Source organism: Bacteroides timonensis, assembly GCF_000513195.1.
In the GTDB taxonomy this organism is placed as follows: Bacteria; Bacteroidota; Bacteroidia; order Bacteroidales; family Bacteroidaceae; genus Bacteroides; species Bacteroides timonensis.
The window spans coordinates 57,672-107,661 of the sequence record NZ_CBVI010000073.1 but is presented as its reverse complement, the minus strand read 5'-3'; the positions used below and the strand labels follow the sequence as shown (position 1 = coordinate 107,661).

General features: G+C 41.2%; 43 protein-coding genes and 4 pseudogenes (1 of these 47 running past the window's edge). 9 read left to right on the top strand and 38 right to left on the bottom strand.

Annotated features, from left to right (window positions below):
* Positions 1-119: 119 nt before the first annotated feature.
* The 26 genes and pseudogenes from BN161_RS14090 to BN161_RS13960 form a co-directional block, all read right to left on the bottom strand.
* Complete coding sequence (locus BN161_RS14090; protein ID WP_044267257.1) at positions 120-1,286, bottom strand: DegT/DnrJ/EryC1/StrS family aminotransferase; 1,167 nt, start codon at positions 1,284-1,286, stop codon at positions 120-122.
* A gap of 104 nt (positions 1,287-1,390) precedes the next feature.
* Positions 1,391-1,981, bottom strand: coding sequence for a sugar transferase (locus tag BN161_RS14085; RefSeq protein WP_044267255.1), 591 nt, complete (start codon positions 1,979-1,981; stop codon positions 1,391-1,393).
* A gap of 3 nt (positions 1,982-1,984) precedes the next feature.
* A complete protein-coding gene (locus tag BN161_RS14080) occupies positions 1,985-2,749 on the bottom strand; it encodes a glycosyltransferase family 2 protein (protein ID WP_044267253.1) in 765 nt (254 codons plus the stop codon).
* A 2-nt stretch (positions 2,750-2,751) separates the two neighbouring features.
* Positions 2,752-4,071 carry a UDP-glucose dehydrogenase family protein gene (locus tag BN161_RS14075; protein WP_044267252.1) on the bottom strand — a complete coding sequence of 440 codons (1,320 nt, stop codon included), beginning with the start codon at positions 4,069-4,071 and terminating at the stop codon, positions 2,752-2,754.
* Between the two features lie 307 nt (positions 4,072-4,378).
* A pseudogene (gene tnpC, locus BN161_RS31150) lies at positions 4,379-5,413 on the bottom strand (IS66 family transposase).
* Between the two features lie 358 nt (positions 5,414-5,771).
* Complete coding sequence (locus tag BN161_RS31145; protein WP_244436501.1) at positions 5,772-6,029, bottom strand: hypothetical protein; 258 nt, start codon at positions 6,027-6,029, stop codon at positions 5,772-5,774.
* A gap of 188 nt (positions 6,030-6,217) precedes the next feature.
* Positions 6,218-6,565, bottom strand: a complete 348-nt coding sequence (gene tnpB, locus BN161_RS14060; RefSeq protein WP_044267250.1) for an IS66 family insertion sequence element accessory protein TnpB — start codon at positions 6,563-6,565, stop codon at positions 6,218-6,220.
* On the bottom strand, positions 6,559-6,933 hold the full coding sequence (locus BN161_RS14055) for a hypothetical protein (protein ID WP_044267248.1): 375 nt from the start codon (positions 6,931-6,933) through the stop codon (positions 6,559-6,561). The genes tnpB (BN161_RS14060) and BN161_RS14055 overlap by 7 nt, the downstream gene beginning before the upstream one ends.
* Before the next feature lie 174 nt (positions 6,934-7,107).
* Complete coding sequence (locus tag BN161_RS14050) at positions 7,108-7,761, bottom strand: polysaccharide pyruvyl transferase family protein (protein ID WP_044267247.1); 654 nt, start codon at positions 7,759-7,761, stop codon at positions 7,108-7,110.
* A complete protein-coding gene (locus BN161_RS14045; RefSeq protein ID WP_044267244.1) occupies positions 7,758-8,216 on the bottom strand; it encodes a hypothetical protein in 459 nt (152 codons plus the stop codon). Before BN161_RS14045 ends, BN161_RS14050 begins: the two co-directional genes overlap by 4 nt.
* A 9-nt stretch (positions 8,217-8,225) precedes the next feature.
* Positions 8,226-9,083, bottom strand: a complete 858-nt coding sequence (locus BN161_RS14040) for an FAD-binding protein (RefSeq protein WP_081743714.1) — start codon at positions 9,081-9,083, stop codon at positions 8,226-8,228.
* 2 nt (positions 9,084-9,085) lie between these two features.
* Positions 9,086-10,162: a glycosyltransferase family protein gene (locus BN161_RS14035; RefSeq protein WP_044267239.1), complete on the bottom strand. Its 1,077-nt coding sequence runs from the start codon at positions 10,160-10,162 to the stop codon at positions 9,086-9,088.
* A gap of 11 nt (positions 10,163-10,173) precedes the next feature.
* Positions 10,174-11,097, bottom strand: a complete 924-nt coding sequence (locus tag BN161_RS14030) for an ATP-grasp fold amidoligase family protein (RefSeq protein WP_052356289.1) — start codon at positions 11,095-11,097, stop codon at positions 10,174-10,176.
* 20 nt (positions 11,098-11,117) lie between these two features.
* A complete protein-coding gene (locus BN161_RS14025) occupies positions 11,118-12,011 on the bottom strand; it encodes a hypothetical protein (RefSeq protein WP_125910832.1) in 894 nt (297 codons plus the stop codon).
* A 411-nt stretch (positions 12,012-12,422) separates the two neighbouring features.
* Positions 12,423-13,892 carry a lipopolysaccharide biosynthesis protein gene (locus BN161_RS14015; RefSeq protein WP_044267236.1) on the bottom strand — a complete coding sequence of 490 codons (1,470 nt, stop codon included), beginning with the start codon at positions 13,890-13,892 and terminating at the stop codon, positions 12,423-12,425.
* 25 nt (positions 13,893-13,917) lie between these two features.
* The gene (locus BN161_RS14010; RefSeq protein ID WP_044267235.1) at positions 13,918-15,153 is read right to left on the bottom strand and encodes a nucleotide sugar dehydrogenase; all 1,236 of its coding nucleotides are present in this window, start codon (positions 15,151-15,153) and stop codon (positions 13,918-13,920) included.
* A gap of 18 nt (positions 15,154-15,171) precedes the next feature.
* The gene (gene wecB / locus BN161_RS14005) at positions 15,172-16,347 is read right to left on the bottom strand and encodes a non-hydrolyzing UDP-N-acetylglucosamine 2-epimerase (protein WP_044267234.1); all 1,176 of its coding nucleotides are present in this window, start codon (positions 16,345-16,347) and stop codon (positions 15,172-15,174) included.
* Between the two features lie 38 nt (positions 16,348-16,385).
* Positions 16,386-17,255: pseudogene (locus tag BN161_RS14000) on the bottom strand (UDP binding domain-containing protein); the annotation flags it as partial.
* 97 nt (positions 17,256-17,352) lie between these two features.
* Positions 17,353-19,144: pseudogene (gene tnpC / locus BN161_RS30120) on the bottom strand (IS66 family transposase).
* Positions 19,145-19,228: 84 nt separating this feature from the next.
* The gene (tnpB, locus tag BN161_RS13990) at positions 19,229-19,552 is read right to left on the bottom strand and encodes an IS66 family insertion sequence element accessory protein TnpB (RefSeq protein WP_044267233.1); all 324 of its coding nucleotides are present in this window, start codon (positions 19,550-19,552) and stop codon (positions 19,229-19,231) included.
* Positions 19,546-19,880 (bottom strand): annotated as a pseudogene (locus BN161_RS30555) (hypothetical protein). The gene tnpB (BN161_RS13990) and the pseudogene BN161_RS30555 overlap by 7 nt, the downstream one beginning before the upstream one ends.
* Before the next feature lie 235 nt (positions 19,881-20,115).
* Complete coding sequence (locus BN161_RS13980; protein WP_044267232.1) at positions 20,116-20,574, bottom strand: hypothetical protein; 459 nt, start codon at positions 20,572-20,574, stop codon at positions 20,116-20,118.
* On the bottom strand, positions 20,540-21,292 hold the full coding sequence (locus BN161_RS13975) for a hypothetical protein (RefSeq protein ID WP_125910831.1): 753 nt from the start codon (positions 21,290-21,292) through the stop codon (positions 20,540-20,542). Before BN161_RS13975 ends, BN161_RS13980 begins: the two co-directional genes overlap by 35 nt.
* Positions 21,258-23,279 (bottom strand): hypothetical protein, encoded by a 2,022-nt coding sequence (locus BN161_RS13970; protein WP_044267228.1) that lies wholly within the window; start codon positions 23,277-23,279, stop codon positions 21,258-21,260. The genes BN161_RS13975 and BN161_RS13970 overlap by 35 nt, the downstream gene beginning before the upstream one ends.
* A 211-nt stretch (positions 23,280-23,490) precedes the next feature.
* Positions 23,491-23,979, bottom strand: a complete 489-nt coding sequence (locus BN161_RS13965) for a UpxZ family transcription anti-terminator antagonist (protein ID WP_044267226.1) — start codon at positions 23,977-23,979, stop codon at positions 23,491-23,493.
* Between the two features lie 62 nt (positions 23,980-24,041).
* Positions 24,042-24,578 carry a UpxY family transcription antiterminator gene (locus BN161_RS13960; RefSeq protein ID WP_044267224.1) on the bottom strand — a complete coding sequence of 179 codons (537 nt, stop codon included), beginning with the start codon at positions 24,576-24,578 and terminating at the stop codon, positions 24,042-24,044.
* A gap of 1,188 nt (positions 24,579-25,766) precedes the next feature.
* On the opposite strand from BN161_RS13960, the gene BN161_RS13950 reads away from it, so the two are divergent.
* Together BN161_RS13950 and BN161_RS13945 are read left to right on the top strand one after the other, a co-directional pair.
* On the top strand, positions 25,767-26,129 hold the full coding sequence (locus BN161_RS13950; protein ID WP_044267219.1) for an SH3 beta-barrel fold-containing protein: 363 nt from the start codon (positions 25,767-25,769) through the stop codon (positions 26,127-26,129).
* A gap of 24 nt (positions 26,130-26,153) precedes the next feature.
* The gene (locus BN161_RS13945; RefSeq protein ID WP_044267263.1) at positions 26,154-26,855 is read left to right on the top strand and encodes a DUF4373 domain-containing protein; all 702 of its coding nucleotides are present in this window, start codon (positions 26,154-26,156) and stop codon (positions 26,853-26,855) included.
* A 69-nt stretch (positions 26,856-26,924) separates the two neighbouring features.
* Here the strand turns inward: BN161_RS13945 and BN161_RS30550 are convergent, their stop codons facing one another.
* Entirely contained in the window at positions 26,925-30,062 is a 3,138-nt protein-coding gene (locus BN161_RS30550; RefSeq protein ID WP_449374818.1) for an ATP-binding protein, read from the bottom strand.
* Positions 30,063-30,256: 194 nt separating this feature from the next.
* Here BN161_RS30550 and BN161_RS13935 point away from each other — a divergent pair, with 194 nt between their 5' ends.
* From BN161_RS13935 to xpt, 5 genes are read left to right on the top strand one after another with little or no spacing between them, the layout of a single operon-like run.
* The gene (locus BN161_RS13935) at positions 30,257-31,474 is read left to right on the top strand and encodes an exonuclease SbcCD subunit D (protein WP_044267217.1); all 1,218 of its coding nucleotides are present in this window, start codon (positions 30,257-30,259) and stop codon (positions 31,472-31,474) included.
* A 22-nt stretch (positions 31,475-31,496) separates the two neighbouring features.
* On the top strand, positions 31,497-34,916 hold the full coding sequence (locus tag BN161_RS13930) for an AAA family ATPase (protein ID WP_044267215.1): 3,420 nt from the start codon (positions 31,497-31,499) through the stop codon (positions 34,914-34,916).
* 44 nt (positions 34,917-34,960) lie between these two features.
* Positions 34,961-35,815 carry a type I methionyl aminopeptidase gene (map, locus tag BN161_RS13925; protein WP_029328380.1) on the top strand — a complete coding sequence of 285 codons (855 nt, stop codon included), beginning with the start codon at positions 34,961-34,963 and terminating at the stop codon, positions 35,813-35,815.
* A gap of 2 nt (positions 35,816-35,817) precedes the next feature.
* Positions 35,818-37,167 (top strand): DNA recombination protein RmuC, encoded by a 1,350-nt coding sequence (rmuC, locus tag BN161_RS13920; protein WP_044267211.1) that lies wholly within the window; start codon positions 35,818-35,820, stop codon positions 37,165-37,167.
* A 26-nt stretch (positions 37,168-37,193) separates the two neighbouring features.
* Positions 37,194-37,760 (top strand): xanthine phosphoribosyltransferase, encoded by a 567-nt coding sequence (gene xpt, locus BN161_RS13915; protein WP_044267209.1) that lies wholly within the window; start codon positions 37,194-37,196, stop codon positions 37,758-37,760.
* Between the two features lie 103 nt (positions 37,761-37,863).
* On the opposite strand, the gene BN161_RS13910 is transcribed toward xpt, so the two are convergent.
* The 5 genes from BN161_RS13910 to lepA all read right to left on the bottom strand — a co-directional run bounded on the left by BN161_RS13910 (position 37,864) and on the right by lepA (position 44,560).
* Entirely contained in the window at positions 37,864-39,555 is a 1,692-nt protein-coding gene (locus BN161_RS13910) for a M56 family metallopeptidase (protein WP_044267208.1), read from the bottom strand.
* A gap of 32 nt (positions 39,556-39,587) precedes the next feature.
* The gene (locus BN161_RS13905) at positions 39,588-39,956 is read right to left on the bottom strand and encodes a BlaI/MecI/CopY family transcriptional regulator (protein WP_044267206.1); all 369 of its coding nucleotides are present in this window, start codon (positions 39,954-39,956) and stop codon (positions 39,588-39,590) included.
* A gap of 168 nt (positions 39,957-40,124) precedes the next feature.
* Entirely contained in the window at positions 40,125-41,444 is a 1,320-nt protein-coding gene (nhaA, locus tag BN161_RS13900) for a Na+/H+ antiporter NhaA (protein ID WP_044267204.1), read from the bottom strand.
* A gap of 53 nt (positions 41,445-41,497) precedes the next feature.
* A complete protein-coding gene (locus tag BN161_RS13895; protein ID WP_044267201.1) occupies positions 41,498-42,673 on the bottom strand; it encodes a cation:proton antiporter family protein in 1,176 nt (391 codons plus the stop codon).
* A 105-nt stretch (positions 42,674-42,778) separates the two neighbouring features.
* Positions 42,779-44,560 (bottom strand): translation elongation factor 4, encoded by a 1,782-nt coding sequence (lepA, locus tag BN161_RS13890; RefSeq protein ID WP_044267199.1) that lies wholly within the window; start codon positions 44,558-44,560, stop codon positions 42,779-42,781.
* A gap of 251 nt (positions 44,561-44,811) precedes the next feature.
* Between lepA and BN161_RS13885 the strand changes: the two genes are divergently transcribed.
* Together BN161_RS13885 and pdxH are read left to right on the top strand one after the other, a co-directional pair.
* On the top strand, positions 44,812-45,747 hold the full coding sequence (locus BN161_RS13885) for a fimbrillin family protein (protein WP_052356288.1): 936 nt from the start codon (positions 44,812-44,814) through the stop codon (positions 45,745-45,747).
* Positions 45,748-45,794: 47 nt separating this feature from the next.
* A complete protein-coding gene (pdxH, locus tag BN161_RS13880; protein ID WP_044267195.1) occupies positions 45,795-46,439 on the top strand; it encodes a pyridoxamine 5'-phosphate oxidase in 645 nt (214 codons plus the stop codon).
* Between the two features lie 96 nt (positions 46,440-46,535).
* Here pdxH and BN161_RS13875 read toward each other — a convergent pair whose 3' ends face one another.
* From BN161_RS13875 to BN161_RS13850, 6 genes are all read right to left on the bottom strand, one after another.
* A complete protein-coding gene (locus BN161_RS13875) occupies positions 46,536-46,736 on the bottom strand; it encodes a winged helix-turn-helix domain-containing protein (RefSeq protein WP_044267193.1) in 201 nt (66 codons plus the stop codon).
* A gap of 211 nt (positions 46,737-46,947) precedes the next feature.
* Positions 46,948-47,409 carry a C-GCAxxG-C-C family protein gene (locus tag BN161_RS13870; protein WP_044267191.1) on the bottom strand — a complete coding sequence of 154 codons (462 nt, stop codon included), beginning with the start codon at positions 47,407-47,409 and terminating at the stop codon, positions 46,948-46,950.
* A 15-nt stretch (positions 47,410-47,424) separates the two neighbouring features.
* Positions 47,425-48,189: an exodeoxyribonuclease III gene (locus BN161_RS13865; RefSeq protein ID WP_044267189.1), complete on the bottom strand. Its 765-nt coding sequence runs from the start codon at positions 48,187-48,189 to the stop codon at positions 47,425-47,427.
* A 62-nt stretch (positions 48,190-48,251) separates the two neighbouring features.
* Positions 48,252-49,514, bottom strand: a complete 1,263-nt coding sequence (locus BN161_RS13860; protein ID WP_007213741.1) for an Nramp family divalent metal transporter — start codon at positions 49,512-49,514, stop codon at positions 48,252-48,254.
* Between the two features lie 130 nt (positions 49,515-49,644).
* Complete coding sequence (locus tag BN161_RS13855; RefSeq protein ID WP_044267187.1) at positions 49,645-49,890, bottom strand: TIGR03905 family TSCPD domain-containing protein; 246 nt, start codon at positions 49,888-49,890, stop codon at positions 49,645-49,647.
* Positions 49,890-49,990: the end of a YebC/PmpR family DNA-binding transcriptional regulator gene (locus BN161_RS13850; RefSeq protein WP_007217994.1), read on the bottom strand. The gene runs 637 nt beyond the window's last position; the window shows 101 of its 738 coding nt (coding positions 638-738); the start codon falls outside the window, past its right edge; it ends in the stop codon at positions 49,890-49,892. The genes BN161_RS13855 and BN161_RS13850 overlap by 1 nt, the downstream gene beginning before the upstream one ends.

Genomic DNA, 49,990 nt, shown 5'->3' with positions numbered 1-49,990 from the left:
ACACTAAATACAAATATAGCGCTAATTATTTAATCAACAAGAAGATAAAAAAAAAGCCGGAATGAGCTCTATGAATCATTCCGGCTTTTTTTAATAAAACTGTAATATTTCGCACCTACTTATTTCTTACAGCAAACTTTTATCTGTTCCACAATATAAGCCACATCTTCATCCGTCACCCAAGGACCGGCAGGAATACATAAACCCATATTAAACAAACGTTCAGAAACACCATTCACATAACAAGGATTATGGGCATAGACAGGCTGCAAATGCATAGGTTTCCACAAGGGACGGGTCTCAATTCCCCGTTCATCCAGTTTACGGCGGACTTCATCATAGTTTGTACCGGTCTTCACAGGATCTATCAGAATAGTAGACAACCAATAATTAGCGTTGAAACGACCATCAGGATTAGATTTCAACGTTATACCATCCACACCTTCAAAAGCCTTCTCGTAAAGCGCATGTACATGGCGGTGATGCGCAATATGCTCATCCAATACAGTCATCTGACCACGACCGATACCAGCACAAATATTACTCATACGATAATTGTAACCAATCTTTTCATGCTGGTAATGAGGGAAAGGTTCACGAGCCTGCGTAGCATAAAACATGGTTTGCTTCTTGGTGCTTTCATCAGGAACGATCAAAGCCCCGCCACCCGAAGTAGTGATCATCTTATTTCCATTGAAAGACAGGACGCCAAAGGTACCGAAAGTACCGCACTTCTGTCCCTTGAACTCAGAACCCAAAGCCTCTGCAGCATCCTCCAACACAGGGATTTCATATTTAGCGGCTATCGCGCAAATCTCATCAATTCTGGCAGGCATACCATAAAGATGAACAGGAAGAATAGCTTTCGGCTTCTTACCTGTCTTCGAGATTCTGTCCTTAATGGCTTCTTCCAGCAAAACAGGGTCCATATTCCAGGTATCCTCCTCACTGTCGATAAACACAGGTTTAGCTCCCTGGTAAGCTACAGGATTGGCTGACGCGCAGAACGTAAACGACTGGCAGATAACCTCATCACCGACTCCTACACCAAGTTGGATTAATCCCAAATGGATGGCCGCCGTACCTGCTGACAAAGCAACCACACGCTTCCTATCATTGTCAATTGTCAATTGTCCATTGTCAATTAAAAAATCTTCCAAAGATTTTTCAAAGGCATTCACGTTGGGGCCTAAAGGAACAACCCAGTTAGTATCGAAAGCTTCCTTTATAAAAGCCTGCTCCTTGCCGCTCATGTGAGCAAGGCAAAGATAAATTCTCTTGTCCATAAAATTATGTGATTATAAAACTATAAATCGAAAAGTAAAAAGAGTAAGAAAAGAAGGATTATTTACGCCATAAATAACAAGGTATAAACAACCATTTTATGATATTACAAATCTTTCCCAAGTATTGTATAAATAATGATTTTAATATCATTCCAGAAAGACCAATTATCCAAATATTCTATATTAATCCTTACTTTGTCAGGGAAAAGCACCTCATCATTGTATTTTTGAGGATTTTCCTGCTGTATTAATAATTCTTCTTCATTCCGGTATTTCAAACTGGCCGGGCCAGTAATACCGGGTTTCAAAAGAAGCATTCTTCTATTGTCCCCTTCAAGTTTATCAGCATATCCCGGGACATCCGGCCGAGGACCAACAAAACTCATATCCCCTATCAACACATTCCATAATTCTGGCAACTCATCCAATTTATATTTCCGCAGTTTTGCCCCCAAAGGAGTAATACGACTCTCTCCCTGTACAGATACCGAACTTCCGGAATGATTCATCGTCATGGAACGGAACTTATACATGATAAATAACCGTCCGTGCTGCCCTACCCGTTTCTGCTTAAAAATGATAGGACCACTTGGCATTTTAATACGAATTAGAAAGGCAACTATAAATAAAATTGGACAGAGAAAAAAAAGACCGAAGAATGAAAATAACCTGTCGAAAATTGATTTAATCAACATATACTACATCCGTTTAATTACAGCATTAAAGACATAACCACAAAAACAAAAAGCCGAAAAAAGGACAGAGAGATATTCTATTTTTCTATATACTCTCCAAACATCTTTTGCTGCTTTCCATTTCTTAGCCGTATTTGAGGTTGAAACCAGACGATAACCCGCCAATACTTCCTTTATACCATAAGCCTTATATCCCCTCTTCATTATCAAGAGCCAAAGCGCCATATCATGACTACTCTTAATAAGAGGCATGCGAAAATCACCTACGATATTGCGATCAATAACGACTGTTAAACATCCAATAATTGTATTCCGCAAATATTGACGATAAGATAAAGAGCTTGGTATACGTATAAAACTACCCGTTTTTTTCCCATCCTCTTCCATCACATAATATTCAGAATAAGTAAATGCATACTTATTCTCCTTCATAAAAGCAAGTTGCCTTTCTAGTTTCTCAGGCTCCCACACATCATCACTATCTAAAAATGCTATATATTGTCCGTTAGCATGTTCTATTGCGACATTCCGGGCAGCAGCAGCCCCTACATTTTTCAGAAGTGAAAATAGTTTAATACGCTGATCTTTATCAATTATTTTTTTTATAACTTCAACTGAAGAATCTTTCGAACAATCATCAGCTATAAGTAATTCCCAATTTTGATAAGTCTGCACAATCACCGACTTAATACTCTCAGTAATGAAACGTGACGCATTATAAGATGGCATGATAATGGAAACAAGCCCATAATCTTTTAACTCATTCATAGCTATTCCCCAATCGTAGTATATCTAAATCCTTCAGCTTCCAGTTCATCCCGATGATATATATTACGACCATCCACAATAATATTACCAATCATTATTTTCTTAATCACACTCCATGAAGGTAAGCGGAACTGACGCCACTCCGTCATCAAAAGCATGGCATAAGCACCATCTACACAGTCATAAATATTATCAGCATACGTAACCGTATCACCAATACGACGCTTGCATTCTGCCATAGCAATAGGATCGAATACACGCACTTTAGCGCCTGTTTTCAGTAAGCAATCAATTACTACCAGAGCCGGTGCTTCACGCATATCATCAGTTTCGGGCTTAAATGCTAAACCAAGTACAGCAATTGTCTTATCCTGCAGAGATTCCCCTTCTGGCATCATTTTCTGGAGTTTCTTGAAAACAACCCCCTTTTGGTATTCATTTACCTCTTCCACAGCTTCAATTACCCTCATGCGATACCCCATATCCATACCAGTATGTACCAGCGCCTTTACATCCTTAGGAAAACACGAACCACCATAACCACAACCAGCATAAAGGAATTTAGCACCAATTCTAGTATCTGTCCCTATGCCTCTTCGCACATTATGAACATTTGCACCGACTAACTCGCATAAGTTGGCGATATCATTCATAAATGAAATGCGAGTAGCCAACATTGCATTAGCTGCGTATTTCGTCATCTCCGCACTAAGAATATCCATAAAAATAACTCTAAAATTTTGCAGTAAAAATGGTTGATAAAGCTTCGTCATTACCTCCTCTGCACGACTACTTTCAATACCTACGACTACACGATCTGGACTCATAAAATCCTTAATAGCAGCGCCCTCCTTCAAAAATTCCGGATTAGATGCTACATCAAATGGAACATCCACCCCACGTTTATCCAACTCTTCTTGAATAACTGCTTTCACCTTCTTGGCCGTACCAACAGGGACGGTCGATTTAGTAACTAAAATAGTATACTTATTGACATTCTGACCAAACTGACGGGCCACAGCCAGCACATACTTTAAGTCTGCAGATCCATCCTCATCAGGAGGTGTGCCTACTGCGCTGAATACCACCTCTACATCATCGAGCACAGAAATCAAATCAGTAGTAAAATGCAATCGACCATACCCTACATTACGTTTCACTAACTCCTCCAGCCCAGGTTCATAAATAGGCATCTCTCCCTCATGGAGTTTATCAATCTTCTTTTGATCTACATCAACACAAGTTACATTAGCACCCATTTCTGCAAAACAGGTACCTGACACCAAACCAACGTAGCCGGTGCCAACAATTGCTATATTCATAATGATTTAAATTGAATTATTTTTTTAGATTTTTCAAATTCTGATACCCACTAAATGCCAAGCTGATTAATCCATAAGGTATAAATAAAAAATCAGGTATATCCTAATGGCAAAAACTTATAGTAATCACAAGAATGATAAAGTAAGTATTCAAGCAGCCTCTAGCGCAAAAGATCAACATATAAAAGAAGTAAGAAATATCCACCGACTAGTTAGCGTCCAATTTTGACGTGTATCCCAAGGAAAGCCGCCACAAGGCGGTTTCCTAATAAATAACGTCAAAAAAGATACTGATTTTTAATGTTTGTTATTGATCCAGTCCGATTGTCAAGGGTAACAAATGTTCATAATCCCTACGTCCTTTAACAATCTCGCTGAAAAATCTCTTGAAATAATCCAGCACTGACACACCCTGCATCTTGCATGTCGAGATGATGGTATGATATACCGCCGAGACGCGGGCCATCCTGTCACTGCCGAAGAATAAAGAGTTCTTCCGCTCACCCGCCAAGGGACGGATAAAACGTTCGGCAATGGAATTGTCGATTGAATAAGAGCCGTCATTCAAGTAGGCGAACAGCTGGGTCCAGAAAGTATTCATATAACTTATGGCCTTCTCCATCAACTCTCCGCGGGGCGGATGACCGTCACTGAGCAGGACGTCAAGCTTACTGCGTAACTTTATGATTATTTCCTTGGTCTTTAAATTATTCCGGCAAAGCTTTATCTGTTCAGGGGACAACCCGCCTTCCTCATACTCACGCTCCAGTTTGTAAAGCTCACCTATCAGTTCCAATATGAATGCGGCATCCTTATCATCCCCCTGCTCAAACGCATACTTCAACTTCGCACGGGCATGGGCCATGCAACAAAGATGTTCTATATCGACCATATGGTCATCCAGATACATATAGACATTGTAGCCGTCCGACTAAAGCGCTTTCACCTGGCTGTCTCCCAGAATATGCTTCAGGGCATCCCGTCCCCTGGAACCGTCCTCGTAGCAATAGATTACCACTCTGGACAGTCTGTCGACCAGGCACCAGATGTATTTTTTCTTGTAGCATCCCTCACGCCTTACCCGGCACCAGATCTCATCACAGTTTACAATGGAGTCCTTCTCCAGACAACTATTCTTAAGATAACCAATCAAACCGCAGAAATGGGCGGAGCCTTTCCCCAGCCAGTTGGTCAGGCTCATACGGCTCAAATGCATCGATTCACCCGACAATCTGTACATTTCACGATAAAGAGGGGGATCAAGAACATATTTGTTGAAAGCAAGATAAGAACCCGAAGCGTGCGTTCCCGGAACAACGTCAATGATTTCAGGCTGACCCATGAAAGGGAAATAGCCTTCGTGAATTTTCCCGTCCAAAGTTTTATAGCGGATAACCTCGTAATCATGCTCCACAAGACTGCTTATCTGCTCATAGGCATATTTACGGAAACGTTTGATGATGATGGCACCTGCGGGCAGATGGCGGATATCACTGTCATGACAAACCGTATTGTCGGCACTCATGGTACGGTAAGAAAGTCCTTGACGATAAAGACGGGACTCTTTTGATTTTGCTGCCACGTCCTCTTCCCGCACAGGAGCCTCACCATGCTGCGGTAAGGAGGAGCAAAGGGATTGGGGAGTACCGTCGAAATCATCCTTGTCACGGGTAGCGTCCTCTTCGATCTCCTGCTTCTTTTTATGGATACTCTTTTGGGCTCTTACCACCATAAAGGTTCTTGTTGCGGACTTTTAGCTGCTCTTCCAATGCTGTTATTTTAGACAACAAATTACCGACCAGCTGTTTATAATTGTCACGCTCTTTTTCTGCGGTCATGGCAGCCTTCTGCAAAGACAACAGTTTATCAACCTTGGACAACAGTTCATCTATCCGGACCTCGTCACGTCGGATGCGTTCAGCGTCACGCTCACGGGCAACCATCAGCGCTATTATCATTTTGGATTTTTCCTCAGGGGTTCATATCTGAATATGGGTCTGCAAAAGGTACAGGATTCTCCTCACGTTCCTTCAGCTTCCTTGCGGAAGAAAGCTGTTTCATTCTTTCCAACTCATTCATATTCAGTATCTTTGGTACTTCAAAGATACAAAAAAACAATGAAATAAAAGAATATTTTCGCTACTTTTCACTTGTTAATTATCTGATTCTTATTTTTTTTAACAACAGGGGACTCCAACAAGAGAATGACATCCTGCCAATGGATTGAATAAATACTTTCATCACCATCATAGCTGACATGCATAAACTTGTATCCGGGTCTGAAACGTTTCTCAAACATGCTGTAAGAACGTCGGTCATAGCTGAACAAACGCACCAGACGTAAATCTTTAGACATCACGATAAAGACATCACCATCCTCCGGCTCACGATTCAACTGTTGATGGATGATGGATAGGACCTTATCATATTTACAGCACATATCATGGAAATCACGGACAAAGAAAAAGCGGTTGAGCCCTGTTATATTCAACATAAGCCCTCCAGTTTCTCTACTAAGCTTTTCAAACCTTCGTAGCTTAAATTTTTCTGACTGAGATGAACACCATTGCTCATGTGGATATCAACCAGGATTCGAAGTTCGGCATGCGAAGAAAAACGAGTATCCGCTTCCGGCTTTTGTTCCGGGATTGAGGAAGCAATTTCCTTCATTCCGGCTTCCGGTGAAGGAGCGCCCAAAAACTGAACAGGAATTATCTTCTTTCGGGTATCTTTGTACCATTTCTCAAAAAGGTTATAAGGTACTTTGTTGGACAGACAGAATTTCTCAAGCGAAACACCCGCAGGGAGGCCTTCCAATTTATAGCGCAAAAATAGACGCTCAAAATCATTGTAACTATACATAAACTTTGCTGTTGATTTAACGATAGCAAAGGTCTGGCTTTTATTGCGTTTATCCTACACGGCATTTTTGGACGCTAACCGATAATTAGTCTTTAAAGTGTTACATAACTAAATATACTAAGAATTCATTTCTCGTCATCTTTTTAGTTCTAAATTGAAGTATTTTTTTAGAAACTAATTATTTATGCTTTCTATGAGATAGCCTAAAGATTCTTTTCGAAGTTCTTCTATACGGCTATTTACAATATTCCAGTCTATAGGAGACTTGACATCATGAACTGTCATGCCATCACTTAAAATTCTATTTTCAAGTCCAAGCCTTTTTAGCAAAGTGAGCAGTCGTTCATCCTTGCCACTATCACCTATAAGTGTAACAACAAAAGGTCTATTAAATATTATTGACATGGCTGTACAATGAAAAGACGCTGTAAAAACGAGTTCTGCGCTATTAATAACACTAAGAAAATCCGTTGGTGACATACTATACTTTACCTTAACCTTCGAAGATATGAAATCACCTATACCTGTTGCTCTTGCCAATTTATAATGCTTCATCCCTTTTATGTCATAACCTATTTGATTTATAAATGCTTCAAACTGATTATCTTTATTGGTATAGCTAAACACAAATGGCTCTTTAATCGGCTCTGTCATTTTCAGCCAGGATTCTTTTGTTAAAAGGAAAACCGGATCCATAACTAGTTCAGCATCTCTGCCAGTCAACTGTTTGATGAGTTTAACTCCGAATATTTCACGAGTGCTTATATGCTTGATTTCTGACAGATATTTCTTATAACAGTCAAGATATTCATCAGGTATCTCACTCATACCAAAACTAGAAGAGTAAGATATTTTTTTTCATTATCATCAACAAAATCAAGTAGGAATGCAGTATCATAACCATTGCACACACAATTCCACACCTGATCACTTCCAACTATAAACTTATCAAATAGACTATTCGCTTCCTTCGCTTCGTCAGAAGACTTATACATTTTATGTGTTTTCTTCAGATTAGCCTTATAGAATTTATCAAATCTATATTTTCTTAATTCCATAAAGGGCGTTCCTAGTGTATAAGCTAATGCAGACAACCATTTCTTATGATTCAGACTATCTACAATATGAAACACCATATCATATTCGTGTTTTCTAGACATATTTTGATAATCTAAGTAAAGATTATCGAAACCATGTTCAGTTAAAGCTCTTTGCAAAGCATATGACTGAAGAGCTGCACCATAATTAGCTGCAGTATGGAATGAAAGCAATGCTATTCTCATTAATATATTTTAATTATAGAATTTAATCTCTGGTATGCACTTAAAACCCAAAAGCGAATGTATTTTTTTTGCCTTATTAACTAAATGAAGTATATCACTAGCTGTGGCATTATCTATATTTGATATCCAATTAGAAGTCTTCTTTGAAAACATAGCACCACCACATTTCATACCCCTTATTAAACGAATAATAATAGGGTTGTAGCTAATAAATACAGAACCGCAGCTCGGCTTATCGGCCGACAAAAACTTCTTGGAATAATCCAACCTTTCCTTTATCAGCCTTTCAGTTTCTTTAGCGCTCTGTTCTCTAAATTTAAAAGAGACTTTCAGGATAATTGCATACATTTCTTGGAATGGTGAATGCCGATAGCTATATCCTTCTGTTCCTTTAAGAGTCTTTATTTTGAGCTCATCAATATCCAAATATTCTACTTCTAGTATATAGTCCGAAATAGAAACACCTATTGATTTTCCTCTGCCAGCATTCATATATATTGCCCCTCCGACGCTTGAAGGAATGGAATAAAGGTATTCTATTCCGCCAATGCCAAAATTTTCATTAGACTTGATAAGCTTTTGAATTCTGACAGAACAACCAACCTTAACTTGATTTTCACCAAGAGAATAATCTATTGTTGAATCTAGCTCCATAAGGTTAATTATTGGAGTTACAACGTGCTCTGCAAAGATAATATTGCTGCCTGCAGAAAGAATATGGAATTGCTTTCCCAACTCTTTAAGAGACTTCAATATTTCAATCAAATCAGTAACATCATGTGGAACATACATTGTTTTGCAGTTAGAATGAAGCCTCATTGTGTTGTACTTGTACAAGTCAACATTATGTAAAATAGTAGCAGCCATAACTAATTTGAAATTCGTTCAAATAAAACAGACGCATCAGAAACGGCTTCCTTCTGAGGAATCGCGTTCAATGCAGATACATAGCTATCATAAATAACTTGAGATATTCCTTTTATCTTGCTGATTATTTCATCATCTTTCAAGGCATTGACATCAAAGCCTACTTTTAACTTATTAACTTTGTTTGCAAGATAACTGTTATAACTGACAATTATTGGCGTTCTAAAGAAAATGGCCTCATAAATTTTATTTGGCTCTGCATACTGGGGATTAAGGGTTGTTGTGTCGTACGTAGCAACAATAAAATCAATCTTGCTATAAATCTTCGGTAAATCAATCGGGTTCTTAAATGCACCATGAAAGAAAATATTGTTGATGTCCTTCAAGGATTCCGCCTCTATTTCCATGTTAGGATAGGTAGTGCCGTAAAAATGGAACTCAAAGTTAGGGAAGTTTAAAGTTATAACTTTAGCCATATTAATGAGAGTATGATATCGTACGTTGCCTACAAAAGCAAATCGAAGATGCTTGATATCGGTTTTTTCTTTTTCAACTTTTGGTAAGGTGAACAACCTCTCGTCAACTTTATTTGGTATGAGCACGATATTCTTTGGAACATTATCGCCATAGTAATAGTCCGCAAAACCTTGTGAAGTAAAAACCGTGACATAGGAGTTCCTAATAATCTTAAGATTCAAATTCTTAAATAATGATTTACCTATACCTGTCTTAAGCCTGTCAAATAACATGTCAGACTCCTCATAAACGTATTTAATACCATTAGTAAAAAGAACAGCAACAGCGGTGTTGAGAGTAAAGAAATAAAACAAGGTCGTTTGTTTGTCAAATTTCCCTACCTCCCTCTTAATATCTATAGAATAATGGTAGAGCCGCTTAAAGTATGACATCCTACGCGGGTAATTCCCCAGTCGTATGATTGAATAATTTTGCGACTGAGACTTCTCTACAAAGCCATAGACAATTACTTTGTATCCTTTTTCTATAAATTGAGTGATTCTCTTATCATTTCTAGAGGGAAAGTTATATGTGAAGAAAACCACTGTAGAAATATTCTTCATATCCTAAAATTTCAATTTTGTTTTTTTACCTTACTTAAATCTATCATTTCTCCCATTCTGTCATACACTTCTTCTTTCAAGAAACCATACCCTTGAGTAAATGTCAACTCTCCAATAACAGGACGGCCATTTACTACATAGAAATCTGTTCTTACTTGAGGGAACTGCTTTGAAATTTTACGGGCTATATCCATCATCTCATCCAAGCACACAGGTTTATTCACTACCATATCATTCTTATCATATACATAATGCGACATAGAATTTCTTGCATATTCGGGTTTCGGATTCCAATTAGTATCGAAACATTGAACGTGTACATGCATATTAACTCTATTATATGCCACCCAGATAAATTGAGGTTCCCCATTAATACAATATACCTTAAAATCAACCAGTGATTTAGGCGAAAGTTCAAGATAATCATTATGTAATAGTTCTTCAGCCAATATACAAGGTTTTATTCTTGTATAATGAATTTGCGCATGCATCCAACCATATGGGAGAATCAACCATCTTTTTAGTTCTTTTCGCAAGGCTCTAAGATTAATCTTAGACTTATCTGGAACAACTTTTACTGTTGCACAACCATTATTTGCTTTTATTACGAAACTGTCTGGTAACTGATTAAAATCAATCTCGTTGACTTTATCCCAATGCCCATATAATTTAGGCATATAATCTAATAATCCGAGATTGGAGATATACTCACGAACTCTGTATTTATCAGCACAAAGAGTCCACATGGATGTATCAGAATGTAACTCCATCCAGTATATTTTCTCAATCAAATTATGTGGTTTTTTCAAGTTAACATGTTTGTTGAAGTGAGGATAATAACATCTATCAACCTCTTTCTCTGGATTAATTGCAACTTGCAACTTAAGATAATTTTCTCTTAAAAATTGATACAAAAACGTTTTTTTAATATTCATAATTATAATCAATTGTGGGTTTATTGTTCTTTATTATTTTCCCAAGGTGTAACATACATTGTTACTAACAGTAAGAAAAGGCCATGTGTCAAAAGTGAAGTTGTAAATGAACTTCCCATCAAAGTATAGATAACAATAATAGCGACGAACATCACTATTTGACGATTTGACTTTCCGAATGCCGCCTCGCAATATTTAAAAAAAATCACATATAGCAATGGGTATATTATGCATCCTATAAATCCAATATTTATATAAAAATCTGAAAAGAAACCATTATTAGCCCTAATCTCGCCATTAGACCAATATTGTGCCCCAATAGCAAATGAAACATCTTCACCATGATATCCACCATAATATAAAGGGCCATTATTTAGAGTGAAATCATAATAAAAGCTATCAAGCACTTGAGGTATCATCAATACTCGGCGCACTATCACAGTTGACAACACATTTGTACCCAAGGCAATCCATTCAAGCAATGATAAAACAGCAAGACTGAGAAAGGCGATTCCAAGATATTTTTTGAAATCAACTTTATAAAGCAAGAAGAGAAAAATACAGATAATCATCTTAAACAAAGTGGATTTCATCCCGTTTGTTGAAAAACTTAAAAAGATGACAAATACCAATAATATAGAAAAAGCATATTTTTTTCTGCTGAGAGCATATGCCAATGCAACCGGAAGAATATTAGAAGATGCACCTCTAAGATATTTCAATATTGTAGGCATGTCATAGTCTCTAGCCTCAAAGCGTATTTCATATACATCAATAAAGTTGAAACTCAGCCTGAAATTAGCATAATAGGCAGAAATGAAAAAAACGGTAACAATCAATACAGCTACTATGAGATTAGTCAGCGTGGTACTCTTAAATTTATTTGAAAGTTTAGGAACATGAATAGTTTTCAAGAACAGATATATCAAAAAAAGATACAATATCTCACACAGAATAAAATCTATAGGCTGTTGTTTACAAGCTATAAAAGACGTGAAAGGCACAATCTTTAGAAAAAAATAATCAATGCAATATCTGACGAAAACTCTTCATCGCTCTTCAAATAGGGAAAAACTATAACGATAAAAGCAGCCAGAATTATCCACGATAGGATTTTACAAAGGTGACTTGGGTCATTAATAAAGCCATAATAAGCCCAGAAAGGTGCAATAGTTTGCACATACAGAATATCTAGTAGCATTCTGTATATTAAAATAAAAATTACGAAAACTATCTTACTATGAGAACGGGCAACGTCCATACTTCTACAACACCAAAAAACAATCTCTAATGATAATTAATTCTCAAATACCTGCTACAAACTATCATTTTAGCAGCTTCTTAATAGAAGTCGTATAATCAATCTTCAACATCAATCCTGTGGGTAAAAGAATAGCATAAAAAAGTATGGTAGCTATTGCTATTATCACAAATGGAGAGCTCAAATAGACGACCTTGTGCAACAATAAAAATATTGGCACTAGGCAAACCGAGCAGTGCAGTAAAATCTTAGAGATAAAGACAAGAATTTGTTTGTTTATCAAACTGAATCCTGATTTTCTCTTGATATGTACAAAAGATGTAAAGCGGATAAGATATTGAGAAGTAGATGCAACAAGCATAATGACATACGCCGGTGCTCCGAATCTGACAAACATATAATCAAGAGCCCAAACATAGACTGCCGCAATAAAATGCGTCTGCATATAAAACTTACTTTCACCTATTGCCAGCAATACAGCCAAATATGGAAACACATCAATAAAGTCCTTCAACATATAGAATCGGAGATATGTTCCAGATACAGCATATTTTTCTCCGTATATTAAGACCATCAACTCTACGGCAAAAAACATACTAAACGCCAATATAGGGAAAATAATTTTTACAGACTCGTATAATGCGTTATTGTAAGTAGTCACTGCTTTTTCCATAGAACGCTCTGCATCCGCTTTTGAAAACAGAGGAAGAAGAACACTTTTTACAGAAGAAGCTATCATGGCAACAATAGGAATACTTAGACATCCATTAGAATACTCGGCAAAAGCCTCGGTTCCATAATACCTACTAACAAAAAATTGATCGGCAGCATGAATACAGAAGCCAAATGCACATGCTCCCATAATAGGGAGCGAGTAATCAAAAATGGCATTATACATATTAGACACCAATTCCTGTTTTATCTTCATATATGGCTTATTTTTCATGTACATTGCAATCAAGAATGTAATGAAAGATGCTGCCCCCCAGCCCAATATGGCCCCCCTGTATGTTGTATGAAAAACAATGACAGGTATAACTATGCAAGCCAACATCATAGCCTTGGAAGCAATATTATATACAGCAATACTCTTTGTCTTCTTTAATGCAGTATATATGCCTTCAACCCCCATTGCTGGAATAGTGAACAGCGGGAAAGGCGAGAATATCTTTATGCCGACAGCTAATTCTGGGTTGTTCAACCAAATTGAAATTGGTTTGGCCAAGAAAAACAGACTTAAAGAGAATATTACACCCAACAACAAGAAAATACGAGTCAACCCATTAACCAATGACTTTTGCTCATTGGCATTCATTCTTGGGATGAAATAAGCAAATGCACTTGGTAACCCCATAGTAAACAAACTCTGCATAGTCGTATATATATACAGTATCTGTTTATAAGTTCCGTACTCTTGTTTGTCAAAATAACGCGCAAGGATAGCAGCGCTTAAAAAAGAAAGAACAAAAGTACATAACTGCCCTATTCCAAGCCACAGAGCCTGATTGAAATTACTCGTATTTTCTCTTGACATATTGATTGATTACCTTCCCTTCTAATTAAATATGATAAATCTTCGCCCCACTCTTCTCCGCACTAATCACATTGCAGCAGTCGAGCACAATCTTACCCTTCAGTTTCTCCTGATTCTCGATGATATGGCTATGCTTTACCATAATCACCACCATGTCCACCTCATTCAGGAACTGATCGAAATCCAGAATCTGATTCTTCACAATTTCCATGTTAGTGAAGAAAGGATCGAAACTCTTAAGAGGACGTGCCAAGTGGCGAGTCTGAATGTCGTGCATCTGAAGAGTAGGACTCTCACGAATATCATCAACATTTTCCTTATAAGTGATACCATACAGGCCTGCTTTGCGGTTGTCAGTAATACCATTCCCATCCATAATCTCGTAAATTCTCTCAAGTACAAAAGTTGGCTGAGAATCATTGGTCTTCATACTCTCGTCAATCACCTTTGCGAGTTGAGGGTAGTCACCCACGAGGAACCAAGGATCCACAGAGATACAGTGACCGCCTACGCCAGGACCAGGCTGAAGAATGTTAACACGGGGATGCATATTACAAATTTTAACTATTTCATACACATCCATGTTGTCGTGACGGCAGATACGAGCCAGTTCATTAGCAAAAGCTATGTTTACTGCACGGAAAGTGTTCTCCACCACCTTTGTCATCTCAGCGGTGCGGATGTCTGTAACCACAATCTCGCCCTGACAGAAAGAAGCATAACACTTCTTCACTGCCTCACCTATCTCACGTTTGTCGGCACCGATAGTACGGTTATTATACAGCAGTTCATAAACCATGTTGCCAGGAATGATACGCTCAGGAGCATGAACGAGGTTGATGTCCTCACCAATCTTGAAACCGGTAGCTTTGATAGCAGGACGCACAAACTTGTCGATAGTGCCAGGAGAAACAGTGCTTTCGATGACTACAGTAGCTCCCTTGGGGCAAACCTTCATTACTTCCTTGACTGCAGCAACTACATAGCAAGCATCAACCTTTTTTGAGAATTTGTCATAGGGAGTTGGTACAGAAACGATGTACATATCTGTTTTCTGATACTCTGTAGTAAACTTAATTCCAGCCTTCACAGCATCCTTGAAAAGGTCATCAAGACCATCTTCCTTGAAAGTAGTATGACCAGCATTCAGAGTGTCAACAAGTTTTCTGTTATAGTCTGTACCTACTACTTCTACGCCATGAGACGCCATCATAAGGGCGGTAGGAAGACCAATGTAACCTAAACCAATTACGTTAATCATAACATTATATTTTATTAATTATTTTACTTCGTATCTATCAGTCTCTTTGCCAATAAGAATATCAGCGATTCTACGGCACGCCTGACCATCACCATAAGGATTGACAGCTTTCGACATACGTTCGTAAGCAGCTGCATCATCCAACAATATGCTCACTTCACTCACAATCTTATTGTAGTCTGTACCAACGAGGTGAACAGTTCCTGAAGAAAGTGCTTCTGGACGTTCTGTAGAATCACGCATTACAAGTACTGGTTTGCCTAATCCTGGGGCTTCCTCTTGGATTCCACCAGAATCTGTAAGTACAATGGTAGCTTTACTCATCAAATGCACAAATTCAAGATATTGCAGTGGCTCGATAAAGAAGAAATTTGGACGTGTTAAATCTTCGCCAAATACTTCGTGAATAGGTTTGCGTACATTGGGATTAAGGTGCATAGGGTATACAAAGTCCACATCGATATATTTCTCCGACAAGTCCTTCATAGCCGTAACCATATGAATAAAGCCATCGCCAAAGTTCTCACGACGATGACCGGTAATCAGTACCAATTTGCGACCATTTGCCAAACGAGTGATATCATAGCCCGCTTCGCGTAATACATGGTTCTGCTCTTCTGCCAATACAGCATCGGTAGAAAGTTTTTCTACTACCATGTGCAATGCGCCAATCACAGTATTGCCTGTCACATAGGTATTGCCGTGTGCTTTCTCTTCAAACAAGTTCTTCTCCGAAAGAGGTGTTGGTGAGAAATTGTAGGTAGCAATACGTCCTGTCAACTGACGATTCATTTCTTCAGGCCATGGACTATAAATATTGCGTGTACGAAGTCCTGCTTCCACATGCCCTACAGGAATCTGTGCATAGAATGCAGCTAAGGCACCAGCTGTTGATGTGGTAGTATCACCATGCACAAGCACAACATCAGGGCGACATTCTTTGAATACGTCACGAAGTCCTGTAAGTACACGGGCTGTGACATCAGTAAGATCCTGACCTTGCTTCATAATATTAAGGTCAAAATCGGGCTTTACATCAAAGATAGTTAACACTTGGTCAAGCATTTCTCTATGCTGGCCTGTAACACAAACAATAGTTTCAAACTCATTGTTTCGCTTTTGAAGTTCCTTCACAAGCGGACACATCTTGATGGCCTCTGGACGAGTACCAAACACGAGCATTATTTTCTTCATATATATAAAAACTTATAGAAGCTTTAATACAAAATATATTAATCACGTCTAAATATATCACGTGTATAAACTTTCTCCTCTACGTTGCTCAGATAGTCATCAAAACGATTGGCGATAATGGCGTGGCTTAAATCTTTGAATTTTGTCAAGTCATTCACCACCTTGCTGCCAAAGAACAAATCACCATCATTCAATGTAGGCTCATAGATAATCACATTTGCACCTTTGGCTTTGATGCGCTTCATGATGCCTTGAATTGCACTCTGACGGAAATTGTCCGAGTTAGACTTCATGGTCAAACGGTATACACCTATTGTCACTTGCTCTTTTGAACCATTGAACTGATTGTTGGTTGAGTAATCATACCAACCAACTTTACGCAATACAGCATCCGCAATGTAATCCTTGCGAGTACGGTTACTCTCTACAATGGCGGTCATCATATTCTGTGGCACATCGGCATAGTTTGCCAACAATTGCTTGGTATCTTTTGGCAAGCAGTAGCCACCATAGCCAAATGAAGGATTATTATAATGTGTACCAATGCGTGGGTCGAGACCTACACCATTGATAATAGCTGCAGTATCGAGGCCTTTGATTTCGGCATAAGTATCGAGTTCGTTGAAATATGATACACGCAGTGCCAAATATGTATTGGCGAAGAGTTTTACTGCTTCGGCTTCCTTCAAGCCCATGAAGAGAGTATCGATATTTTCTTTGATAACGCCTTCTTGCAGAAGTTTTGCAAAGGTGTGAGCAGCTTCCTCCATGTGATTACCTACAATCTGGATGATAGCATCGTTCTCTTCCTTAAACTCAGGTTGACGAATCATCTTGGGATAACCTACGATGATACGACTTGGATAAAGGTTATCATAGAGTGCTTTGCTCTCTCGCAAAAACTGAGGAGGGGAAGTTAATACTCAATTTAGGGCACATCCTTTTTATAAGGCACCAGAATGGGTGCCTCACAAAAAATTGCCATTAGATTCGATTGGTTTTTAACTATTGGCATACGGCCAAGTCTATATTTTGCGGTTCCAGACTCAAAAAATCTCTGCAACCGTTAAAAATTCCGGTAAAAAATTTGCCAAGATAATCCCACGTGGACCTGCCTTGCAGCTTCACCGTGCTGATTACGCTATGATATACGGCAGCAATCTCTGCACCCTCGTCGCTGCCGAAGTGCAGGGAGTTCTTTCGTTTGGTGGTAAAGGGGACGCACCGCCCGTTCCGCCAGATTGTTCGAGATCGAATAACGGCCGTCCTTTATATAAGTGAAGGCTTCCTTCCAAAACTTGTGAAGATAATTCAGGGCCTCCCGCATATAACAACTTTTCTGCTCCTCCTCGCTTTTCAACTCCCGCAAAAGGTTTGCCCGCATATTTATCATAGCCTCCATGGTCGGCGCCCCCGCCGTCGTCGGGTACGTTCCACATCGGTGAGCATCTCCCTGTCATACTCCCTTTCAAAACGGAAAAGCAGGTTTATATTTTCAAGGAATACATCAGCCCTCTTGTCGCCACCCTCCATCCGGGCCTTCACGAACTTCGCCCTCACGTGCGCCAGACGGACCTGATGGTCAGTATCCTTATACCTGTCCGTTTTCAACTCGTCACCGATAAATACATAGACATTATAACCGTCCGACATGAGAGCCTTCAGCTCGGCATCACCAAGAAAGTTCGTCAGCACGTCACGACCACGGGAACCGTCCTCGTAAAAGAAAATCACCACACGTTCCGCCTTGTTGACCATGACCCACATATAGCATTTCTTGTAATGGTCATATTTACGGACCTTGCACCACGTCTCGTCACAATTGCCCACGGCATCCTTTTCCAGCGCCATCCTCTTCAGTTCCACCACCATACGGTCGAGGTATTTCTTGCCTTTCTTCAACCAGTTGCGCAAGGTGTTCTCCGATACGGTCATGCCCATATCCCCAAGCCATTGGTGCAACAGGCTGAAAGTCACGTTCTTCACATATACCTCGTAGGCGATGGCCTGCAGGAAAACGGGGGTTATCTTGGTGCCGTCAAAACGGGTCACCTCTTCCGGGTGACCTTCCCTGGGGAAGTACCCCCAACGCGGATTGCAACCCTTCTCCACGTACCGCACCATCTCGAACTGTTCCTCCACAAGACAGATGTCCAGACGGAAGGTCTTCACCAGCTTACGGTCAAGGATACGGCCGGGAACCTTGGAGAGATCCGACAAGTGACTGACAGGAGGTCCGTTCACACCCATGGTACGATAGGTTTCCGGACGGTGGGAGAGATTCATAGGATTAGGAGAGGTCGGATGTGATTCCTGTGTATCCGACTCTGGTACGGAACGGGTATCCAATGATTCGTCCGTGCCATCAAACCCATCCTTCTCCCTCTCACGGTCAACCGGATCGTCATCCGGACCGGAATCATCCTTTTTTCGGACTGCCGCTTCGAACCGAAACGGTTCTTGCAGGCGGATTTGAGTTGTTCCTTCAGCTTTATATTCTCTCGTTCCAGGGATTTACGCGAGTTGCGCTCTTCCTCAAGAAGGGATAGGAGTCATTTAATTTTTCCAACATCTGGTTGGAGCGGGATAACTCTGTTGTCAGATCCTCCAACACCAGTTTCATCGCACGGTTATCCAGTTCCGCATTCTCCAGACGCTCGATAAGGAATTCCACATAGCGGTTCTTTATTTCATCAGACATATCATCACAGCGATTAAAAGCACGACGCAAGAAGGTCTCCTGCGACGGAAGCTCGCGTTTCTGAACTATAAACTGTTGTAATTCGTCCGTATCCATATACCGCTTTTTTGCGATATAAATATACAAAAAACTTGATATAACCATATAAATACAGAACATAATCATCTTATTTTTAACGATTTAATCACAGTCCTTCTCCAACAGAAGGACTACGTCCTTCCAGTCTATCCGGTAGGTGACCTCGTTACCCTCGCCATCTTTGATTATTCGCATAAACTGATAGCCCACAACAAACTTTTTCTCGAAGAGACTATAGGCACGGTTATCATAAGCGAACAGGCGAACGATACGGCAGTCTTTCGACATGACGGTATAAATGTCACCGTCTGAAGGTTCACGGTGCAACTGTTCACGAATAACGGATAGCACACGTGAACGCTTACAACGCATATCAGTAAAGCCACGCAGGTAATAGAAGCGGGTTATGCCGGTCACACTCAACATAGGCCCTCCAGCTTTTGAATCAGACGGTATAGACCAGGATAATCCAGATCTTTTTGGAGGATATGCAAGCCAGTGCTAAAGGTTAGTTTCACGGAGATACGAAGGGATGCCTCCTCGGGTCTTTTCCCGGCTTCTGATGTGGGACCCGAAGGAACACCATCCACTTTTGAACTGTCACTAATCTTCTGCGGGTATCCTTGTATCATTTATGAAAAATGTTGTAAGGTACGTTATTCCTTGAACAGAAGGACTGAAGAGACAGGCCATGAGGGACTGCCTCGGTTTGATACTGAAAATAAAATCTTTCAAGATCTTCGCTGCTATACATAATTGTTCGATGTTGATTTGCAACAAAGATAGAGATATCATTTTTGAGCCCTAAATTAATGGCTTACAATAAATTACGGTGCCGACTTGATACAAAATGTAAGCACTCAAACAAGGACATACTCCTTAATTTGGGCACCTGTAAAGACAGTTCAGAAGTTCCCTATAAGATACGAAATATAACTACTCATTGAATAACCAGCCCAACAAACGAGAACTTGCTAAATTTGAAAATATTACTTGTCAGGACATCCTTCATAATACTTATTAAATCTTCTGATCATGAATGTGGAATCGGAGAGACTATTCGCCTTATGAAGCAAGAAAAACATGAAACGGTTATTCCTGGCAACCCATAGAAGTACAAGAAGCAAAGTGACTTTCCCACAAAAAACCAATAAATTCAAGACGATGGTGACAGTCGACGTTACAAATCCCACATAAAAATGTCCACTACTCGTCGTATAAACAAGAGGATAAAGCATTTGCACCGTTGCATAGAGATATAAGCACATCATTAAGAATTGTGGAATTTTCAAATAGCTCGTATTTAAACGTCCCAACACCATTATGATGGACATGGACGCTATGACGCCAATAAACAACCGCAGAAAAAATTGGGTACGGTCGTAATCGGCACAGCCGACAATGCTGAACAGGTCAATCAAGCCGAAAGTAGTACCGATAAGTATCATAAAAAAATACACCTATTTGCAAGTTTCCCCGTCCTTTACCCGTTAACGTGCCGACATGCACGGTAGAAACCGTTATATCCATATAGATGAAAAACAGGACAAAACTTCCAAGCATATTTAGATTGTTCTCTAAAAAATTTTCTATCCGGAAAAGCATTTGACCGTCTGGACAACCTGTATAAAGAAATTTATTATATAACTCCTGGTTAATCAGATAAAAAGTGTATACAGATTTTATGATATACATGATGAGCCAAATAACCCACACGATCACCCATGAATAGTAGAACTGTTTGATGCCCGTATTTATTCTTTTGAATAAATCGCCTGGCGTGTTTCGGGCCAACGTGCTGTTTTCACCGAATAAATTCGTCACATATTCATGCAGTTTTTTCTCTTTTTCAGGAGCTTCCACTTGCAGGAATTTCATTCTTGCCAGTTTGTACAGAGCGAATGTGATAAACAGAATATTGACAAACTGAAAGGGGATTTGATGTTCCAGCATACTAATGAGATAGGACATCTCAAGAGAAACAGACGGCGAAGGAACCGCTGGAGAAACAGGCTGTCCCTTAATCCACCCCATCAATTGCTCTGTTATCAATGGGATAAAAGCGCAGAAAATCGACAGGTAGATGGGATATTTATTTGTGTGGGCCCATCCATAAAAACTGTCCTTATAATCACTGGCCTGTGCCATTTCTCCAATATTTTTCAAGTGAGCAAACTTTGAATCCTCTCAGGTTTTTCTCATTGAGACGATACTTCTTTTTGTCCTTCGACTCAGCATCGCAGCAGAACAAGTCTTTTATATTGGTGACATGGCATCCCCAAATATGGCTGGGAGAAGAATAACCGGCATAACGTTCCACAAAAATATCCAAGTTATACTCAGAATTCCTGTCAGTACAAATCACGTTATCCGCATTGCTTCGCAAAGCATTAACTTTTTCCGATGATTTATCACAAAGGATGAACAAGTCGATGGCATAGTCTTTGCAGATTGAAATTAGCCCGGACAGAAATAAGCTGTCCTTATCTATCATCGGAAAACAAAATTCTATTTTCTGCAAATCATCCAACACTATCCTCCTTATATGTTGACTCTTGTCTTTCATCTCAAGAGATACCTTCAACTGTTGGATAAGATAATAGAAAAATTCATCGGTCGAAATACACCCCATTCGGATCTCTTTAAAATGTATACATTTATAACACTCCATACAGGAAACACATTTCTTTTGAAGGATACTGTCTGGATCTTTGAAAATAGTAGCAGGACAAATCATTTTTTTCAGAATAAGATCATCGTCTTTGTCGAGCAATATATGCAGGGTATGTTCTTTATGGCTGCAGGCGCTGAACGTGCCACCCAATGCGAGGTATCGCTTATAACTGTTTGTAGGCCCGATAATGGCCGTTATCTGAGAATTGCAATCACTCTCTTTTACAAGAATGTCATTTAAGATTTCTTCCGGACAATCACTTTTGCTGAAATTCTCGTAGAGGTTGTCCAGGTTCTTCCTCAGGCATTCTTCCGACGACTGCAGATAGGTGTCTATGTATTTGGATAAAGACGACACACAGTTATAATCCTTTTGGCGGTCTATGAAATATTGGTAGGTTTCAAATAATATTCCTGCATGCGCACGTTGTATTCCTTTAGGCATGTGTCGCCTCCGTTGCAGGATAACATGGGTACTGGGGTATACTTCTATGCCATAGTCCCTTTTCTTATACTGATGCCAGCCATGGGCAGTATCCTGCAAAACGCTCTTTTTGATAGATAACTGATTACAGAGATAATTCGTCCTAACATCCGTGTAATTGCGCATTTCAATGATGACATCCGCATTATATTTGTCAATATCGGATCCTGAATTTTCTATGTAAATTACGACCAAAGCATGTTCTGCAATCACCACATCTGACGGCTCATATTTTTTATCCAGTACCAAACACGGGATTTTCTTATTCCCTAATCCCGAAATATGATTGAACAGGCCGCTCTTTTTAATATTCTTTTCACTCTTTACAAATACCGGGAAAAATTCAGCCGACAATTCTCCTAATCGCTGTATGGGATATTGCATGTCATAATAAAAATCGCCCAAAGTTGAATGTCTTCTCTCTATAATAAGAGGATTGTCTGATGATTTATAGGAAACGGAAGTGGAAGGCAGACCTACATGTAACGAGTTCGTTCTGGAATTATATACTAATATCTCATTAGCCACATATAAATCCAAACTCGACAAATCAATAGGCAGAGTGGTGCTAGGGGGCACACGGAAGAGTGTTTGGCAAAACAGACTGCCTTTCCATGTGATTTCGTTCCCTTTGTCATCCGTTTTTTCCGTGATATTCGCTTCGATAACCTTACCTATGCATTGTGACAGGACGGTATCAACCAACATATCTGAAACATTCTCCTCTGACTTATCTTGCGTATAAAAGACGGGAGCGTCCAACTCTATTCCATTTCCAGCATTATCTTCTAATTTATATAATGATTTTGTAATACCATGAAGCATCTGCATTGCTAAAAGCGATCTGCTGGTACCCAATTCTCCGCAAATCACGATATTTAATGGTTTAACCATATTTGTCTGAACTACGGTTTGAAGATGTAGGCCTCCAAACAATAAATCATCGAGTCCGCCTATATGCGTTTTCAGTTTTTGATTATTATATAATATTCTCATAGTATCATTTCTAAGATAAGTTATACGGAAGGATGCTAACTATGCATTGCTCTTAAAATTTCCGGTACGCCTCCTCCAACTTCACATCATACCTGTTCTACACATAAGTAGGTAATCCAACACATTGGCATAACCCTCTTTCCTTAATCCGGGAACTGACCGGCAGGGTAAAAAAACGGATGACAAGGCGTTCGCACTTAATGCGCGTAGATTACTCTTCCACTTCTTCCCAAGGATAGGGATTATCAATCACATTCTGAAATTCCTCAATAGCTTCTTGCTGTTCAACAGTAAGTAATGTGGAATCCCAGGAAGCAATGATAGTACGGCCTTCGTCAGCCAAAGGCTCATCAAATACCTCGCCATAGCAGGCAGTGAGCAAACGAAGTTTCAGCAACGAAGCAGGAAGAGCATCAAGAATATCCCAACAACGATCTAAGACCTCTTGGATATGTTTCTGTTTTTCACCGTGATCTACGAACGAGGCACTATAACCCATCAGAAGAGCGAGACAAACGTTCGCCTGTTCTTCCACAGTAGAACCTTTGGCACCGGAATTATACAAAGCCGTAGTCAGGCGATAAACTTCACCGTTACGACGGGAAAGGTCGTCGCTATAAACCGGATTCCCGTCCATACCTAAATACATCAGATCGTGCGCAGCACGCTGAAGGGCAAGTGTTTCTTCAGAAAGAGACATAATGATTTATGATTTATAATTTGTGATTTATCAGCTGTTTAATGACAACGGCCGATCGTCAATTATTTGATTACTTCTATAAGATCCGGATGAATCGTAGCAAGCGCAACGGCAATAACACCTTGTATCTCGATGACCACACGGCGATCACGTGCCCCTTTCACTTTCAGAAAGACGCCTTCCTGTCCCTCGAAATCACCGCCCGTGATACGAACTTTCGTACCTTTGGACAAATTCAGTTCATCAGGTTGGAAATACATGAGATGGTCATTGTAAGTACCGGCTACAGCAATAAAACGTTGCATCTCACTGTCAGAGATAATAATCTTCTGTCCACTACGGGTATCCGTAATGTATTGCAAATAGCTTACCTGTGATTTGATGCGCTTCACCTCGGAAGGACGGGCATGGACAAAAAGCAGGTTATGTACAACAGGAACCAAAGTACGGACTTTCTTACCTTTCTTTATGCTGATCTTGTATTGCATGGGAACGAAACAACCCATTTTTTCCTTTTCAAGCAGACGCATTGCATCAGGCTCTCTACGGTATGTGGCACGCATCGCATACCATATTTCAGTCTCTTTATCCGCTTCCATTTCAAGGATTATTTCAGAAAAGGGTGTTCCCTCGGGGCTTTGAACTCCTTGCATACACTTGAATTTCAATCACTTGCGAACACTTTATGTAAGATATGGCAAGTATTGTGTTCCTCTTGCCTTTTGATTTTCTGTAGCTGTTCATTACCTTAAATATCTTACAGGTAAAAAGCTATGAACTAATGGATTAGAGAAGAAAATTATCTTTTAATCGTTCGTTTAATGTGCGTAAAGTTTTTTAAATTTGATAAAGTCAGAGAAAGAATAAAAGGAATAGATATTAACTAATATTTTTACAAGTTTTTTATCGCTTATAATCAGATAATTAAGTCAAAATAGCACTATATCACAAAATCTTTTTTATCAAACATTTTGTCATTCAAAAAAACACCTTTATCTTTGTGCACATTAAACGAACGTTTTTTGGACGCCCCGCAAAACGAAGATTAACCAACTAATAATCAATACATTATTATTACAAAACGAATCTTTATCTATCATTTTTCCTCTCTATTTCCTCCCCATTCCAATTAAATTATCTACTTTCGCATTTTTTAACCACGTTAATATTACCTAACGGTTAATTAATCATTTAAGTCATGACAGAATTTAAAAAAACAGGAAACTGAACGGGAATCAGCTGAGAAGTAAATCGTACAAGTCTGAAAATCAAAAGAAAAGCCAAAGTAAGAAACGAAACAGAACAAGTGTTATAGATGAAAGTCTATTGCCACTTCGGGTATATTATGGTGATAATACTCACCTTTATATAGGTTATCTGAGACATTTCAAATTAGGTGGTTTTGAGTGCATGGGAATCAAAACAATCAGCGATTTAATAGAATGGATATACGGTTTAGAAATGATGCGAAAGCATGAAAGAGGAGAACATATTCCTTTAAAATACAGTAGTTTAAACACTGAAATCGAAAAAGTGTGGGCCGTGATACAAAAGGAAGATACGGAACACATGGATCCTTACGGCTATGATGTAATAATAAATCATTGATAGTTTACTACAAAGAAAGGGCATAACTTTGCCCCATCAATCTGACTGTGGAAGGACTACACCCTTTCACCAGGATGGTGTAGCCCTAACCACAAAAGGGTGTAGCCATCCGGAGCAAAGGGTGTAGCCATCGCAGACAACTGATTATTAACTATTTATAAACTAGTAAATTTATTAAAATGAAGAAACAAACGTTGGGACACCAACAAAAGTATGTAACGAAAGACGAAAGAGTGGAAAATCTATGGAGAAAACTGATTAGACAGGAAACGGACTTATCCGAAGAAACCATCGCATGGATAGCACGACGTATTTTACAATTAACTGCCTACATGCCATACGGATGCGCACTGATAGCCTATCGAAAACAAAATGGAGATTTTTACATGGGAAGGGGAACACTGATACATTACGAAGCCGATTTCCACCGCAAATACGACATCGAGCGTATTCAGAACCATGTAGTATACTGGGATATAGAGCAACAGGGATGGAGAACGTTCCAGATTGAGAACTTCCTGGAATGGAAACCGATGATTTAAATGAAAAACGAAAAATTAAAAATTATGGACTCATATCTATTACATGATGCCAATGCAGGCAACAACTTTAAAATGATGATAATGATGCAAAAAGAAGGAATGAAAGGGTATGGCATCTACTGGATGCTGTTGGAATTTCTAAGATTACAGGACGGATATAAGGCAGACTTAAGAGTATTGCCCATACTAGCACAGAAAATGAGAGTTACGGTAACCACCCTGAAGCGGATCATATACGACTATGCACTCTTCGAGATAAACGGCACAAGCTTTTCATCGCCCGGACTCACACAGCGCATGAAACCATGGGACGCCCAACAGGACGCAAAAAGAGAGTCAGGCCGCCGTGGAGGGTTGGCTAACCAACAGAAAATCAGGGATGCCAAGGCAAGCAACGCTTTAGCTATAAACAAAGAGAATAAAGAGAATGAAACAATCCCCTCTATATCTCCCCAAGGAGACACGAGGAAGAATGAGGAGATTCTTCTTGTTCCACCGGAGTATGCGCTCAATAAGCAGACATATAACTACGAAGGATTGATAGAAGAACTGGAACGGCAAAAAGTGACATCCTTAAAAGAAAAAAATGCCATCCTCAGGCTAACCGATTTCGGAAGACTGGGTGGCAAAATATGGAAAATCATCTATGACATCAACAATTCGCCACAGATGAAAGCACGGATTGTGATGCCCGGAAAATATATTCTGAAGTTGTTGCAAAATTAAGTAGATGATCATAATTAGCTTATACTTTGCAAGTATAAGCTAATTATAACATACCTCTCCCTGATCATCCTACATAAATATCAGCTGCTTCTTAAGCAAGTCCACAATATCACTTTGCAGCTTCTGCGCATTGATAGGTTTAGAAGTATACGCATCAAAACCACTGTTCAGAATGCGTTCTTCATCTTCGGCATAGACATAAGCAGTTACTGCCATGATCGGAACCGTCGGCGACATTTCGCGTATAAGTTGTGTAGCTTCGTAACCGGTCTTTTTAGGCATATTGATATCCATCAATATCAGATGGGGGTTGTATTTCTTGAATAGCTCTACCGCCTCTTCCCCATCCCAGGCATGGAGAATGTTGTACTGACGCTTCAGGATAGATTCGAACAACAGGAAATTACTCTCATTATCCTCAGCTATCAGAACTGTGAGTTTGCTCTCCACTTTATTCAACCGGTGCTCTTTCTGTTCCCTCACCGATTTGAGCTCAACGGGACGATAAGGAAGAGTAAACCAGAAAGTAGAACCCTTGCCGGGTTCCGATTCCACACCAATCTCACCACCCAGATTCTCTACAATACTTTGGCAAATAGAGAGTCCCAGTCCTGTGCCTTGCGAGAACGAATCAAGCTTTACAAAACGACCGAACACAGTATCTTTCTTGTCTTTTTCAATTCCATATCCCGTATCCGTGATATAGAAATAGAGAAAATCAGTATTTTTCAGATGATAACCAAAAGTGATGCTTCCACTGGGGGTGAACTTCATAGCATTATTCATCATATTGGTTACCACTTGCGTCAGCCTGTTCTTCTCAATGTTTACAAAACAATCCGGCATTTCCGGCAGATATCGGATGACAACCGCATCATTTTTCTGGCGGAGCCGGGCGGATTCTTCCAACTCCTGAAACAAGGCATTCAAATCTATATCGGAATAGACAAACTCAAGTGTTCCGGACTCAATCTTGGAAAGATCCAAAATATCTCCTACAAGTTGCAACAACAGGGTATTATTGTTCTCGATAATATTGATGTATTCTTCTTTTTCTTCCGGCTCTTCCGCATCCGCCAGAATACTGGAAAAACCGACAATAGCATTGAGCGGGGTACGTATTTCATGGCTCATATTAGCCAGGAAAGCTGATTTAAGACGATTGGATTCTTCCGCTTTTTCTTTTGCCGTAATCAGATCTTCTTCCATTTTCTTTCGCCCGGTGATCACGAGAGAAGAACCGATCAAAGTAATCGGATTGCCCTTTTCATCCCGCTTATCAACCGTGGCCTGAGCCTCAACCCATTCATAACGCGCCACTCCATTCTTGCGGACTATCACACGATATTCTTCCTTAATCTTAGAAACATTACCTTCCGTCAGTTCCTTATAGGCTTTCTTTACCCGTTCCCTATCTTCTTTACAGATTTTGGCAAAATATTGGTAATCGGGTACGGAAAGCTGATCTTCGTTCATCATGCTATCGTCATGGCTAAGCTCCACCGGACGGTTCACATCACAGAGCATGGTACCCTTCTCCAGGTCCCATTTCCAGGGAACGATATTCGCAACATCCAGCGACATTGACAATTTGTGATTAGCGGAACGCAACATCTGTTGTGTCTCGGCCAGTTCGGTATTGTCTACGCAGAAAACATCAATGAATCCCTTATGCTTGGAGGGCGTCAGAATCACATTGAAATAATTACCTATATTTTCGTAATAGTATTGATAAGAAAGTTCCTTTTGAGTGGAAGTAACCATGCTATAGAGGTGGCACATCCTTTCAAAACCTTTAGGATCCGCCTCACTTCCTTTTTTGCCGATAACCTCACCCATGGATTTGAAGTATTTCTCAAAACGTGGATTGGCTTCCACAGTGATATAGTCCACAATCTTTCCCGCAGAGTCGTAAATCAGTTTCTGTTTCAAATAAACGATAGGCATATTCTCAAACAAACTGTGATAACTGGTCATCAGTCTGATCTGTTCTTCCTGCTTTTTTCTTGTTCTGGACAGCCACCCCATCCGCAGCCACATAAACAAGAGCATGATGACTACAATGGCAATTATGACGCTATATTTATGCTGTTCCCAGAAAGAGGGCGGCATCATATAAAAAACTGAATTGGGAGGACACAAACCAGGCGACAATCCGGCTTCCATAAGATCGTAATAGTTGAACATGGGAGTAGGCATACCACAGTCTACGACACGGGCTCCTTTCTCGTTGACACCGGATAAAACACCGTTGGTGATCTCAACCACTTTTCTTCCAACAGTTTTTTCATCAAAAAAATAGCCGCCTACCAGACCGTTCCGCTGCAATCCGGTATTATCTAATGAGAAGATAGGTGAAGAGGAATAATAGCTCAGAATTCTGGAAATATTATTGGTTAATACGACATTCCCTTTTTGAGTATCCTGATACCATGAGCAAAAGAGAACTCCGCTGTTTGCCTCTGCATGACTCAAGGAATCCGCCAATGCATCGGTAGTCATTACCCCGGCAACATAATCCTTTATTTCAAGTTCGGGAAAGTCCTTGCTCACAATCTCTTTCAAATCCGAACGGAATTGGGCACTTATATACCGGGCATCCGACAGAAATATCAACTCATCCATTTCAGGCATCAAATCCTGCATCAGCGAAACTGTTTCTTTGAGATATGCAGGTACATGGAATACGGTCAGCGACAAATTTCCTTTATAATCTTTCAAGGGAGTTCTCTCTTCTACCGGAATGGCGTGCCTCTCCAGATAAGCCTCCTGCGGACCAACGTAATCCGTCTCCGTACAAAGAATCACAGGGACATCTTTCCATTGTTTTTCTATATCATCTCTCAGCAACCCCCAGGAAGCACTACCTAAAAGAATCAGGAGTTTTGGAGGATTGTCTGCATATTTTCCAAAGAGATTTTCTGTATATTCCAATAATTCTTCTGCATTTTGTAAATGCAAAAATTGACTGCCCATGTGCTCCACATCCACTACATAAGGAGAATTTTTATGCTGATAAGAATTATAAATAGGGATAATGAAGTCGTTACTCCACCGGGAAGATCCACTGTATGCGTTAAGAATCAATATTCTACCTTCATTCCCTGGTTTAAATACTGAAGAGATTTCGCCAAATACATTAACAGTATTTAAAAGAAAGACAACTAATATAATAAACACTCTGATTATTATTTGCAAATATTTCATCTAAGTTATAGTTTGCTCTATAAGTGTATCCATTCTTTACCGCATAAGGAATCAAAGGTCTACATTACAGAAAAATTATAGTGCAAAACTAATTAAAAATCAGACAATTCCCAGCTTTTAGAAAAGAGATTTTTAAAGAGGATTGCGTATCTTCCATATTCTGCGTACTTTTGAAAGCATTAAACAGAAGAATCATGAAAATACTTCATACCAGCGACTGGCACTTGGGGCATACATTATATAATTATGACCGCAGCCACGAGCAACAAGCATTTTTGCAACAACTAACCCGCATTGTAGCAGAAGAAATGCCGGATGCTATGGTAGTGAGCGGAGACATCTATCACTACTCCACCCCATCGGCAGCCACCCAAAAGATGTACACGGATGGTATGCTCGAAATTCACAGAGCATGTCCCGGAATGACGATTGTGGTAACTGCCGGAAACCACGACAGCAGTTCTAAACTGGAAATAGACAGCAGTCTATGGAACCATTTTGGCGTGAAAGTCGTAGGAAACATCGAACGCACCCGGGAAGAGGTGAATCTGGAAAAACATATCGTGGAAGTAAGAGACAAAGAAACAATACTGAAAGGATATATCATTGCCGTCCCCCACGTCTATCCACAGAATTTCCCGATGCTGGACACTGAAACACCACGTGAAGAACGGCAGGCACGCTTCTTCCAGGCATTGCTGGACGAAGTAGGAAAAATAAATACGGAAGGATTGCCTGTTGTATTAATGGCACACCTCTCCATAGAAGGCAGCGACCGGACGGGGCATGACGAAACTGTGGGCGGAATAGAATACGTTCCCATCAGTTCGATGGGCGAAGGATACGATTATCTGGCACTCGGACACATTCATTGCCCGCAGAACATCAAAGGAAGCGGACGGCATGCACGCTATTGCGGTACCCCCCTACCCGTCAGTTTCGACGAAGCTTATCCGCACTCCGTATCTATCGTTGAAATGAAAGGATGGGAAGAGCCACAGATAAGAACTATAGAAATAGAAAATCCAACGCCACTCATCACCCTCCCCAAAGAACCGGTCGTCTTCGAAGAAGCCATAAAGCTATTGGAAGAATATCCGGATGACAAACCGGCTTATATCCGCCTGAATGTTCTGATAAAAGATTATCTGGCACCCGATTGCAATGAACGGGCATCGAATGCTGTAAAAGGAAAAAACTGTAAATACTGCTATATCAAGCCCAACCGCGAAAAACGGACTTCAGACGATGTAGCCCGGCACATCTCCATTCAGGAAATACAGGAAATGTCTCCGCTGGAAATAGCCAGACTTTATTATCAGGAGGCAGAAGGAGAAGAGATGGACGAAGAACTCTGCGAACTGATGAGCAGTGTCGTGCAAAAAGTAAGAGAAAAGAACAATCTGCGCTAATCCGTGTAATCTGTGGTGAACTATGAAACTTCAAAAACTGACTATAAAGAACCTGGCATCCATAGAAGATGCTGTCATTGATTTTGAGAACGGACCTTTGAGTGAAGAATCCCTGTTCCTGATCTGTGGTGAAACAGGTGCCGGCAAAACGACATTACTCGATGCCATTTGTCTGGCACTCTACAACGAAACGCCTCGAATGGAACGTGCGGAAAATGAAAAGTACCGGGATGTAGGACAAATGTTTTCTTCTAAAAAAGAAGATGTGGCAATAAACGACAGCCGCCAACTGATGCGTCGGAATACCAATGAAGCTTGGACAGAACTGGAATTTATCGGTTCAAATGAAATACCTTACACCGCTAAATGGTATGTGGCCCGTGCACATCGGAAAGCATCCGGTGCCATTCAGGATGCAAAGTGGACCTTGGAGAACCGTAAAGCCAACCTCCAGATCACCAAGAAAAACGAAATCAAGGCGGAAATACAAAAGGCCGTAGGACTAAACTTCGAGCAATTCTGCCGTACCACCCTGTTGGCTCAAGGAGATTTCACTAAATTCCTTCAAAGCAAAGAAAGTGAAAAATCGGATATTCTGGAAAAACTGACAGGTACCGGAATTTATTCTGAAATAGGTGCAGGAATTTATGCCATAACGAAAGAAAAACGCATAGACTATGAGAATCAGAACCGGAAACTGGAAGGAATCCATGTGCTGACTGAAGAAGAAATGGCCGGAATTAACGAAACAATAGCTGCGTTAAGTACCGAGATCAACGGAAATACCGGGCAAAAGAACATAGCGGCACTGAAACGTGACTGGCTGAAAAGAAATACTGAACTCACCCTTACTCAAGAAAGCCAACAGAGAATCTGGGAAGTGAAGAAAGAACTGTTGCAATCGGATGACTTCCGGCAGAAAGAGCTACTGATAAAGGATTGGAATCACACTGCGGATGCCCGCAATTGGCTCTCCTCTTTCAAACAGCAACAGCGGCAACAAGAAATCAATGCCGAACAAACCAAAAGTTTGAAGCAGAATTTCATCCGTCTCAGCAGTGGCTGCATTTGGCTGAAGGAAAACATGAAAGAGCAACAGGCAAAACTAATCCTTGCTGAAGAATATCTGCAAACTCATGCCCCGTTCCTGCCCATGTTCGAACAGAGCCAGTCTATCATCACCGATTTGAATGCGGTGCTCTCCTCCCATTCCCGTATCTCCATTTACGAGAAACAGATAGCGGAATTGACCCGGCAACAACCTGCCCAAGAGCAGGAACGCACAAATAAAGAGAATGACTTCAATCTGAAAAACAAAGAGAATCAGATTAAGCAACAGGAAATAAACCAACTGAATGTGCAGCTTGACTCCATGAACCGGAGCGCCTTGCAAGAAAAGAAGAGTACATTGGAGATTATCAAGGAGAATTTGCAGAAAGCTCAAAATGCTCTGATAGTATTGGAAGAAAAGAAGACATCTCTTGCCACTGCCGAGGAAAACGAGAAATCACTGGAAACGAAACTGCAAACCGGCAAGAACCAGCATGAGAAACTTAAAAACGAATTCAACACCCAAAAGAAAGCATACGATGGCCTTAAAGAGCTTTATGACAAACAAAAAGAGGCTGTGGAGGAATGGGCTAAAGAAGCCCGTGCCCGTCTATCTATAGGAGATATGTGTCCGGTATGTGGCCAGAAGATAGAGGCGCTCAGCAAGGACGAAGATTTTCAGTCGATGCTTGCCCCTATCCGGCAATCGCTGGAAGTAAAAGAGAAAGAATACAAGGAAGCGGAACAAGCTTTAAACAGTAACCGGGCAGAAGTCAAAACCTATGAAAATATGATAGCAAGCAGCCGTCTGGCAACAGAAAAGGCGCGGAAAGTTCATGATACTGCCCGAACGGAAGCAGAAGAGAAATGTGGTCGGTGCTCTATTCCAAGCATCTCCGACAATACCAAAGAAATACTGGAAAAGTTGTTTCAAGAGAATAAACTGAATCTGGAGAATGTCAGTACCCAACTGAATGAAATACAAACCCTCTCCAACCATATCTCCCGGCTGCAACATCTGAAAGACGAGTACCAGAAAGTAGTGGAAGCTGCCCGTAAGGCATTTGATACTGCCGACAAGAATCTGACAAAGCTGAAAAACGATATCACCAATAAACATTCACTGGCAGAAAGTGAAAAAGATATTGTCCGTACTACGCTGGAACGCGTCAGCCCACTGATTCTTTGGGAAGGTTGGCAAACCGAGTGGCAGACCTCCCCTACCGCTTTTATCGAACGCCTACAGAAATCCGCAGGGCATTATAAACTTGCACAGAACAGACAAGCGGAATTAAAAGCTACCATCGCCCTCATCGATAAAGAACTGAGCAGCATATCCGCCACCCAAGAACTGATCTGCACAGCTTTCCCCGAATGGAGGGATCTTCCGGCAAAGGAAAAAATGGAAATCAAGAATCTGGGAATGGCCTGGAATACGCTGAATTCTGAAGCCGGCGGACTGAAACAGAACATCCTGTCTGTCCGGAAGAATCTCGATGAGCTACAAACCAACCTGACAGCATTCTATACCACATATCCGGATATGGACGAAGCACGCCTCATCGCTCTTTCCTCCTACTCCAACGAGCAAATAGAATATCTGCGCAGCGGACAACAGAAGATTAGAGAAGAAGAAGTGGCAGCACAGACAGCCTTCAGACTCACAACCGGACAACTGGAAGAACACCAAAGTAAGAAGCCGGAAATGGAGGAAGAAGAAGCCCTCGAAAGTCTGGATAGCCTTATCACTGCTTTGGATGAAAAGATCACAGCAGGCAATCAGACCCTCTTACGACTGAAAATCCAATTGGAAGAGAATGAGAAAAACATTGCCCGGATAAAAGATGAGAAGAAACGTGCAGACGAGTTGCGGGAAGTTTACCTGAAATGGGATCGCCTTTGCCACCACTTTGGTGACGAGAAAGGAAAGAACTTCCGGAACATTGCCCAAAGTTTTGTACTGAAAGAATTGCTCAATGGAGCAAACTTCTACCTGCAACGCCTGACCGAACGTTACGAATTGGAATGTCAGGCGGGTTCGCTCACCATTCTGTTGCGTGATTTCTATCAGGGAGGTGCGGCACGTCCGGCCTGTACACTGTCCGGTGGAGAGAGTTTCCTGGTTTCCTTGTCATTGGCACTTGGTCTGTCTTCACTCAGCCGGCATAGCCTGTCGGTAGATACATTGTTCATTGATGAAGGTTTCGGAACCTTGAGCAGTGATTATCTGAACACAGTAATGGACACACTGGAGAAACTACACCAGATGGGCGGCAAGAAAGTGGGTATCATCAGCCATGTAGAAGGGCTGCGCGAGCGGATCAAGACCCAGATACAGGTGAAGCGAATTGATAATTCGAGAAGTGAAATCACAACATTGAGGACACTATAAATATTATTGTGTACTTTTGCAGCAACTATTAATAGAAAAAAACAATGAAGAAGTTCATAAAAGGAGTCCGGTTTGCTCCTAAAAACTATTCCGACGAAGTAGAAGCGAAGATTCAACATTATAAAAAGGAAGGTTATAAACTACCGTCGCGCCACTTATTGCGCACCGAAGAACAATTGGCGGGTATCCGCGAAAGTGCCAAAATCAACACCGCGCTGCTGGATTATATTTCCGCAAACATCCGCGAAGGAATGTCCACTGCGGAAATTGACCACATGGTCTATGAGTTTACAACGGATCATGATGCAATACCTGCCCCTTTCATGTACGAAGGTTTCCCCAAAAGTGTATGTACAAGTATCAATGACGTGGTATGTCATGGCATCCCAAGCACGAAAGAGTTCCTGCGTAGCGGAGATATTGTGAATGTGGACGTTTCCACCATTTATAAAGGATATTTCTCGGACGCATCGCGAATGTATATGATTGGAGAAGTGAAACCGGAAATGCAACGTCTGGTACAGGTGGCAAAGGAATGCCGTGACATAGGCGTACAGACGGCACAGCCGTGGGCACGGCTTGGAGACGTCGGTGCAGCCATTCAGGAACATGCGGAGAAAAACGGATACAGTGTAGTACGCGACCTGTGCGGACACGGCGTAGGAATTAAGTTCCATGAAGAACCGGACGTTGAGCACTTCGGCAAACGCGGTACAGGTATGCTTATCGTTCCGGGAATGACATTCACCATCGAACCGATGATAAATATGGGAACCTACGAAGTCTTCATTGATGAAGCCGACGGATGGACCGTCTGCACAGACGACGGACTGCCATCGGCACAATGGGAAAGTATGCTTCTGATTACCGAAAACGGCAACGAGATATTGACTGAATAAGCATGGATATTGTTTTTCTAATTATCGGTCTTATAGTAGGTGCCGGCGTAGGGTATCTGATAGCCGGACGAAAAAGTGCCGCGTTATCCGCACAACTGCAAGCTACCCGCGAACGGGAAGAGCTGCTGAATCGTACGGTAGAAGAACGGATTGCACGTGAGAAAACCATCACAGCCGAGCGCCTGGCGGAGCAGGAAAAATCTTTCAATCTGAGACTGGCGGAGCAGCAGAAGCAATGGGAAGAACGTCTGAAATTGCAAACTGAAGAAGCGGAAGCCTTGCACAAACGCATGAGCACGGAGTTTGAGAATCTCTCTAACCGCATTTTCAAAAGCAAGACAGAAGACTTCACCAAACTGAATTCGGAGCATCTCAGCAATTTACTCCGCCCATTGGGAGAAAACCTGAAAGATTTCCGGGAAAAGGTGGAACAAGTATATGACAAAGAGTCGAAACAACGTTTCTCGCTGGAAGAACGCATCAAAGATTTGGTAGAACTGAACAACCGGATCAGCGAAGATGCCAACAACCTGACTCGTGCGCTAAAAGGTGACTCCAAGATACAGGGCAACTGGGGGGAAATGATACTGGAGCGACTGCTGCAAGCTTCCGGCCTGATAGAAGGCGAACATTACTTCCGCCAGGAATTCCTGAAAAACGAACAGGGTGAAATGCTGACCAACGAAGAAAGCGGCCAGAGAATGCAGCCGGATATTATTGTCAGGTACCCGGATGAGCGGGAAATGATTATCGACTCCAAGGTATCCCTGACTGCCTATGCCGCTTACAATTCCGCCGAAAACAAAGAGGAAGAGGCTCGCTGGCTGAAAGCACATCTGCAATCGGTACGGGCGCATGTGGATGAACTCAGCCAGAAGGATTATTCGCATTATGATGCAAAAGCACCGGACTTTGTGATGATGTTTATCCCTACCGAAGCTGCATACCTGACGGCTATCAAAGCAGATACCAATCTATGGGAATACGCCTATAATAAAAAGGTGGTATTGATGAGTCCTACCAATCTGATCAGTGCGCTCCGCCTTTCCCTCGATCTCTGGAAACGGGAAAATCAAGTGAAGAATGTGCAGGATATTATCAAACGAGGTACATTGCTTTACGAAAAGATTGCCGGATTTACAGATACATTCCTGCGTATCGGTGACAATTTGAGCGGATTGCAAAGAGATTATGACAAGGCTTACAACCAGCTTTCGGATGGCAACGGCAGTGTGGTAAGACAGGCCGAACTGCTGCGTAACATGAGTCTGACTCCTAAAAAACGAATATCAGCAAGGCTGCTGCCCAAAGAAGAGGAAACGGAGGAAGAAGAAAACGAACAGAACAAATAGACAATCCCAATTAAGATATATAAGACATGAAAACCTTGAAAGACCGTATCCTGAAAGATGGAAGATGCTACCCCGGAGGTATACTGAAAGTAGATAACTTCATCAATCACCAAATGGACCCTATCCTGATGAAATCCATCGGTGTGGAGTTCGTCAGACGTTTTGCTTCTACCCCAATCAACAAAATTATCACGGTAGAAGCCAGCGGTATCGCTCCCGCCATTATGGTAGGCTATTTATTGGAATTACCCGTAGTCTTCGCAAAAAAGAAAAAGCCGAGTACTATGGAGAACATGCTGGTTACCTCTGTCTATTCTTTCACCAAACAACGCTCTTATGATGTATGTGTCAGTAAAGACTTTCTCCGTCCGGGTGACCGGGTACTTTTCATCGATGATTTCCTGGCTAACGGAAATGCTGCCAAAGGCATCATGGAACTTGTGAAACAGGCCGGAGCCGAACTGGTGGGCATGGGCTTCATCATAGAAAAAGCCTTTCAGCATGGAGGTGACGAACTTCGTGAGCAAGGTATTCATGTGGAGTCTCTGGCGATTATTGAGAGCCTTGACAATTGCGAAATTAAAATCAGATAAAAGTATTTATCGTACATCTATAAACTTACAGCCGGCTTGTTGATTCATTAACAAGCCGGCTGTTTCGTTATAATCCGAATATATGTTTTTATTCAGTAAAGCATTATTTATGGGATAAAGTTGTCCGAATAATTTCTTTCACATCTTCCACGATTCCCATAGTAACATCTTTATCAAACTTCAGTCCCACTGATAATCCATCGCTGTTGGCAATCGTTTGGTAATCCTTTAGCTTCAATTCCAATTCCTGAAGGGAAGGATTCTTTATCACTGAGCTTGTACCTCCTTTCGGATACAAAGATACTTCTATGGGTAAAAGTATATCCGAAGCCGTCTTATATTTAGAACTGTAAGTCTTAGGCTCTCCAAAAGAAACGAATATAGGAAGCAAACTATCTAAACGAGCTTCGGAAACTCCACCCAATTCTCCGGAAATTTCTCCACGAACCTGTAAATAAGCCTCTTTTATGGTGCGCAGATAAGAAGTGATAGCGGTGGATGACGAACCACGGTCATACCTTACAAATAAACCGGAAATCAGTCTTTTATCCGTATTCGTAACCTTCCGATACTCTTTCCTCAAGATATCCTTAAGGCGGACTGATAAGGTTTCCACATCATATTCTTTAATCAATTCCTGATTCAGCATCATCTTATTATTCATGTTCACGAAGAAACTATAAAAAGTTCCCGTCGGTTTCTCAATCCGATACTCCTTCTTTCCACCCACAGCATCTTTTGCCTTACGCTCGAAGAATGCCTCCAATTGTTGCAATTCGCTCTCCTGAACTGAATTTTGTTTCACACTCACAGGCGTGTTTATCGCCTGCTCCATTGTTTTCTTCACTTCCGGTTGCGCAAAAGCATAAAGCGCTCCGGTAGCTACGGGCACAAAAAGCAACAGCTTCAAGTGTGCCCAATTGTTTGTTCTTCTTTTTAACATCATTGTGATACGATTTTTAAGTTTGCTGTGATTGAACCCGCAAGCCATAGAGTAGAGCCTTGTACCCACGGACTTCTTCACCAGCAAGAGTTGATATTCTGTTGCATCGATGCCACTATTAATAACGCCATTATCGGCTTCATATTCATGCACTTCACGAAGTTCACGCATCAGAAGCCATGCGGCAGGATTGAACCAATGGAATATAACGATACATTCCATCCAAAGTAAATCCAATGTATGCCTATGTTGCAGGTGCATTTGCTCATGCAACAGGATTTCTCCGGGATTCCGTTCGTAATCCTCCTGCGACAGGACAATTGTATGCCCCCAACTGAAAGAAACCACCTTCTCCGGACAGATGACCAGCTTATATTTCCCGTAATTACAGACAGGGTAACTCCGGATAAGCCGGCGCATGCGGATGGTAGAAAGCAAGAGGAAAGCAAGCACTATCAAAGCCCCGATAAAATAACAACCGCCCAACAGCCAGATCACAGGAATAGCATGAATCGCATTCGCATGATATTCCTCTATCCCCTCCCCTTTCTCTACTATCAAAAGACTTGCTTCTCCGGACAAATGTTTTTCACCCGTTCCTCCTTCTCTGTGAACATTTTCTTCCTTCTCAGTCAATAAATGTCTTACAGTAGTTATTGGCAACTGCAAAGTTGTATATTGAGGAACATCTATTTGCAGCAATGGAAGTAACGTACATGCCATCGTTCCCGCCAGCAACAAAAAACGGTTCGTACGGAACAGCGTATCTTTCCTGAAAAAGAATCTGAACAAAAAGTACAGGATTGTCAGGCATAAGGTAGACTCAAATATATAAAACAATATAGTTCCCATGATCTATTTATTTTCCGGGTATAACTCTATTTCTATCTGTTCGACTTTTTACTTTCGATCTCTACTATCAACGCTTTTAACTCGTCTACCGACATACCTTCTTCTTCAATAAATGTAGATACAACATTGGTATAAGAATTATTATAGTATTGGGCCACTACGTCATTCAGTGCAGAACGCTTATATTCTTTATCGGAAACAGCCGCATAGTACTGGTACGTGTTACCATAGGCCTTGTATTTCACAAAGCCTTTTTCCTCCAATCCTCTAACTAAGGTAGATACGGTATTATAATGAGGTTTCGGCTCTTCATAAAAAGCCAGCAATTCACGAACAAACATCGGACCATGTTCCCAGAACATTTGCATGATTTCCTCTTCTTTAGCAGTCAATCGTTTCATAATATTTTCAAGTTTATTTGGGTGAACAATGCAAAGATAGGAATTAGTTTTAAACAAACAACTAACACTATTAGTTATTCAACTAATAAAAGAAGTAGTTTAACTAATATTATTAGTAGATAGTCAATACACCTTATTATATATAGAAAAAGAGAAGAAATATCTTATTTATGCTTTCTTTTTCTTTGGCAATACCTGGTTCAGTACCACATATCCCAGTATTCCGGCAATAATAGTACCACACAACACACCGAATTTAGCTTGGTTCAGCAGTTCCGGATAAGCACCGGAGAAAGAAAGGTTGGCTATGAACAATGACACCGTAAATCCAACGCCACCCAGCAATGACACGCCTGCAATATTTTTCCAGTTCATACCTTCGGGCATACGGGCAAGCCCGCTTTTAATAGTCAGCCAGGTGAAGAGATAAATTCCCAAAAACTTACCCAAAAGAAGACCTAAGCCAACAGCAAGACCTACATTTCCTATAACTTCTCCGCCACCGCTAAAAACGACTCCTGCATTGGCAAAAGCAAATAAAGGAAGAATGACAAAATTCACGGCTCCATGCAAGTTATCCTCCAAAGACTGTAAAGGACTTATCACACGATCCGAAGCCCGCTCCACTTGCTTCAATGTAGCAATCTGTTCGTTTGTCAATACAATGTTATCAGATTGTACCACCGGGAAAGAGCTGACAATAGCCCGGATACGCCGGATATATTTACCCGCATCCAGCCGTGGACGAGCGGGGATTACAAATGCAAGTATCACACCGGATATTGTACTGTGGATGCCGGATTGCAGGAATAAATACCAGATAATAATGCCAAAGAAAAGAAAGAAGATCTTCTGTGTCATACCAAACTTTCCCATATAGTATAAGAATGCATAAAGTATAGCAGCTACAATCAAATAACCGTAAGCAACCTCGGAGCTATAAAAAATGGCAATCACCAGAATACCACCAATATCATCTACCACAGCAAAAGCAGTCAGGAAAATTTTCAGACTCAATGGTACGCGCTTGCCCAGCAGACTAAGCACTCCCAATGAGAAGGCAATGTCCGTAGCCATAGGAATAGCCATGCCTTGTGTTTCAGGAGTACCGGGAGTTACCAGAAAAAAATAAACCAGAACCGGAAATATCATTCCTCCACATGCTGCAATGAACGGCAGAATAGCTTTCCTGAAAGAGGATAACTCTCCTACCAGTAACTCGCGTTTTATCTCTAATCCCACGGCTAAAAAGAAAATTGTCATCAGACAGTCATTGATAAATTCAATCATCGTCAGATTATGACCGCCATGCGAAAGCAAGTTAAAATCACCAATACGTAAATGCAGTTCCTGCAACAGAAAGTTCTGATACACAGAAGACAGCGAAGAATTGGCCACAACCGCAGCCAGAATAGCTGTCAAGAACAATAAGATACTCGCCACTACATTCAGTGACGAAAAGTTTTTCACAGTACGTAGAATAATCATATATTCAATTTCAATATTAGATTTCCAAAGGATGCTCCGGTACCGTTAAAGAGCTATTCCTGATAGCTCATTAACGCCAGTTTTTTAACCCAAAGCACAAATATACCTGTTAATATCAGATTAAGCACAATAGTAAGTACAGAAATTACCAATGCCGGACCACCCAGATTATAGCCCAATGCAATAAAAATAACTCCCGCTCCTACCTCACCACGGGTAAACATACCAATGGAAAGTGCCAGACGTTCGCTCAATTTACGATCGCGATAAAAGAAGACCGGAAACAACTTACCGACATTGGAAAGTAACGATACAACAACCACATGTACAATAATCAATGCCCAAGGCATCATTTCCTGAGAACCGGTTATGGAGCTCAATCCCATATCGCCGGGGAGACTAATTCCCACAAGCGGGGGCATACTCATACCCACCAGAAACATAAATATAAATGAAATTCCAGTCGAAGCTTTATGCTCCCAGGCTGTATCAATATCCTTATGTTTCATGACCATACCCAGAACGAATGCCGGAAGCAACACCTCAATATGAATGCTGGCATCTTCTCCATATAAGTTCTTTGTAATAAGATAAAGCGATTGAGTGGCGGCAAACACCAGAACGGAATAAAACAGAATGGCTTTCCAATCCTGCCGCATATTGTATTTACTCAGTTTCTTCCAACCGAAGGAAAGCAACAGAAAGACGATAAGGATAATTACCAGCAACTGCCAGCGGGGTCCGATCATCATTATTTGCAAAGGAATCATTAAGAGGATGGTATCCAAATCATCAAAGATGGCCAGCACCTGAATCTTCTTGTAGATCCAGCTGGACTTTAGTCCGATAGCAGCCAACATAGTGAATAATATACCTGCGGAAGTAGGAGCCGCAAAACGACTCAGCAACAAGTTTTCCTTCCATGCCTCCCAACTATTCCAGTATTCCGGCGGAAGTAAAACAAAAATATAATAAATAGCAATCAGAAACCAAGGCATGGCTGCCGTAGCCATGGCAACGAAATAATCTTTTGCGTACGTTTGCCATCGGGACTTGTCCACCTCAAACTCACGTCCCACATTAATCATAATGAATCCCAGACAAATATACAGTAACACATTAGATACAGTTTTCACCGTACCATAATCACTTCCTGACCATGCAGGCAGATATTGCGCTATAAAGAGACCTACCACCAGGAAGGCCGAAAATGATAGAACTTTTCTCATTTATTATTAGTTAGAATTTTCAAAACAAAGGGGATTGTCAAGACAGTCCTACAGAAAGAGAACAATCCCCGGACTAATATGAATCAGCTTTTATGCTTTTTTATATTAATCTAATTTCAACACCGCAAGGAACGCTTTCTGCGGCACTTCAACATTACCAATCTGCTTCATACGTTTCTTTCCTTTTTTCTGCTTCTCCAGCAACTTTCTCTTACGACTGACGTCACCACCGTAACACTTTGCCGTAACGTCTTTGCGTACCGCCTTAATCGTCTCACGAGAAATGATTTTAGCTCCGATAGCCGCTTGGATAGCAATATCAAACTGCTGTCTTGGAATCAGGTCTTTCAGCTTCTCGCACATGCGGTGTCCCAAATCATACGCATTGTCGAAATGTGTCAGTGTTGAAAGAGCGTCCACCGGTTCGCCGTTCAGCAAAATATCCAGTTTTATTAACTTGGATGGACGGAAACCACTGGCGTGATAATCAAAAGAGGCATATCCTTTCGAGATACTTTTCAGTTTATCATAAAAGTCGATAACAATTTCTCCCAAAGGCATATCATAATAGATTTCCACACGATTACCCGAAATATATTCCTGCTTTACCAGTTCACCGCGTTTGCCCAAACACAAAGTCATGATGGGACCGATATAATCGGTAGTTGTAATAACGGAAGCACGAATATAAGGCTCTTCAATGCGGTCTATCAAAGTAGGATCGGGCATACTTCCGGGGTTATGCACCTCTGTCATATGACCTTGTTTGTCGTATATATTATAAGAAACGTTCGGCACAGTAGTTATCACGTTCATGTCAAATTCACGATCAAGGCGTTCTTGCACAATCTCCATGTGCAACAGTCCCAGGAATCCGCAACGGAATCCAAAGCCCAGCGCCAATGAAGATTCAGGCTGGAAAGTCAATGATGCATCGTTCAATTGCAGCTTTTCCAAAGAGGAACGCAAGTCTTCAAAGTCTTCCGCTTCAATGGGATATACACCGGCAAAAACCATCGGCTTCACTTCCTCGAAACCTGCGATAGCTTCTTTACACGGACGGGCAATGTGAGTAATCGTATCTCCCACTTTTACCTCTTTAGAAGTTTTGATGCCGGAAATAATGTATCCCACATCACCTGTACGCAGTTCCTGACGCGCCACCATCTCCATCTTAAGTACACCGACTTCATCGGCATCATATTCTTTACCGGTATTGAAGAATTTCACCTTATCTCCCTTACGGATCACCCCGTTCACAATTTTGAAGTAAGCGATGATACCACGGAAAGAGTTGAATACGGAGTCGAAGATCAAAGCCTGCAACGGTGCTTCCTCGTCCCCTTTAGGATGGGGAATACGCTCAATAACCGCACTCAGAATCTCTTCTACGCCCATACCAGTCTTACCGGAAGCACGGATGATTTCACTACGTTTGCAACCAAGCAACTCTACGATTTCATCCTCCACCTCTTCGGGCATGGCACTCGCCATATCACACTTATTGATGACCGGAATAATTTCCAGATCATGCTCAATTGCCATATAAAGATTGGAGATCGTTTGCGCCTGTACACCTTGCGAAGCATCTACAATCAGTAATGCACCTTCACAAGCAGCAATAGAACGGGAAACCTCATACGAAAAGTCTACGTGTCCCGGAGTATCAATCAGATTCAGAACATACTTTTCGCCTTTGTACGTATACTCCATCTGAATAGCATGGCTCTTAATGGTGATACCTCTCTCTTTTTCCAGATCCATATCATCCAACATCTGTCCTCCGGTCACCTGTATGGTGTTGGTAAATTCAAGCAGACGGTCAGCTAAAGTAGACTTACCATGATCAATGTGGGCAATAATGCAAAAGTTACGTATATTCTTCATTTTCTACAATTATCTATCTATAAATAAGTATATTACAAAATGAGGCTGAATAACTCGTAGTACAGTCGCAAAACAAAATGGTAATATCTCGCAACGGGCTCGCCTCCTTTTGCGGGCGCAAAGATAATGAAAAATATGAGGTTTTGAAAGTGATTTATTCAATATCCGAGGTCGTAAATGTCTATATATCCTAAAACTATTCTATCATTCCACTGTTATGTATGCATAATAACCTAAACTGCATAACTGAAATGAAAAAATTTATTATTTTTGCGTGTTCCCTCCTATTATTGGCCGGATGCTCCAAGAATGAGATAATCATTTATGGCTCATCGCCCGAAAACAATGAATCCGACAACAGTCAGCCTTCGGAGAAAGAAGATGCACTCATCACCTTTTCCGCTTCACTCGAAAGTCGTAAAGTAACCAGATCCATGTCGCCCATGCCTAAAGGCCTGGTAAGTCAGATTTATGCCTTTGAAACTACAGACAGGAATTTCGATGACCCTTTTGCCGAAGGTTTATATTCAACCGCTTCCGCAGGTGTATTGACCGGATTGAAAGGCTACAAAATGTATTTGAGTAACGGATCATATAATATGTATGCGTTTTCTGAAAACTCATCCGTTTATCCTCCAGACCTGATAGATGGAATATCCGCTCCGTTAAAGAATGGCATTGACTATCTATGGTGGGAAAATCTGGATCAAGACGTCACAACTTCACAAATCCACATGCCCATTGTATTCCAGCATGTAGCCACTCAGGTTGTAGTAGACTTATCAGCCGGCGACGGTATAAAACTGGACAGTCTGATTTCAGCAAGTATACTTCCACCCACACCAGGTGCCACTCTCGATATACAGACTGGAATTATTGAATCCACCTACACCTATGATACTACTCCGCTCACTATGGGGAAAAACGGTTTTCTCACGCAGGCCATCGTTCTACCGACAAAAGCCACCAATCCTATGTCTTTGACACTACAGATATTGGCAGACGGAGAAACGACTCCACGTACCTATACCGTAGGCATTCCCATTCCAGGCAAACTGGCAGGAGGATTTTCGTACGTCTTCAGTGCCATTATAGACGGAAATTCCGTATCGTTCCCTAATGTCAGTATCAAAGACTGGACCGAAGTAGATGAATCCGGTAACCCGCTTTATCCGACACAGAAATAATAAAGATCGCTCTTGCATCCCCAAAATACAACAACAAAGTAGAAAATATGGAAACTAAAATATCTGAAATCAGAAAAGAGTATACCAGAGGCAAATTGACACAATGCACCATCAATGACAATCCTTTTGAGCAATTCGAAGGATGGTTGAATGATGCTATTGCCCACAATGCGGACGAGCCCACCGCCATGATAGTAGCAACTGTTTCGGCCGAGGGACATCCCTCTACACGCACCGTCTTGCTGAAAGGAGTGGAAAACAACAAATTTATATTCTTTACTAATTATGAAAGCCGAAAAGGAAAACAATTGGCTGATAACCCATATATTTCCCTCTCTTTTGTATGGCACAAATTGGAAAGACAGGTACACATTGAAGGTAAAGCCGAAAAATGCCTCGACCAAGTGTCGGATACTTACTTTTCCAGCAGACCCTATAAAAGTAAGATAGGTGCAAGAATTTCTCCGCAAAGCCGGGTGATAAGTAGTCGTATGGAGATTATGCGGGCTTTCGTAAAAGAGGTCTTCAAGCTGGCGGGGCATGAAATCCGACGTCCCGACAACTGGGGTGGTTTTGCCGTAACTCCTACCCGCTTTGAATTCTGGCAGGGGCGGGAAAGCCGCCTGCACGACCGCATTCAATATATACTCCAGGAAGATGGTAGCTGGAAACAGGAAAGACTGGCTCCTTAAACATCCCTTGTCAATGGACTGGAACATAAAAAGAAGCGTTGATAACATATAAATGTATCAACGCTTCTTTTTATAAGATAAATGTCAATCTCTCTCTTAAACCAACGTAACAAACAGTTCGCCTTCTACTTCCTGAGTAGAGATCTTGTCTTCTCTCAACAACCAGCCAAGGCCCAAGAACAAATCTTTGTCTACCAACTTAGTTGCTTTCTTGATTTGTTTAGCAGTTAAACCTTCAGTCTCATTCAGAGCACTCCAAATTTTTCCTGCAGTTTCACCAGCTTTTTCTTTTAACATTTTCCTTTTGTTTTTAGTTATACATGCTTTAATCTAAATTCTCTCATTGGTGAGGTTCAGATTTTATTTCAGCGGCAAAGATAGTTATATTTATGTTATATAACACATTATTCTCTGCTTTTTTATGTTATATGTCATAATAAGAGCATTTTTTCAGCAGGTCAGACCAAAAAGAATGATTCATTCAAGCGAAACTGATGGTTTGTTTACATTAAATAGACGATCTGTTTTCAAGATATTCCGCCCAAATACGGGCAGCTTCTTCCACCATCCTGACACACGGACGTTTAGCATAATATTGGTCGGTGCGTTCTTCGGGAGTAGACACTCCTTCCGGCTTCTTCAACCCCAATAATTCAGCACAAATTGTAGAGCCGTTCCGTTTCTTAAACTCGGCAGCCAATTCCTGTACTACTGCATAATTGGCCCCTTTTCCTTCACGGTCTTTGGGATCAGTCGCTCCGGTTTCCAGTCCGGCAAGCAGAAACATACCGCATGCAGCGCCACAAGTCTGACGCATACGACCGATACCTCCACCGAAGGAAGCTGCCATACGCGCCGCCTGTTCTTGCGTAAATCCATACATGTCGGCAAAAGCAAGCACCACAGACTGGGAGCAATTATAACCACTCTTAAAAAACTCTACCGCTTTCTCTATTCTTTCTTCAAACATTACCCTATCCCTTTTTTAGCCTTCTATATCCAACAACATGGGACAATGATCAGAATGTACAGCATCATTCAGAATACGCGCCTCTTTCAGTAACGGGCGAACAGTTTCGGTCACCATACAATAATCAATACGCCATCCTTTATTCTTTGCGCGGGAGTTGAAACGATAACTCCACCACGTATATTCCTGCTGTTCGGGATGCAACAAGCGGAAAGTATCGATAAAACCGGCATTCAGAAAACGCGTCATCCATTCCCGTTCTTCGGGCAAGAAACCACTATTAGTAGCGTTACGAATAGGATCATGAATGTCTATCGGTTCATGACAGATATTATAATCTCCGCAAAGTATAAGTTTCGGACATGATTTTCGCAGCTCCGTCACGTACTCCTGGAACTTCTCCAACCATACCATCTTAAATGCCTGGCGTTCGTCACCACTCGTTCCTGAAGGATGATAAACACTTACGACAGATATATCGCCAAAATCGGCACGGATAAAACGGCCTTCATTATCATATTCTTCTATCCCCATGCCATATTCCACATGGTCCGGCTCTTTTTTAGTCAAGATGGCTACTCCGCTATACCCCTTCTTCTGCGCAGAATAGAGATAATGCTTATACCCCAATGCACTCAATGCTTCTTCCGGATATTGATCCGGCTGCAATTTAGTTTCCTGAATGCACACAACATCAGCTTGTTCCCGTTCCAGCCATTCCGGCAAACCTTTACTAACAGCTGCACGCAGCCCGTTTACATTATATGTAATAATTTTCATATGATCGTTTATTTAGTTTATATCTTATATATCAGAAGCCTGATTGTTCAAATGTATCCGCTTTATGACAATTCGGATATCAACAACATAATATTCAATACGGTCACGATACCTGCAATAGCGTAAAGTACGAAACTGCTCCATTTACTGTTGACATACTGCCCCATTACCTTACGCGAAGATGTCAACCCGACTTGCAGGAAAACGGTAAAAGGCAACTGTATACTCAGCACCATTTGCGAAATCAACAGCCCTTTAAAAGGATCGCCAATGAAGAATATCAGCAACAAGGCGATACCCAATGAAAGGATCACACCCACCTGCGAGTGACTATCCTTGATGTGATAGGATTCACCGAAGATACCGGCAAAGATAGACCCCGCCGCCATACCACTTGTAATGGTAGATGAAATACCCGCCATCAGCAAAGCCAGAGCAAAGACAACCGCAGCACTGTTTCCAAGCAAAGGCTCCAGCAAAGACTTCGCCTGTTGCAGTTCTTCAACCTGAATACCGCTTTTAAAGAAAGTAGCAGCAGCCAGCAATATCATAGCACTATTGATAGCCCATCCCACAATCATAGAGAAGAGCGTATCAAACAACTCATACTTCAAAACCTTACGAATAGAACTATCATCTTGCTTATTATATTCATGGCTCTGAATCACCTCCGAATGCAAGAATAAGTTATGCGGCATCACCACCGCTCCCAACACACTCATAATAATCAGCATGCTCCCTTTCGGAAAAGCTGGTGTCACCCATCCTTCCACAGCCATCGGCCAGTCAATCTTCACCAGGAACAACTCATAAATAAAGGATAATCCGATAACGGAAACAAAGGCAATGATGGAACGCTCTATCTTCTTATACGAATTCGTAAAAAGCATGATGACGACAAAGACGGTTGTCAATACAGCTCCCCATATAATAGGGATATCAAAAAGCATTTCCAAGGCAATTGCACCTCCCAATATTTCGGCAAGGGAAGTCGATATGGATGCCAACACCGCAGTGCCCAAAATAGGACGTGAGACCCACTTTGGCGTATATTTTGTGGCTGCTTCTGATAAACACAAACCTGTAACAATGCCCAAGTGAGCCACATTGTGCTGCAATACAATCAACATGATCGTTGACAAAGTTACCACCCAAAGCAGGGAATACCCAAATTCGGAACCCGCTGCAAAGTTGGAAGCCCAGTTTCCCGGATCAATAAAACCAACTGTAACAAGCAATCCGGGACCAATATATTTAAAAACGTCCAGACCACCCAAATAACGCTTGTGGTCCCTACGTTTCAAGTCTTTCAGAATATTTTTCATCGTTCGTTCTTTTAATGGCGTAAAATTACGAAATAATAACAAGCGAGCCACACTTTCAGTTCAAAAAAGAAGCCCCCGGCATTGTACAACACCGAGGGCCAACCTATATTTTTAAAGTACAGGGATTTAGTTAGAATCCCATTTCATGCAGCGCCCTACATAACTGATCCGGACAAGAAGTCGAACGTCCTCCGCAACGAATTCCTTCCAGACGGGAAATCACATCATTTACCGACATTCCTTTCACCAGACGGGAAAGACCTTGCAAATTTCCGTTACAACCTCCCCAAAACGCAATATCCGCTATTATATTATTTTCTATTTCCAATTCAATGTGAGAACTACATGTACCTTGAGTCTTATAAGTATACTTCATTACTCTTCACTACCCTCCGGCTTCATATTGGTATAAACTGTTTGCACATCATCAAATTCTTCGAGACGTTCTATCATCTTGTCCAAAGTTTCACGTTGCT

Bases quoted from the DNA above. Each gene is read 5' to 3' on its own strand.
- BN161_RS14090 (WP_044267257.1), bottom strand. From the start codon at position 1,286: ATGGACAAGAGAATTTATCTTTGCCTTGCTCACATGAGCGGCAAGGAG.
- BN161_RS14085 (WP_044267255.1), bottom strand. From the start codon at position 1,981: ATGTTGATTAAATCAATTTTCGACAGGTTATTTTCATTCTTCGGTCTT.
- BN161_RS14080 (WP_044267253.1), bottom strand. From the start codon at position 2,749: ATGAATGAGTTAAAAGATTATGGGCTTGTTTCCATTATCATGCCATCT.
- BN161_RS14075 (WP_044267252.1), bottom strand. From the start codon at position 4,071: ATGAATATAGCAATTGTTGGCACCGGCTACGTTGGTTTGGTGTCAGGT.
- BN161_RS31145 (WP_244436501.1), bottom strand. From the start codon at position 6,029: ATGATAATAGCGCTGATGGTTGCCCGTGAGCGTGACGCTGAACGCATC.
- tnpB (WP_044267250.1), bottom strand. From the start codon at position 6,565: ATGTTGAATATAACAGGGCTCAACCGCTTTTTCTTTGTCCGTGATTTC.
- BN161_RS14055 (WP_044267248.1), bottom strand. From the start codon at position 6,933: ATGTATAGTTACAATGATTTTGAGCGTCTATTTTTGCGCTATAAATTG.
- BN161_RS14050 (WP_044267247.1), bottom strand. From the start codon at position 7,761: ATGAGTGAGATACCTGATGAATATCTTGACTGTTATAAGAAATATCTG.
- BN161_RS14045 (WP_044267244.1), bottom strand. From the start codon at position 8,216: ATGAGAATAGCATTGCTTTCATTCCATACTGCAGCTAATTATGGTGCA.
- BN161_RS14040 (WP_081743714.1), bottom strand. From the start codon at position 9,083: ATGGCTGCTACTATTTTACATAATGTTGACTTGTACAAGTACAACACA.
- BN161_RS14035 (WP_044267239.1), bottom strand. From the start codon at position 10,162: ATGAAGAATATTTCTACAGTGGTTTTCTTCACATATAACTTTCCCTCT.
- BN161_RS14030 (WP_052356289.1), bottom strand. From the start codon at position 11,097: ATGAATATTAAAAAAACGTTTTTGTATCAATTTTTAAGAGAAAATTAT.
- BN161_RS14015 (WP_044267236.1), bottom strand. From the start codon at position 13,892: ATGTCAAGAGAAAATACGAGTAATTTCAATCAGGCTCTGTGGCTTGGA.
- BN161_RS14010 (WP_044267235.1), bottom strand. From the start codon at position 15,153: ATGATTAACGTAATTGGTTTAGGTTACATTGGTCTTCCTACCGCCCTT.
- wecB (WP_044267234.1), bottom strand. From the start codon at position 16,347: ATGAAGAAAATAATGCTCGTGTTTGGTACTCGTCCAGAGGCCATCAAG.
- tnpB (WP_044267233.1), bottom strand. From the start codon at position 19,552: ATGTTGAGTGTGACCGGCATAACCCGCTTCTATTACCTGCGTGGCTTT.
- BN161_RS13980 (WP_044267232.1), bottom strand. From the start codon at position 20,574: ATGATACTTATCGGTACTACTTTCGGCTTGATTGACCTGTTCAGCATT.
- BN161_RS13970 (WP_044267228.1), bottom strand. From the start codon at position 23,279: ATGAGAATATTATATAATAATCAAAAACTGAAAACGCATATAGGCGGA.
- BN161_RS13965 (WP_044267226.1), bottom strand. From the start codon at position 23,979: ATGTCTCTTTCTGAAGAAACACTTGCCCTTCAGCGTGCTGCGCACGAT.
- BN161_RS13960 (WP_044267224.1), bottom strand. From the start codon at position 24,578: ATGGAAGCGGATAAAGAGACTGAAATATGGTATGCGATGCGTGCCACA.
- BN161_RS13950 (WP_044267219.1), top strand. From the start codon at position 25,767: ATGAAGAAACAAACGTTGGGACACCAACAAAAGTATGTAACGAAAGAC.
- BN161_RS13945 (WP_044267263.1), top strand. From the start codon at position 26,154: ATGGACTCATATCTATTACATGATGCCAATGCAGGCAACAACTTTAAA.
- BN161_RS30550 (WP_449374818.1), bottom strand. From the start codon at position 30,062: ATGAAATATTTGCAAATAATAATCAGAGTGTTTATTATATTAGTTGTC.
- BN161_RS13935 (WP_044267217.1), top strand. From the start codon at position 30,257: ATGAAAATACTTCATACCAGCGACTGGCACTTGGGGCATACATTATAT.
- BN161_RS13930 (WP_044267215.1), top strand. From the start codon at position 31,497: ATGAAACTTCAAAAACTGACTATAAAGAACCTGGCATCCATAGAAGAT.
- map (WP_029328380.1), top strand. From the start codon at position 34,961: ATGAAGAAGTTCATAAAAGGAGTCCGGTTTGCTCCTAAAAACTATTCC.
- rmuC (WP_044267211.1), top strand. From the start codon at position 35,818: ATGGATATTGTTTTTCTAATTATCGGTCTTATAGTAGGTGCCGGCGTA.
- xpt (WP_044267209.1), top strand. From the start codon at position 37,194: ATGAAAACCTTGAAAGACCGTATCCTGAAAGATGGAAGATGCTACCCC.
- BN161_RS13910 (WP_044267208.1), bottom strand. From the start codon at position 39,555: ATGGGAACTATATTGTTTTATATATTTGAGTCTACCTTATGCCTGACA.
- BN161_RS13905 (WP_044267206.1), bottom strand. From the start codon at position 39,956: ATGAAACGATTGACTGCTAAAGAAGAGGAAATCATGCAAATGTTCTGG.
- nhaA (WP_044267204.1), bottom strand. From the start codon at position 41,444: ATGATTATTCTACGTACTGTGAAAAACTTTTCGTCACTGAATGTAGTG.
- BN161_RS13895 (WP_044267201.1), bottom strand. From the start codon at position 42,673: ATGAGAAAAGTTCTATCATTTTCGGCCTTCCTGGTGGTAGGTCTCTTT.
- lepA (WP_044267199.1), bottom strand. From the start codon at position 44,560: ATGAAGAATATACGTAACTTTTGCATTATTGCCCACATTGATCATGGT.
- BN161_RS13885 (WP_052356288.1), top strand. From the start codon at position 44,812: ATGAAAAAATTTATTATTTTTGCGTGTTCCCTCCTATTATTGGCCGGA.
- pdxH (WP_044267195.1), top strand. From the start codon at position 45,795: ATGGAAACTAAAATATCTGAAATCAGAAAAGAGTATACCAGAGGCAAA.
- BN161_RS13875 (WP_044267193.1), bottom strand. From the start codon at position 46,736: ATGTTAAAAGAAAAAGCTGGTGAAACTGCAGGAAAAATTTGGAGTGCT.
- BN161_RS13870 (WP_044267191.1), bottom strand. From the start codon at position 47,409: ATGTTTGAAGAAAGAATAGAGAAAGCGGTAGAGTTTTTTAAGAGTGGT.
- BN161_RS13865 (WP_044267189.1), bottom strand. From the start codon at position 48,189: ATGAAAATTATTACATATAATGTAAACGGGCTGCGTGCAGCTGTTAGT.
- BN161_RS13860 (WP_007213741.1), bottom strand. From the start codon at position 49,514: ATGAAAAATATTCTGAAAGACTTGAAACGTAGGGACCACAAGCGTTAT.
- BN161_RS13855 (WP_044267187.1), bottom strand. From the start codon at position 49,890: ATGAAGTATACTTATAAGACTCAAGGTACATGTAGTTCTCACATTGAA.